Here is a 57,671-nt window from a genome sequence, read left to right on the forward strand (position 1 = left end):
GGCCGAGCGAGCGCGAGGCTCGGCCAAGCGAGCAAGCTCGCTCGGCTCTCGCCTCAATCAGTTGTGTTCGCGGCGTTGCGCTCAACAACTTCAATCGGCTCGGCCAAGCGAGCAAGCTCGCTCGGCTCTCGCCTCAATCAGTTGTTGGAGAGGTTGTTGCCGCACTCGTAGAAGGCGGTGGTGAGGTCATCGATGGCCGAGAGCGCGGCATCGTCGCTCCCGTAGTTCAACGCGTAGATGGCGAACGTGAGGCTCGTGCCATCCTTGGCGTGGATGACCCCTGCCAGCGTTCTCGACGTGTTGATCCACCCGGTCTTCGCGTTCACATGCCCGACGGCGTTCGACGAGAACGAGCCGTCGAACCTGCCATAGCCCGGACCAAGCGTGCCGGTCTTCCCCGCGACGGGCAGGCCGTCGTAGATCGAGCCGAGCGTACCCTGCCGATTCAGCACCTTGACCATGAACTGGGTCAGGTAAGACGCTGGCACCTTGTTGTCCGCACTCAGGCCAGAGCCGTCGGCGAAGTACAGCCCGTTCTCGGAGATGCCGTACGTCTGCAGCCCCTTGAGCACGCCGGCGTTGATCGCGGAGAAGCTGTTGCCCGCTCCGGTCTTGATGGCCACGAGCCGAGCGAGTTCCTCCATGATCGTGTTGTCCGAGTACGTCAGCGCCTCCTCCGCGAGTGCGGAGACCGGCTGCGACAACACCTGGCCCAGCTGCTTCGCGCCCGCAGGTGCCGTGCCGCCGGTGATCGCGACGCCGTTGCCGAGGTCGTCCGCGAGCACGCTGGCGGCCCGCCCAACGGGGTCCGTGCTGCGCGGCGACTCGACGGCCGTCGGGTCGTTGCGGTCCCCGTCCACCATGAACGAGGTCATGTAGGGCGTCGAGCCCTCCACCACTCGCTCCTCGTGCTCGTCCCAGCTGGGCAGCCAGACGGGTCCCGAATACAGCGAGGTGTCGACAACGAGTGAGGTGATCGGCTGGCCGGCGTTCGCCGGGTCGGATGCCCACGCCTGCTTCACCTGATTCGCCAGGTCGTCGATGTGCGGGGCATTCGTGTAGAACGACTGCTGCCCGCTGGGCAGGCGGCTGAGCGTGACATCCCCGCCGCCGATCACGACCACCTGTCCGGGCTGGGAGCCCTTCACTACAGTCGTCGGCACTCGGTAGTCCGGCCCGAGCACGCTGAACGCGGCCGCAGCCGTGAGCATCTTGAGCACGCTGGCCGTGGGGGCAGGGTTGGAACCGTTGCGGTCGAACAGCACCTCGCCGGTCGTGGCGTTCATCACCTGCGCTTCGAGCGTTCCGAACCCGCGTGCAGACGCATACGACGCCACTGAGCACGTTCGGATCTTGCTGGCCGCGGCAGCCGCACTCGGCGTCGGCCGCACGGTGGGCTTAGCGCTCGCGGTCGGTGTGGGGCTGGTCGCCAGCGGGACCGATGCGCCGGCCGCGCGTGCCGGGGCTGTTGCGGCCCCTACTCCGAACGAAAGCCCACCGAGCACGACGACCGCGGCCGCGATGCCCGCGATGAGTGACGTGCGCGGGTTGTTGCGGATCCACGTCAGGATGCCTGCCAGCGGTCCTCCCCCGGATCCCCCGCCCGCAGACCCTCCGCGTCCCGAGCCACCGCGTCCGGAACCGCCACGACCGGAACCACCACGGCCCGAGCCGCCACGACCCGAGCCGCCACGACCCCAACCCCCGCGCCCGGAACCGCCACGGCCGGCACCTTCACCGCCGCCGATGACGGCGGCGGCGACGGCTGCGTCGGTCGCAACAACGGCGGTCGGAAGATCGGCTGCAGGAGTGTCTGCCGTTGAGTCGGTCTGACCAGAGCCGAACATCTCTCCGACCGCCCAGGGGACGGCAACAGTTGGCGAGTCCGCGCCCGACGTCGGCGACACCGGGGCAGGCGCTTCGTGCTCCGCTTGCGCGTCGCTCGGTGCGGCGGTGGTCGGCAGAGGGGCTGTGAACTCTGTCCGTGCGGGCACAAAGAGCGGCGGAACATCCTCGAACGAAGATCGAAGGCTTGCCGCCGATGGCGTCGCCTGGCCGGATTCCTGTGCCGCTTGCTCCGCGGCCGCAAGGTCGCGAGCGCGAAGGGGCGGCCGTGCGGCCCGGGGCGTCGTGGGCTCGGCGTGCGCCCTGGCCGACTCGGTAGCCAGAGCATCAGTCGGTTCTTGCGCCGGGGCATCCGCGGGCGCCTGCTCCACAGCATGCATCGGTTCCGCTGCGGACGCATCCGTCAACTCGGGTGCACGAGCATCCGTTGGTTCTGGGTCGGCAGCATCCTGGTGTGCGGGAGCGGCAACCGTGTTCGGCGCGGCAGGATGCACCACCGGGTTCTCCTGCGTGGGGTCGCCGAGGAGATCGCTCAGGCCGAGCGCGTCGAAGGCCGATTCGTTGGGATCGTCCGACCGACGATCGCGGCGCGACTGGGGGGACTCGTCGTGCATTCGCCCGAGTGTACCGATGGCACCTGTGAGGGACCGAGACTCGTCCTCTCCTTCCGTGCGGCGGTCACGTCCGGGGATCAGCGTTCCTGCGGATACACCAGCCCGATGCGTTCCCGCACAGCGTCGAGTGTGCGCATGATCGACACGGATTCCGCGGGCGGCATCACGTCACTCGCAATGAGTCCCGCCTCGATGAGCCGCTCGGCCTCTCTCGCCTGAAACTGCTTGCCGCCGCCCGCGATGCGTGTCTTGTACTCTTCGACCACCTCGCCGTCCGGGGCGATCAGCCTGAAGTTCGCAGGCGCGTACCAGACGCTCCCGATCTCGATGCGTGCCTCCGTGCCGACGATCGTCGCGCGGTTCGCCCCGCGCACGTCCCTCGCGCAGTGCGTCACGGCGAGCGCCCTGTCGCCGTAGCCGAAGATGGCGTCCGTTGCGAGGTCCGCTCCCGTCTGCCCGAACCGCGCGGATGCCTGCACCGACTCCGGCTCGCCCAGCAGCATCGAGGCGAACGAGATGGGGTAGACGCCAAGGTCGAGCAGGGCGCCCCCACCGAGCTCCAGTTTGCTCAGGCGATGATTCGGATCGGTCGGCAGCAGCTGCATGTGGTCGGCGCTGAACTCCCGTATCGTCCCGAGCGAGCCTTCGCCGAGCAGTTGGCGAATGCGTTCGACGTGCGGCAGGAAACGGGTCCACATCGCTTCGAGAACGAGCAGCCCTCGGTCCGCGGCGAGGTCGACGACGCGCACCGCCTCTGCGGCGTTCAACGTGAAGGGCTTCTCGACGAGCACGTGTTTGCCCGCACGCAGCGCGAGTTCCGCCGCCGGCGCATGCTGGGGATGCGGCGTCGCGATGTACACGATGTCGACGTCGTCATCGGCGACCAGGTCCTCATAGGAACCGTGCGCCGTAGGGATGCCGAACTCGTCAGCGAAGGCATCCGCGCGCTCCAAGGTGCGCGAGCCGACAGCAGCGATCGTGTGCTCGTCGTCGAGCAGGTCCTTGGCGAAATTATGTGCGATTCCGCCCGTGCCGAGGATGCCCCACCGAACCTCGCTCATCGCTCCCCCTCGCCCTTCGAACGGCCGCAGCCGACGGATGCCGCCAGCGTAGCCGGGTGCGCGGCGGGGAAAACGAAAAGAGGGCCCCTTTCGGGACCCTCTTTCGTGTTCGGAGCCGCCTGTCGGAATCGAACCGACGACCTATTCATTACGAGTGAATCGCTCTGCCGACTGAGCTAAGGCGGCGTGACGCGGTCGCCCGCACACAGCAGACAAGCTTAGCGGATTCCCGGCAGGCATCCGACCAGAGCGCCTAGAAGTCGTCGCGCACGAGCTGGTGCAACTCCGCGAACGACTCCATGATGCGATCGGCCAATGCGCCGTGCCCGCCGGCTTCCGCCCAGCAGGCCCACGCGTGCCGCACGCCGGCGAACCCCACGAACGCCACGAGTCTGGCGCGGCTGTGCAGGCGCTCCGCGTCTTCGGTGAGGGTCGGGTCTTCTCTGGTGAGCCGGCGTTCCACCACGCTCACGATCTCGCGCTCGAGCTCTTTCATGCTCGCCAGGCGCAGCGTGACCAGGTAGGGCTCCTGCCGCATCAGTCGGCGGCGCATCGTCTCGATGTCGGCCGCCTCGGGATTGGGTGTTCCGTCGACGGTCGAGAGCAGCAGATCGCGGATGCCGTCCAGCAGCGGTCGCCCCGGTTCGTCGGCCACGAATCGCTCGATGGCCTCGCCCCGAGGCATCTCCGGCACGTCGCCGATGACGGCTGCTTCCTTCGTCGGGAAGTAGTTGAAGAAGGTGCGAGGCGACACGCCGGCCACGTGGCTGATCTCCTCGACTGTGACGCCGTCGAACCCGCGGTCCAGTGAGAGCGTCAGCACGGCGCGTTCGATCGCATTGCGCGTGGCGATCCGCTTGCGCTCCCGGACGCCGGTCGGTGCCGGCGATGTGGTGGCGATCACGCACCCATTATTGCAGTGAGTGCAAAGTCTGGTTGAGCGTGATCAGCACTCAGGGTCGGTCTTCGGCACTGTGCCGTCCACGAGGAATCCATCGACCGCATCGTTCACGCACGAGTTCGACTTGTTGTAGGCCGTGTGCCCGTGCCCGTGATACGTGACGAGATGACCGCTGTCCAGCTGTTTCGACAGATTGACCGCCCACTGGTATGGCGTTGCGGGATCGCCCGTCGTTCCCACGACGAGGATGGGCGCGGCGCCGGGCGCGTGGATCGGCGCCTCGGCTCGCGTTGGCTTGTACGGCCAGACGGCGCACCCGATGTCGCCGTAGGACATGTAGGGGCCGATCACGGGGGCCGCCTTGGTGAGCTCGGCGGCTTGTGTGCGCATGGTGGCGGGGTCGGCATTCGATGCGTAGTCGAGGCAGTTGACCGCGGTGAACGCCTCGGTCGAATTGTCGGAGTACGTGCCGTTCGAGTTCCTGTCGTAGTAGCCGTCGGCGAGGATGAACGCCACCTTCGCGCTGCCTGCCATGACGTCCTTGAACAGGTTGTCGAGGGCGCTCCAGGCGCTCGAGTCGTACAGCGGGTAGATGATCGCGGTCACCATGGTGTTCGCACCGAGTTCGCGGCCGTCCGAGTTGCGAATGGGGCTGGCATCGAGCGACGCGAGGAGGTTCGAGACCGTCGACAGCGCGTCGTTGAGCGAACCGGAGAACGGGCATCCGCTCCGTTGCAGGCAGTCAGTCAGATAGGCGCTGAGCTCCTGTTCGAAGCCCTTCGACTGCCCGAGGTTCACGTCGAAGCTGCTCGACGAAGGGTCGAGCGCGCCGTCGAGCACCATCCTCCCGACGTGTTTCGGGAACAGGCCGGCATAGGTGGATCCGAGAAGCGTGCCGTACGAATAGCCGAGGTAATTGAGTTTCGCGTCGCCGAGTACGGCGCGCAGCACGTCGAGGTCGCGCGCGGCACTCGTGGTTCCCACCTGCCCGAGCAGCGCGCCCGTGTTCTGCTTGCATGCCGCCGCGAAGTCGGATGCCTGCCGCGTCGATGCCTGGATCCACGAGTCCGACCCACGCGTGCCCGGCGTGATGCCGAAGATGTAGTCGTCCATCTTGGCTGCGTCGTAGCACTTCACTGCGGTGGACGAACCGACCCCGCGGGGGTCGAATCCCACGATGTCGTAGTGCTCTTGCAGATTCTTGTCCACGGCGTAGTCGAGACTGTCGCGCACGAAGCTCACACCGGACGCGCCTGGCCCGCCAGGATTGACGAGCAGTGACCCTAGGCGCTTTCCAGTCGCGTAATGCCTGATCAGGGCAAGCTTCACCGTTCCGACCGACGGCGCTGACCAGTCAAGGGGAACCTTGGCAGTGGCGCACTGGAACTTGCCGCACGACTGCCAGTCCAGGTGCTGTCCGTAGAACGGCGCCAGCGCGGACGAGACCTTCTCCGGCCGCGGCGTGGAGGTCGCAGGCGGCCGCGACACGGGGAAGCATCCGCTCAGCGCGAGCGAGAGCATGGCCGCGATCGCCGCGACTATCGTGACGCGCTGCCAGCGCTTGCCTCGGATCATCTAGGGTTCCTTCCGGCCTCTGAGGACCTGAGCCGTGCAGTCACGAGCATCGCTTCGAGTGCCAGCGTGGGCGCAACGTTGCCGTCGATACGTTCGCGGGCCGTCTGGATGGCGTCCATGGTCGCGAGCGTGCGCGACGGTGTGGATGCCTTCGCCGCGGCCATCAGTCGATCGCCCAGTTCCGCGTTCACCAGGTCAACTCCTGAATCGAGCTGCACCATGAGGATGTCGCGGTACAACGAGAGCAGATCGGTCAGGATGCGGTCGATCCCGTCGCGGAGGCTGCGCGTGGCCCTGCGCTTCTGGTCTTCTTCGAGCTGACGCAGTTGCGCGCGAAGGCTCGGCGGTATGGTGCCGCCCTCTTGGACGCCCAGCGATTGCAGCGTGTGCGCACGTTCCTCGGCATCGCGCTCCTCGGTGATCGCCTTGGCGTCTGCACCTGCAAGCTCGAGCAGCCGCGCGGCGCCTCCCACCACGTCGGCCACGGTGCGTATGCCCAGCGCGAGCTCGAGCGTCTCTTCACGTCGTGCGCGGGCATCCTCGTTGGTCGCCAGGCGGTGGGCCATGCCGATGTGGCTTTGCGCGTGGCGAGCAGCACGCTCAGCGATCTCGGCGGAGACGCCGTCACGACGCGCGATGAGACCGGCCACGTCGGCGACCGACGGCACCCGCAGTCGCACGGTGCGCACCCTCGAGCGAATGGTCGGCAGCAGATCGGCGTCGCTCGGCGCGCACAGGATCCAGACAGTGCGCTCGGGTGGCTCCTCGAGCGCTTTCAGCAGCACGTTGGAGGTGCGCTCGGACATGCGGTCGGCATCCTCGATCACCATGACGCGGTAGCGGCTGACGGATGGCGAGAACTGCGAGCTGGACACCAGCGAGCGCACCTCGTCGATCGAGATGATGACGCGTTCGGTGCTGAGCACGCTGAGATCGGGATGCGTTCGTGCCTGCACTTCGCGTGTGGTGACCGGGTCACCGTCCGGACCTTCCCGGCTCAGCAGGGCCGCAGCGAACGCGTAGGCGAGGTTGGAGCGGCCCGATCCGGGCGGTCCCGTGATGAGCCACGCGTGCGTCATGGCCGACGATGCCGTCGCGGCGGCCGCGGCGCGCAAGGTCTCGATCGCCTCGGGCTGGCCCGTGAGGTCGTCCCAGACCGACGTGGTGGCTAGAGGCATGCTCCGACGCTACCCGGTGCGTCCGTCAGCGACCGAGGTGGCCAGGCTCGGGCGCGTTGATGCCGCGCGCGGCAAGCAGCTCTTCTACCCTGCCTGCGATGCGAACGGCGAGCTCGTCGGCGGATGCCGCGCCGTCGACGACGAGGAACCGCTCCCGCTCGACCTCGGCCAGCGCGAGGAACGCGGTGCGCACTCGCGCGTGGAAGTCGGATGCCTCTGCTTCCAGGCGATCGAATCGCTTGTTCGCCGAATCCAGGCGTCTGCGGGCATCGGCCTCGTCGATGTCGAGCAGCACCGTCAGATCGGGCAGCAGATTCTCTGTGGCCCAGAGCGACAGCTCTCGGATCTCCGCGGCATCCAGCTCCCTGCCGACGCCCTGATAGGCGACGGACGAGTCGAGGTAGCGGTCCTGCACCACGATCGTGCCCGCCTCCAGCGCGGGCCGCACGACGGTCGCGATGTGGTGCGCGCGATCGGCCGCATACAGCAGCGCCTCGGCGCGCGGCACGATGTCGCCGTGGTGGTGGAGCACGAGTTCCCGGATCTCGAGCCCCACCTCGGTGCCGCCGGGTTCCCTGGTGCGCAGCACGGTGTACCCCGCCGCCGTGAGCTGCTCGACGAGCTTCGCCGCCTGCGTCGATTTGCCCGAGCCGTCTCCGCCTTCGAACGTGATGAAGACTCCCCGCGGCACTGCCCGGACGGCGTCTTCCGTCAGAACGGATTCCCCGGATGCACCGTGGCTCACGAGTCGGCGGCCTTCGCCGAGGGCCTCTTCGTGGCAGCTGGTGTGCCCGTCTTGGCAGCGGTCTTCTTCGCGGTGCTCGACTTGGCAGTCGCCGCCTTCGTCGAGGCCGTCTTCGCAGTCGCCGTCTTCGCAGTCGCCGCCTTCATAGCGGTGCCCTTGGCCGTGGTCGACTTGCCGGTACTCGTGGACTTCGACACGGTGGATCGGCTCGTCGTCGCCTTCGAGGTACGACGCGTAGCCGGCTTCTTCGCGGGGCCCTTGGCGCGCTTGTCGGCCAGGATCTGGATGGCGCGCTGGAAGTCGATGTCCTCCACCGACTCCCCCCGCGGAATCGTCGCGTTCGTCTCGCCGTCGGTGACGTACGGTCCGAATCGCCCGTCCTTCACACGCACGGGCTTGCCGCTGACGGGGTCGGCGTCGAACTCTTTGAGCGCACTGGATGCCCGCCTGGCACCGTATTTCGGCTGCGCGAACAGCTCGAGCGCGCCAGGCAGATCGATGTCGAAGATGGCGTCCTCGCTCGGCAGGGTGCGCGTGTCGGCCCCCTTCTTGAGGTAGGGGCCGTACCTACCGTTCTGCGCGAGGATCGGCTCGCCCGACTCCGGGTCCTCGCCGACCACACGTGGCAGGTCGAGGAGTTTGAGCGCGGTCGGCAGGTCGATGCTTGCAGGATCCATGGACTTGAAAAGGGATGCCGTACGCGGCTTTTCCACTTTCGCGGCCTTGGCGCTCTTGGTCGCCTTCTTTTTCGGCAACACCTCGCCGGTCTCGAGGTCGACTGCTTCGTTCGCGGCATCCGTAATGTCGGCGGAGTCAGGCGATGGGGTCTCCTGGGCATCCACCTCGGTGACGTACGGCCCGTATCGGCCGTCTTTGGCCACAACGAGCTTGCCGTTCTCGGGGTTCACGCCGAGCTCGCGGTCCGATTGAACGGGCGCCTCGATGAGCTCGCGCGCCCTGGCCGGGGTGAGTTCGTCGGGTGCGAGGTCCGGTGGAATGTTCACCCGGCGGGGCGGGGCATCCGGGCCGGCCGCTGGATCGATGACCTCGAGATACGGCCCGTAGCGCCCGATACGCAGCGTGATGTCGTCTGCGATGCGCACAGAGTTGATCTCGCGCGCGTCGATGTCGCCCAGGTTGTCGACCACCTGCCGCAGCCCTCGATGGTCCCCGCTGCCGAAGTAGAAGCCCTTCAGCCAGTCGGCCCGGGTCTCCTCACCGTCGGCGATGCGGTCGAGGTCGTTCTCGAGCTCGGCCGTGAAGTCGTACTCGACGAGGTCACCGAAGTGATCCTCGAGCAGCCGCACGACGGCGAATGCGATCCAGTTGGGAACCAGCGCCTGCCCCTGCATGGAAACGTATCCGCGGTCGACGATGGTGGAGATGATCGAGGCGTACGTGGAAGGGCGGCCGACACCCAGCTCCTCCATGCGCTTGACGAGGCTGGCCTCCGTGTAGCGCGGCGGCGGGGAGGTCTCGTGTCCCTTCGCCTCGACGTCGGCGACGACAAGGCTCTGCCCCTCCGTGAGCGGGGGCAGCTTCGCCTCCTCGGGCGCGGCATCCGTGTTCCGCTCCTCGTCGCGGCTCTCTTCGTACGCCTGCATGAAGCCACGGAACGTGATCACCGTTCCGCTGGCGGTCAGCTCGGCGATCGTTCCGTCGAGCGCGCCCTCGCTCACCTTCGCCTCGATGGTGACGGATGCGGTCTGCCCCTTGGCGTCAGCCATCTGCGATGCGACGGTGCGCTTCCAGATCAACTCGAAGAGGCGCAGATCGTTGCCGTGAAGCACCGATGACATCTGCGCCGGGGTGCGCCACGTGTCGCCTGCCGGCCGGATGGCTTCGTGCGCCTCTTGCGCGTTCTTGCTCCGATTGGCGTACGTACGCGGGGAATCGGGTATGGAATCGGCCCCGTACAGCGCCTTGGCCTGAGCGCGTGCGGCAGTGACGGCCTGCGCGGACAAAGCCGTCGAGTCGGTGCGCATATACGTGATGTGCCCGTTCTCGTAGAGCGACTGCGCGACGCTCATGGTCTGGCGCGCGGTGAACCGCAGCTTGCGGGCCGCCTCCTGCTGCAGCGTGGAGGTGGTGAACGGTGCGGCCGGCTTGCGTGTGAGGGGGCGTGTCTCCAGCTTCGCCACGGTGACCGTCGTCGAGGCCTGGCGGAGGGCATCCGCGAGCTCGTGCGCCGATTCCTCATCGAACACCCGCGCCCGGCTCTTGAGCTGGCCGCGGTCGTCGAAGTCGCGGCCCGTCGCCACCTTCTGCCCGTCGACCCGGTTGAGGCGGGCGGCGAACTGCTGCGCTGCTGCATCCGTGGCCAGTTGTGCCAACAGATCCCAATAGGATGCCGCCACGAACGCCATGCGCTCGCGCTCGCGATCCACGACGAGTCGCGTCGCGGGCGACTGCACCCGGCCTGCGGACAAGCCCTGTCGCACCTTGCGCCACAGGACGGGCGACACCTCGTAGCCGTAGAGCCGGTCGAGGATGCGGCGCGTCTCCTGCGCGTCGACGAGCGACATGTCGAGGTCGCGGGTGTTGTCTTTCGCCTTCTCGATGGCGTCTTTTGTGATCTCGTGGAAGACCATGCGCTTGACGGGCACCTTGGGCTTGAGTTCTTCGAGAAGGTGCCATGCGATGGCCTCGCCTTCGCGGTCCTCATCGGTGGCGAGCAGGAGTTCGTCCGCGTTCTTCAGCAGCTTCTTGAGCTTGGCGACGACGGTGCGGGCTCGGTCGGAGACGACGTAGTAAGGCTCGAAGTCGTGGTCGACGTCCACGCCGAACTGGCCGAAGGCCCCGCGCTTCTTCTCCGCGGGGATGTCCTTCGGCTCGATGAGGTCGCGAATGTGCCCGACGGACGCCTCGACCGTGTACCCGTCACCCAGGTACTTCTCGATCGACTTCACCTTGGTCGGTGACTCGACGATGACCAGCTTGTTCCCTGGCACCTGTCTCCTTTATCGGCTGCTGCTTATATAGACGACTTGCTTGTAACGGCCTGCTTGCTGAGGCGATTGCGCGGTCTTCGTCGACTGATCTTCATCTGCACGGTCGGTCGGTGTCGAGCGACGGTGTCGATCGGCGCTTCTTCCGCAGCCCCGACAGCCCATGAATGCTTCGCGGGTGCTGGTGCTCTGCGTGCGTTTGCTCGAAGTCTCTGTGTCGGATGTCCTGCGTTCGATGTTCCTGGCCGTACCGCTGCCGTTTGGCTGTGGATTGACCCTCGAGCCGTCCACGGTAGCGCGTCACGCCCTTTCGTCGAGTCATCCCGCCGAACCAGCCACTCGAGCCGGCTCGCGGGCTGAGCTGCGGGCCGACCTTGCGGAACGAGCCTTCGGAGCCGGGCCCGGAGGACGCGCTGCCAATCGGTACAACTGCTGCCGCAAGACCGGCCACCGCTTGCTCGCCTCGTTCCGGTCCGAGACTCGTTGCGACCCGAGAGCACGGTCGCCCGCTGTCGCTCCCGGCCACGCCTCGCCGTGAAGACGAGCCACGCCGCTCGTCAGGCACACCATACACACGTTCTCCGTTCGACTGCCCAATCTTCCGCGGCCGAGGGATTCCTCGCCCCGCCGCTTCGGATCCGGGTCAACACCCCCTACTAGAGCGCATCCCGCCACTTCTAGAGGAGGGTTGACCCCAGGGAGGGGCGGAGGACAATGGCGATATGGGTACTTCACTGAGCGGTGCCTACACCGCGAAACTGACCGACGGACCGCTTGAAGGCAAGACCATCACAACGGGCTTCCTCGAGTCCGGGGAGCCGCAGCCCCGCCTCGAGATCACCGCGGGAAACGGTGAGAAGCGCTACGTGTACACGCGCTCAGGAGGCGTGGAGTATGCCTCGGAATCCGGAGACTCGGAGCGCCCCACCGCCGTCGACTACCGCTACCTCGAAGCGGTCTTCGGCTAGCCGCTCGCCTGCCTCCGGCCTGCATGCAGAGTTGTGCCTGTCACCCGGCTGGCGCAGGCGGCGGTCCGGCCCTTGCCCACACTGCAATCGGGACTCCAGCCACCGAGTCCTCTGCGCTCACCAGAACCACCAGACCGTTCACCTGGCATGACCCCAACCGAGCGCCGTTGAGCCTGGCAGCCTGGGCTGCGCGCTCACAGGGAGCACCGGGTACCAGCCCGCTTGCCGCATCGGCAGCGGCGAGCGCCGCGGCGTCGGCCGCCGCCGACACCTGTTGCTTGCTCGCGAGCAACGCACACGCGCCCACTGCGGCAGCCCCGGCCATCAAGAGTGCGGCGAGGAGCCCCACGATGACCAAGCTCGCCGAACCGCGCTGGCCGAAGCACGGCCCACGTGAAGCGGGCGACACACCGGGCAGGATCGGCTGATCGAGTTCGCCCGGCTCCCCAGGCGCATAGATCCGCCATCCCGTGCGGATGCCCCATCCCCCACCTGCGTTCATCGCGCCTCCATCAGTCGCTGCTTCTGTGACAGGTCAGGACGTCGCATCCTGCTCGGCCGCTTGGTCGCCGAGCGCGCAACCTCGGCCTTGAACGGTCAAGCCCGTCACCGCTGCCGGTCCCGCAGCCCGCTGTTCCAAGGTGACGCAGACGAAGTCGTCGCTTCTGCCAACGGACACCGACGCCGATCCCACGGCAGTCGACATCCGGGAACGCGCCGGGCCGTCGCCATCGCCCCGAGCCAGGGAACGAGCACCGTCGGCCGCCGCATCCGTGAGCCTTGCCTGCTGCACGACCACCTCGATTGCACCCAGCCCGAAAGCGAGCACGAGCAGCACCGCGGGAACGACTGCGGCGAATTCCGCCGTGACGCTGCCGCGCTCCCGATCGCGTGCCTCCGCTACGGCTGGCCTTCGCATGTCAGTTGGCGACGGTCAGGGCACGACGTACGAGGTCGGTGAGGATGCCGCGCACCTCATCGCCACGCAGGATGAGCACGAGCAGCCCCGCGAACCCGACAGCCGCCATCGTCGCTACCGCATATTCGGCTGTCGCCGACCCGCTCTCGTCCGCCAGGGCTCGGGCTACGAGTCGAACCCGAGAACCGAGGAGTATTCGTCGTGGCTGCTGCAGTGAGGTTCGCGCCGGGCTGTGGTTAGTCGCGTCCTTCGACCCCGTGCCGCTCGGGCCCGCCTGGACGGGGCGTGCCTTGGGATTCACGAAGTGCTGCATCATGTGCTCCTTTTGCTCTTGGTGGGCCATCACTTCGAGCATCGTCGGCATCCGAGGACCACGTTTCCGAGAACGTCGATCGGTGTGCACTGTTCAGATTCCGTGGAGTGTGGACGACAGGATCGACATCACGAGCGGAGCGACCGAAAGCAGCATGAAGGCAGGAAGCACGCAGACCGCGAGAGGCGCCATGAGTCGCACGCCGAGCGCAGCGGATGCCGCCTGCGCCGAGCTGCGCGCGTCCCGGCGCGTCTGCTCGGCCTCGGCGCGCAGCAGCTCGACCGTACCGACACCGGCTCGTTGCGCGAGCGTGAGGACCGAGGCGACCGCCTCGGGGTCGGGTGGCGCGAGGTCGAAGCGCGCACAGGCATCCGTTACGCGTGTCAGGGCAGCGGAAGCAGCGCCACCACCGGACATCGCGACGGCGACGAGTTCGGTCGCGAGTCCGGGCATCCGGTCGCGCGGTGTGGCGCGTCGCAGCAGCGCGCGGTTCCAGGCGCGCGCAGCGAGGAGCAGAGCGCAGCCGGCGGCGAGGCATCCGATACCTGCCGGCGTCCCGAAGAGAACGTGCATGGTGTCGAACCCGAGGCCCGCCCCGAACAGGATGCCGACGACGGGCAGCGCGAGCACCGTGCGCGCCGTCGCCCGCGGGCCCGCGAGCGCGCTCTCCCGGTCGCGTTGCGTCTGGCCGAGATCGCGCAGCGCAGACGCCAGATCGCGCAGGGATTCCGCGAGCGGCGCCCCCGACTCCGTTGCGACCCGAAGCGCAACGGCGAGGCCTCGCCAGGCGTCGCGTACCTCTGATCTGCGGCCGCCGGAACTGCGCCGACGGAACCGCGCGGGCATGGATGCCGTGGCCACGGCGTCCGCAGCAGAGGCGATGGCTCGCGGCACGTCGCCTCCTCGACGGGCGGTCTGCGCGGCCGCAGCGATCACCGCTTCGGTCGGGCCGCGAGGTTCCGCCGTCCGCACGTCCACGTCGTCGGAGTCGTTGCGGTCGTCACCAGAGGGCCCGGCGAGGTAGTCCCACGCAGCACCAGGCGGTACGCCAGCGGTGAGGAGCACGGCCAGGCGCTGGGCAACGTCGGCCACGTCCTCAACCGGAGGACGACGCAATCGCCGGGCGGACGCGGAGGAACGAATGCCGGTGCTCATGGGCCTGCCTCACGCACGACAAGGCGACCTGCGGCATCCAGCACGAACCGACCGCAGTGCGCCACCCGCCGCAGGCCACCGACGCGCTCCAGGTGCACGACGAGGTCGAACGCGCTCACCGCTTGCCGTGCGACTGCCGAGGCATCCATTTCAGCGAGCGCGCCAAGAGCCTCGAGCCGAGCCGGTACGTCGTCGATGGAGTTGGCGTGCAGTGTGCCTGCCCCGCCGTCGTGTCCGGTGTTGAGCGCTGACATGAGATCGCGCACCTCAGCGCCCCGGCACTCACCGACGACCAAGCGGTCGGGGCGCATACGGAGGGCCTCGCGCACGAGGCGGTCCAACCCGATGGCTCCCGCGCCCTCCAGATTGGCCTGCCGCGCCTCGAGGGCGACGACATGAGGATGCTGCACCTGCAGCTCCGCCACGTCCTCGATGCACACGATGCGCTCGGAGTGCGGGGCCTGGGCCAAGAGCGCTGATAAGAGGGTTGTCTTGCCGCTTCCGGCCGCCCCCGTCACGAGGAGGTTCGCCCGATCACGTACCGCGCCTTCGAGCGTGTCGCCGTGCGTTCCGAGCATGCCGGCGGCCTGCAGGTCGGCAAGTGTGAACCGGTTCTGCCGAGGCACTCGAATCGAGACCAGGGTTCCGCCCGTCGAGACCGGCGGCAGAACGACGTGCACGCGGATCCCTGCGGCAAGCCGCACATCCACACAAGGGTTCGCCTCGTCGACGTGCCGGCCGCCGAGCGCGACGAGCCGCACGGCGAGAGCGCGCAGCGACCGCTCGTCACACCGCCACGTCGGATCGAGCACGGCGCCCCGACCGCTGTCCACCCAGAGTCCCCCGGCTCCGTTGACGAAGACGTCGGTGACACCGGCCGTCGCAACGAAGGGTGCGAGCGATCCGAATGCCGCCCAGTCCGGCTGTTCGAGGTCGCCGTTGTCTGTGTCGTAGTCGTGTACCGGGTCGGCCGCAGGAGGTCCGTCCCCTACCGTTGGCCGGTCCGCTGGCAGGCTGTGCGTCGGGATCGGCACCCACGCGCCGCCTGCTCCCTCCGTGGTCTCCCGAGACACCGCATCCGCAGACACAGCGTCGGCTGCTCCACGCCGTCGCCGACTCGGCTGCCCAAACCACGGCAGCGGATCCGCGGGAGGATCACCATCTGACGCCCTGCCCGCGGCTGAGGCGCCGTTGCTTTCAAGATCGGCCGAAGCCCTCGCATCGGCAACCGAACGCGGACCGCGAACGCGACCCACGGCATCCTCTGGCTGTTCGCGCGCTGCCGCCGGGCCGCGAACTCGCGGCGCAGGCGGGTGCGGAACGAACGGGACGGCTGACGATCGAGAGCCGGATGCGACGGGCATGTGGCGACGCTACGAGCGTGGCCCTACGGGGTGGGCATCCGGCGGGCTTTCAGTGCGGAACCCTGCCCGGCGAAGGCTGGGGACGACAAGACGGCGAGGCTCTTCTCGGACCAAACCGGCGTCGCGTGACACGTCTTGTTAAAGCAAGGGGCGGCACCTATTGGGGGGAACAGGTGCCGCCTCAGCGACGAGGGATTGGGGGGAATCGCACTCGCCGCACGCCAGAATTATCATTCGGCCGATCGATAGTGTACGCCATAGTTCTTGCCGCGCAAGGAGTACTTTTCACGCCTGAGCGGGGCAACCGGTATCGTCGTCTGCGTTGCGCCGGCCGCCCCTGACAGACCTCGCGAAGGAGCGAAAATCCCATGTCTTCAGACACGATCGACAACCTGCTGCACGAGTCGCGCCGTTTCACGCCCGACCCGGACTTCGCGGCGAACGCGATCGCGAAATCGGAGCTCTACGAGCAAGCAGCCGCTGATCGGCTGGGGTTCTGGGCGGACCAGTCGCGCGAACTGCTGCATTGGCACAAGCCGTTCACCCGAACGCTCGACTGGTCGAATCCGCCCTTCGCGAAGTGGTTCGACGACGGTGAGTTGAACGTCGCATACAACTGCCTCGACCGTCACGTTCTGGCGGGCAACGGCGACCGCGTCGCCTTCTACTGGGAGGGCGAGCCAGGCGACACTCGCACCGTCACGTACGCCGAGCTGACGGCCGACGTGAAGCGCGCGGCGAACCTGCTGACGACGCTTGGCGTTCGCGAGGGCGACCGCGTGGCGATCTACCTTCCGATGATCCCGGAGGCGATCGTGGCCATGCTGGCCGTCGCCCGGGTCGGCGCCGTGCACTCCGTGGTGTTCGGCGGGTTCAGCGCAGAGAGCCTGCGTCAGCGCATCGACGACGCCAACGCGAAGGTGGTCATCACGGCGGACGGCGGATACCGAAAGGGATCGGTCTTCCCGTTGAAGAACGCGGTGGATGCCGCGCTCGCCGACGGCGGAACGAACGTCGAGAAGGTGCTCGTGGTGCGCCGCGGCGGCAACGACGTCGACTGGGTAGAAGGACGCGACCTGTGGTGGCACGAGGAGATGCCGCATGTCGACGCCGACCACCAGGCCAAGTCGTTCACGGCGGAGCATCCGCTCTACATCCTCTACACGAGCGGCACGACCGGTAAGCCGAAGGGCATCGTCCACACGTCTGGTGGCTACCTGACGCAGGCTGCGTACACACACAAGAACGTGTTCGACCTGCACCCGGAGACCGACGTCTACTGGTGCACGGCCGACGTCGGCTGGGTCACCGGCCACACCTACGTCGTCTACGGGCCCATGGCCAACGGAGCCACCCAGGTGCTCTACGAGGGCACCCCGGAGTTTCCGAAACCCGGACGCTGGTGGCAGCTCATCGAGAAGTACAAGGTGAGCCTCTTCTACACGGCGCCGACGGCCATCCGTTCGTTCATGAAGCAGGGACGCCAGATCCCGCAGCAGTACGACCTGTCGTCACTGCGCGTGCTCGGATCGGTGGGCGAGCCGATCAACCCCGAGGCCTGGATCTGGTACCGCGAGGTCATCGGCGGCGACCGCACACCCGTGGTCGACACCTGGTGGCAGACCGAGACGGGAAGCATCATGATCTCCCCGCTCCCCGGCGTCACCGTCGCGAAGCCGGGCAGCGCGCAGGTGCCGCTTCCCGGCATTTCCGTTGACGTCGTCTCGGATGCCGGTGAGTCCGTCGGAGCGGATCAGGGCGGCCTGCTCGTGATCACCGAGCCCTGGCCGTCGATGCTCCGCGGCATCTGGGGCGACCCCGAGCGCTACAAGGAGACGTACTGGGCGAAGTTCGGCGACGTGTACTTCGCGGGTGACGGCGCCCGACGCGACAAGGACGGCGACATCTGGCTGATGGGCCGCGTGGACGACGTGATGAACGTCTCGGGTCACCGGTTGTCGACGGCTGAGATCGAGTCGGCGCTGGTGTCGCATCCCTTCGTCGCGGAGTCGGCTGTTGTCGGGGCATCCGACGAGACGACCGGACAGGCGGTGGTGGCGTTCGTCATCATCAAGGGCAACCAGCGCGAGGCTGCGGCCGACACGGATGTCAATGCCGAGTTGCGCTCGCACGTCGCCCAGCAGATCGGTGCGATCGCCCGTCCGCGAGACGTCTACATCGTCGAGGAACTTCCCAAGACCCGGAGCGGAAAGATCATGCGCCGCCTCTTGCGCGATGTGGCGGAGGGACGGCCCGTCGGGGACACCACCACCCTCGCCGACACGACGGTGATGTCCATCATCACCGACAAGCTCACAGGCGGAACCGCTCCCTCGGAGGACTGAGGGGCCCGGCCGCGCATCCCACACCGTGCCGATTGCGCCACTTTGCCGTTATTGCGCCACTCTTCCTGGCGCAATAACCACAGAGTGGCGCAATCAGCGCGGGACGGCTCCCCCGCGCTTACTCGAAGGCGACGACGAGTTCGATCTCGACGGGGGCATCCAGGGGCAGCACGGCGACGCCGACTGCCGAGCGCGCGTGCCTGCCGGCATCGCCGAACACCTCGCCCAAGAGCAGCGATGCACCATTGACGACAGCGGGCTGACCGGTGAACGAGGGATCGGATGCCACGAATCCCGTGACCTTGACTACGCGCGTCACGCGGTCCAGAGACCCGATCACAGACTTCACGGCAGCGAGCGCGTTGAGCGTCGCCGTTCGGGCGAGGTCCTGTGCGTCGTCCGCGGGCACGAGTCCGTGCCCGTCGCCCACCTTGCCGGTGAGGGGAAGCGCGCCGGAGACCATCGGCAGCTGTCCCGCCGTGTACACGAGCGAGCCGTTGACCAGCGCAGGCACGTACGCCGCGACCGGCGGCACCACATCGGGAAGCTCGATGCCGAGCTCGGTCAGCCTTGCCTCGTATTCGCCCATCAGTCGTCCTCGACCGGGCGCTTGAGGTAGGCGACCAGGCCGCCTTCCGGACCGGTGACGACCTGCACGAGTTCCCAGCCCTCCGATCCCCAGTTGTTCAGGATGGCTGCCGTGTTGTGCACGATCAGCGGCGTGGTGATGTACTCCCAGCGACGCATCTGTTCCTCTTTCTCTATGCCACCCGCGGCACGGCATCGCGGATTCGCGGCTGCACTTCTTCGGCTCGCTCTCATGGCGGCGCATCCCAGGCAACCCCATACGGATGCCCCGCGCAACTGCGCGTGCGAATGCCGGCCGCGACAGCGCCGCGCACCCGGCCCAGGCACGCCGACGGCACCTCCTGACGGGCGGTTTGCCAGGTTGTGCCGATAGCCTGTGCCTCATGTCTGCCCAAAAACCCACGGCTAGAGGTGCGCTCGGCGCCCTCGGCGCGTTCATTGGAATGAGCGTCGTCGCCGGCCTTCTTGTGACAGCAGCGGTGACCCCGGCGATCGCCGTCACGGGCGTGGCGGCCAGCGACGGCATCGGAGCCTTCGACGGCCTTCCCGAGTACCTCGAGATCGGCGCGCTCCCCCAGGTTTCCACCATCTACGCGAACCAGGGCGGACAGCCCGTGCCGATCGCGACCTTCTACCAGCAGAACCGTGTCGAGGTCGGCTGGGATGACATCGCCCAGGTGATGAAGGACGCCGCGGTCGCGACCGAAGACCCGCGCTTCTATCAGCACGGCGGGATCGACGTAGAGGGCACGGCGCGAGCGATGGTGCTCACCGGCCTGCTGCACAAGTCCACCTCGGGTGGCTCGTCGATCACTCAGCAGTACGTGAAGAACGTCAAGGTTCAGAAGTGCGAGGCGTACAACAAGATCGTTACGGGCGCGACGCCCGAGGAGACGAAGAAGCGCCAGGCCGCGCAGGACAAGAAATACCGTGACTGCTACAACCAGGCCACCGAGACCACCATCTCCCGGAAGATCGAGGAGATGAAGCAGGCGATCGGTCTGGAGAAGAAGTACTCCAAGAACGACATCCTCAAGGGCTACCTGAACATCGCCGGATTCGGCGGTTCGGTCTACGGCGTGGAGTCGGCAGCGCGGTACTACTTCGGCGCGACGGCCAAGACGCTCACCCTGCCGCAGGCCGCGACGCTCGTGGCCATCGTGAACAACCCGGCCAACCTCCGCATCGATCAGGACAAGGCGACGAACCCGGCCAACAACGCCGACAACGGCTTCCAGCGCACGCTGGATCGCCGGAACTATGTGCTGCGCAGCATGCTGAAGGCTCACAAGATCACGCAGCAGCAGTACGACGACGCGGTCAAGACCAAGATCGAGCCCAAGATAACCCCGCAGCCCAACGGATGCGAGACTGCCGCGCAGTACAACGCGGCGTACTACTGCGACTGGGTGCAACACCTGATCACAGAAGACACGGGTCTTGCCAAAACGGCTGACGAGCGCGACGCACTGCTGCGCGCAGGCGGGCTGAAGATCTACACGCCGCTGAACCTGGACATCCAGGGCGTTGCCCAGCAGTCCCTGAGTTCGATCGTGCCTTCGTCGAAGCCGGGCGTGACGCTGGGTGGAACGAACCTCTCGGTCGAGGTCGGCACGGGCCGGGTGATCTCGATGGTGCAGAACACCAACTACACGGCGACGGATTCCACGGACCCGAACTTCTCGGGCATCAACTACAACACCGACTTCGACCAGGGTGGCTCGGGTGGCTTCCAGACCGGCTCGACCTACAAGCTGTTCACCCTTCTGGAGTGGCTGAAAGAAGGCCACTCCATCAACGACTACGTGACGGCTCCCAACGGGCCGGTTGCGATTCCGGCCAACCGCTGGCACTCCAGCTGTGACGCCGCGCCTGTGGCCACCTGGCCCAGCGTTGGCAACGACAGCGCCGGCGAAGGCGGCACGATGAGTGTCGCCAGCGCCACCGCGGCGTCGGTCAACACGGCCTTCGCCGTGATGGGCACGAAGCTCGACCTGTGCGGCATCCGTCAGACCGCTGTCGACCTGGGTATCCACACGGCGAGCCCCACCGTGTGGGACGCCGGCCAGAACAAGGAAGTGCCGAACCCGCTTCAGGGCAGCCCTGCGACCATCCTCGGCACGAACGAGCTCTCCCCGCTCACGCTGGTGACCGCGTACGCGGGCGTCGCCAACGGCGGCAAGTGGTGCACTCCGGTTGGGATCGACAAGATCCTCGGCCCGGACGGCAAGCCTCTGCCGGTGACCCCGACCACGTGCACCCAGGGCGTCGACCCGAACATCGCGGCCGGAGCCATCAAGGCACTGCAAGGCGTGATCAGTGGAGGCACCGGAACGATCGCCAACCCGCACGACGGCGTTCCCATCTTCGGTAAGACGGGAACCACCGACCACGCGGCGCAGAACTGGTTCGTCTCCTCGACCACGAAGGTCGCCACCGTTTCCTGGGTCGGCCAGACCGTGGGCAACACGGTCAACTTCGGAAACCTTTCTCTCGGCGGCCATGGCGGTCGAGACGCGAAGCTCTACGTGGCCAAGCCCGTGATCGCTGCGCTGAACAAGATCTACGGCGGCGACGCGTTCCCTCAGCCCAAGGGTGGGGTGCTGCAGGCCAAGCAGGTGACGGTGCCCGACCTGACCGGCAAGTCACCGACGGATGCCCAGTCCACGCTGGAGAACCTCGGCTTCACCTACCAGGACGGCGGCCAGCAGGACTCGGCACAGCCGGCCGGCACGGTGTCGAGCACGAACCCGCCGGCAGGGTCCGCTGCGGGGATCGGCGCAGTGGTGACCGTGTACACCTCGAAGGGCAACCTCGCGGCGGTACCGGACGTCAGCGGCAAATCGGTCAATGACGCAAAAAAGGCGCTCGGTGATGCGGGATTCAATGTAGATGCAGGCCAGTCGGATCAGACTGCCACGGTCGCCTCGACTAACCCGCCCGCTGGCACACAAGCCCCGATTGGCACGGTCGTGAAGCTGAACGTGCAGGGCAACAAGGGCGGCGGGTGAGCCGGGTGACTCGCCACCGCGGTGGGAGCACCGTCGGAACGCTCGGGCTCGCGCTGGGCGTGGCATCCGTCGGCGCTCTGTTGTGGGGCACTCTCGTCGAGCGGCGCTGGTATGCGCTGCGGCAGGTGAGCGCGCCCGTGCTCCCTCCGGGGTCGAAGCCGATTCGCGTGCTGCACCTGAGTGATCTGCACATGGCACCCTGGCAGCGTGACAAGCAGGAGTGGATCCGATCACTCGCTGCGTTCGCGCCCGACCTCATCGTCGACACGGGCGACAATCTGGGTCACGAGCGCGGCTTCGAGGGCGTGGAGTACGCGCTCGAGCCGTTCCGAGGCATCCCCGGGGTCTTCGTGAACGGGTCGAACGACTACTACGGCCCCATTCCGAAGAACCCCATGCGGTACTTCAGCGGTCCGTCGACGCTGCACGTCAAACCGTCCAATCTCGACACGGACGAGCTCACGGGCTTCTTCACGCGTGAGCTCGGCTGGCTCGACCTCAACAACCACGCTGGCGCCTTGACGCTGAACGGCACGAGGCTCGAACTCTTCGGCGTGGACGACCCGCACCGCAACTTCGACCGTCTCGACCGGGTGACGGGCGAGCTCGACGAGCTGAGGGCATCCGAGGTGACGGATGCCACGTGGCCGAAAGACGCGGAAGCGCGCGGTGCAAGCGCGCCAACGGTCCCGATCGGAGTCGCGCACGCGCCGTACAGGCGCATCCTGGATTCGTTCGTCACGAACGGTGCGAGCATGATCTTCGCCGGGCACACGCACGGCGGCCAGGTGTGCGTTCCGGGCGTTGGAGCGTTGGTCACCAACTGCGACCTCCCTCGCCGCCAGGCGAAGGGGCTCAGCACCTGGACGCACGCCCTGCGCGTCGCGTACCTCAACGTGTCAGCGGGCCTCGGTACGTCCATCTATTCACCCGTCCGATTCGCCTGCCGTCCAGAGGCGACGCTGCTCACGCTCGTGCCGCGCGACGCGCAGTTCGACGGGACGAACATCCGCTGACGTCGGACCCTCCCTGGCCGTCTTCCAGCGGTCGACCGCACGTGGCTCTCGGCAGTTCTTGCGCCTTCTCTGAGAGGCGACATAGGCGGCGCTGACCGAGAGGTCAGAGTGCCCGCATACGGTTCTCGGGTGAAGACGACTGGCACATTCTGGAAAGCGGTGGCCGCCTTCGTGGGGATGAGCGCGGTGGCGGGTGTGCTCGTCGCTGCAGCCATGGCGCCGGCGGCGACGGTGACCTCGCTTGCGGTCAGCGACGCGGCAGGCACGTTCGACGGACTGCCCGACTACCTCTCTCTGCAGCCGCTGGACCAGACGACCACGTTCTACGCCACCAAGGGTGGCCAGCAGGTGCCCATCGCGACGTTCTACGCGCAGAACCGCCAGGACGTCTCGTGGAGCCAGATCTCGCAGACGGTCAAGGACGCCGCGGTCGACACCGAAGACCCCCGCTTCTACACCGAGGGCGGCATCGACGTGCTCGGCACCGTCCGCGGAGCCCTCGCGACCACGACCGGCGGCGACGTGCAGGGCGGATCGTCGATCACGCAGCAGTACGTGAAGAACATCCTGGTGCAGCGCTGCGACCAGAACGACCAGGTCGACCCCACCGCGTCCGCCGCCGTTCAGAAGAAGCAGCAGACGAAGTTCGAGCAGTGCTACCAGGATGCCGCCGGCGTCTCCGTGGCGCGCAAACTGCAGGAGATCCGCTACGCGATCGGGCTCGACAAGCGGTACAGCAAGAAGGAGATCCTGCAGTCCTACCTCAACATCGTCGGGTTCGGTGGGCAGGTCTACGGCGTGCAGGCGGCCGCCAAGTACTACTTCGGCGTGGATGCGAAAGACCTCACGCTCCCCCAGTCCGCGACCCTGGTCGCCATGCTGAACAACCCCGCGAACCTGCGGATCGATCAGGACGCGTCCGCAAACCCGTCGAATAACGCGACGAACAAGTTCAAGCTGACGCTAGCGCGGCGCAATTACGTGCTGCAACGGATGCTCGTGCACAAGTCGATCACGCAGGCTCAGTACAAGCAGGCGGTCGCCAGCCCGATCACGCCGAAGATCACCCCTGTGTCTTCGGGATGCCAGTCGGCAGTCGCGTACGACGCCGGCTTCTTCTGCAGCTACGTCGAGCACGTCATGCTGCAGGATCCCGCGTTCGGCAAGACAGCGGATGCCCGCGAGCTCAAGTTGCAGCGCGGCGGCATGAATGTGTACACGACGTTGAACCTCGACCTCCAGGCAACAGCGCAGAAGGCGCTCAGCACCTATGTGCCCGCAACCGATCCTCAGGTGGACATCGGCGGTGCCAACGACTCGGTCGAAGTCGGCACCGGGCGAATCGTGACCATGGTGCAGAACAAGACCTACGACGACACCGGCAGCGGCGCAGCCGGCAGCACCGCGATCAACTACAACACCGACTACGCATACGGCGGATCGAACGGCTTCCAGACCGGTTCCTCGTTCAAGGCATTCGACCTCGCGGCGTGGTTCGAGGCGGGGCACACCGCATACGAGACGGTCAATGCGCACTACTCCGGGTATCCGTTCCCGTTCAGCTCCTTCAACGCATCCTGCGAGGGCGGGCAGCTGAGCGGAGGCTCGTACCCGGTGAGCAACGACACGTCGTCCGAGGGCGGCAGCATGAGCGTGCTGTCGGCGACCGAATCTTCGGTGAACACGGCCTTCATGCAGATGGCCACCCAGCTCGACCTCTGCAACATCGCCAATGTTGCAAAGGCGCTCGGCGTGCATTCGGCCAACCCGGCGCCGGTGAGCGAGGGCGGCAACCCGTTCCAGATTGTGCCCTCGATGGTGATCGGAACCAACTACATCGCGCCGTTGACCATGGCGACGGCATACGCCGCGATCGCCAACAACGGCATCTACTGCAGCAACGTCGCCATCGACAAGATCGTGACGAACAGCGGCGCGAACGTGGCAGTGCCGAAGTCCACCTGTAAGCAGGCCATTCCATCGACCGTGGCCGCCGCGCTCGCCTGGACCCTCGAACACGTCATCACGGCTGGAACCGCGACTTCGGCCAACCCACACGATGGAACCCCGATCCTGGCGAAGACCGGCACGACCGACAGCTATCAGCAGAACTGGCTCGTGACGTCGAGTTCGAAGGTGGCCAACGCCACCTGGGTCGGTCAGATCTCCGGCACCCACGACCTGCGCGACTACGACTACAACGGCACAGAACTCGCGTACGCGAAGTTCTACGCCGACCGCACGATTCTCGCGGCATTGGATGCTTCCTACGGCGGATCCGAGTTCACCACGCCACCCAGCTCGCTGCTGTACGGCACTTCCAAGAGCACGACCCAGAACGGTGGGTCAGCTGGCAACGGCAGCTCGTCGGGCGGCTCGCAGAGCCCAGGCACGGGTACTACGGGCGGCACCGGAAACGGCACGGGATCCGGGAACGGAACGGGATCCGGGAACGGCACCGGCTCGGGGAACGGCAGTGGTTCGGGGAACGGCACCGGCTCGGGAACCGGATCCGGCACGGGCGGCGGGACCAGCGGGGGCGGCAGTACCGGCGGCGGCAGCGGTGGAGGGGCGACCAACCCACCCTCCACCGGCGGCTAGCGCCAAGTTTGGGCACGACATCCCGGATGTCAACCCTGACGAAGCGGCCTTGCCGCGCGTAGCCTCGAAAGGGTGACATCTTCGCGTCTTCAGGCCCTTGGGGCTCTCGTCGGATTCGTCGCGATGAGCGCCGTCGCCGGTGTCCTCGTGGTGAGCGCGGTCACGCCTGCCGTGGCCGTGACATCCCTGGCGGTCAGCGACGGCACGAGCATGTTCGACGGCCTGCCCGACTATCTCGCGCCGCAACCGCTGGATCAGACCACCACGTTCTACGCGACCAAGGGCGGGCAGCCGGTGCCCATCGCCACCTTCTACGCCCAGAACCGTGAAGATGTGCCGTGGGAGGGCATCTCCCAGTCGATCAAGGATGCCGCGGTCGCGACGGAGGACCCCCGCTTCTACAGCGAGGGCGGCATTGACGTGTTCGGTACCGTGCGCGGGGCGCTGTCGACCGCGACCGGAAAGGATGTGCAGGGCGGCTCGTCGATCACGCAGCAGTACGTGAAGAACATCCTGGTGCAGCGCTGCGAGCAGCAAGACGCGGTCGACCCTGATGCCGACCCGGCAGTGCAGAAGAAGCAGCAGGCGAAGTTCGAGTCCTGCTACATCGATGCGACCGGTGTCACGGTGCAGCGCAAGATCCAGGAGATCCGTTACGCCATCGGCATCGACAAGAGGTACAGCAAAGACCAGATCCTGCTCAGCTACCTCAACATCGTCGGTTTCGGCGGCCGGGTCTACGGCGTACAGGCCGCGGCCCAGTACTACTTCGGCACCGACGCGAAGAGCCTCACCCTCCCCCAAGCCGCGACGTTGATCGCGATTCTGAACAACCCGAACTATCTGCGCATCGACGACCAGTCCTCATCGTCCGACAACGTGGCGGCCAAGGGTTTCCCCGCTACGAAGGAGCGGCGCGACTACGTGCTGCAGCGGATGCTCGTCAACCACAAGATCACGAAGGATGAATACACGCAGGCGGTCGCCACCAAGATCGAGGCGCACATCACGCCCAAGGACTCCGGATGCTCCAGCGCGGTTCAATTCGACGCCGGCTTCTTCTGCGACTACGTGCGGCGCATCATGCTGACGGATCCGACGTTCGGCAAGACCGCCGAGCAACGCCAGGCGCAGTTCCAGCAGGGCGGACTCAAGGTGTACACGACCCTGAACCTGGACCTCCAGAACACCGCCCAGGCCGCGCTGAGCAACTACATCCCGCCGACCTACGGCAACCTCGACCTCGGTGGAGCGAACGTCTCGATGGAAGTCGGGACCGGTCATGTCGTGACGATGGTGGAGAACAAGCAGTTCGACGACAGCAGCAACGCACCGCCTGGCACAACGTCGGTCAACTACACGACCGACTTCGACTACGGCGGCTCGAGCGGGTTCCAGACCGGCTCGTCGTTCAAGGCCTTCGACCTGGTCGCGTGGCTCGAGGCTGGACACTCCCTGTACGAGTCGGTGAACGCAAACGTGCACTCGTTCCCCGAGTCGCAGTTCGCGACCTGCGGTGATGGGTTCGGCAACGTGATCTGGAATGTCGCGAACGACGAGTCGTCGGAAGGCGGCACCATGTCGGTGTTGCAGGCGACGGAGGCGTCGGTGAACACGGCATTCGCGATGATGGCAACAAAGCTCAACCTCTGCGATATCTCGAACGCTGCCCAGGCTCTCGGCGTGCACTCCGCCAACCCCGCGCCGCCTACCCAAGGCGGCAACCCCTGGGTCGTCAACCCGCCCATGGTGATCGGCACGAACTACATTTCGCCGATGACGATGGCGCAGGCATACGCGGGCATCGCCAACGGAGGACGCATGTGCACGCCCGTGGCGATCGAGAAGGCGCTGGATGCCAACGGCAAAGACATCGCCGTGCCCAAGACGACCTGCACGCAGGCAATCCCCCAGAACATCGCTGCAACCGCCACGTGGGCGCTCCAGCACGTGCTCACGGCGGGGACCGCGACGGGCGCCAACCCGAATGACGGGGTGCCCATCATGGGCAAGACGGGAACAACCGACTATGCCCACGAGAACTGGCTGGTGACATCCACTCCGAAGGTCGCCCAGGCGACGTGGATCGGCCTCATCTCTGGCGCGACCGACATGCACTACGTGTACTTCAAGGGCGTCCAGGGCAACAACGTGAAATTCTCCGTGGTCAAGCAGATCCAGACCGCGCTCGACAGCGTCTACGGCGGCGGTGCTTTCCCGGCCCCCGACAACAAGCTGATCTACGGCAGCACCCCGACGAAGCCGAAGACCACCCCGTCGCCGGGCACCGGCGGTAACACCGGTGGTAACGGTGGCAACCCCGGGAACGGTCCCAACCCGCCTAGCCCAGGCAAGGGCCCCGGGAACGGCAACGGCTAGTGCGTCCGAGGTTCTTCTTCCGGCGCAGGAACGAGCGATCGACTGGCCGGATGCGTCGCCAGCACCGGCTGCTCTCGGTAAGTCGGCGCCTCACCAGCGTGTATTCTTATTGAGGCCTTCCGAGGCCATCGGGGTGTGGCGCAGCTTGGTAGCGCGCTTCGTTCGGGACGAAGAGGCCGCAGGTTCAAATCCTGTCACCCCGACGTTGTATGTGAAGGGGGCCCAGCCGAAAGGCTGGGCCCCCTTTGCATGCAACTCGCACGTGTCGGGCGGGGTCCACGTGCCGAGGGGCCCCGGACGCGGCCCGCCGCGTTCGGGGGAGGCATGGGGCGCACCCCGACGCAATATGTGAAGAGGGCCCAGCCGAAAGGCTGGGCCCTCTTCACATATTGCGTGCTGCGCCGGCCGACCGTACTCCGTTAGCGAGCTACGTCCACGAGCTCCCTGTCAACTAAGGTGCGGGGTCAATCTGCGAAGAGTTCCGCGACGATCTCGAGGGAGCGCACGCGGGCATCCAGCTCGGCTGCGCCCGACGCGACCATCAGCTCGTCTGCGCCGGTCGACGCGAGCAGTGAGGCGAGCCGGTCGCGCACGACATCCGGTGTGCCGTGGGCCTGGCGAGCGTTGCGCTGAGCGATGAAGTCGAGCTCGAGTTGGCTGAACTGGTATGCAGACGCCTCCTCGACCGACACCGGCTCGGGCTTCTGCCCACGACGCATCTGCAGGAACGAGAGAGCTCCGGGGAGCGATTGCCTGCGCACCTCTTCCGGGTCGTCGTTGGCGAGCACTGTCACTGCGATCATGGCGTGCGGCTTTTGCAGGGTCTCGCTGGGCTGGAACTTCTCGCGATATAGGCTCAGCGCCTCTTCGGTGTGTTCTCCCGCGAAGTGATGCGCAAACGCGAACGGCAGGCCGAGCGCGGCCGCCACCTGCGCGCTGTATCCGCTCGAGCCGAGCAGCCAGATCTCGGGCTGGTCACCGAGGCCGGGAACCGCGTGGATGCCCGCAAGAGGGTCGTTCGGCCCGAACCCTCCGGTGAAGAAGCCGATCAGGTCGATGAGTTGCTGCGGGAAGTCTTCGGCACCCAAGGCATCCGGGCTCCGTCGCAGAGCGGCCGCCGTGACCTGGTCGGTACCGGGTGCGCGACCGATGCCGAGGTCGATGCGGTCGCCGTACAGGGCGCGAAGCGTGCCGAACTGCTCCGCCACGACGAGCGGCGCGTGATTGGGCAGCATAACTCCCCCGCTCCCCACGCGAATGCGCTCGGTGCGAGCGGCGACACCGGCGATCAACACGGCGGGTGCGCTGGAGGCGACCGCGGGCATCCCGTGATGTTCAGCGACCCAGAATCGCTCATAGCCGAGCGACTCTGCGGCCTGCGCGAGGCGGATGCTCCCCGCCACGGCATCCGCATTGCTCGCGCCGGCCTCTCGGCTGGCCAGATCGAGCACGTTGAGGGGTACCTTGCGCAATTCAGTCACCCTCAGTTCAACCGTCGGGGCGCGCGAGGATTCCCGCGGGCGCCCCGCGCCTCGCAAATCTGGGCTCCGTTACTCGGCGCTGATGGCGGCCACCGCGGTGATCTCGATGAGGGCGCCGGGCACGCCGAGGCCCGCGACGCGGGCGGCGGTGACCAGAGGCGGGGCACCGTCGCGCGAGAGTTTCGCGGCGATCGCTCCGTACGCCGCGTTCAGATCAGCTCCCTGGTCGAAGAGGATGGTCCACTGAATCACGTCGCTCAGCGTGGCGCCGGCAGCATTCAAAGCGATGACCGCGTTGTCCAGTGCGCGCACGGACTGCGCGGCGACGTCGACCGATACCACCCTTCCCGTCTCGTCGACGCCGTTCTGGCCCCCGACGTAGACCGTCGTCGCGTGTGGCGGCACCACCGCAACGTGGCTGAAGGCGGGCGATTTCACGAGGCCGTCTGGTTGAAGCAATGTGATCGACATGCCGCAATCATGGCGTCGGCCACCGACAGTGGACGGCATCGGTCAGCGAGCGGCGAGCAGGGTCCGTGCAAGCCTGCCGACCGCCGCCGCGATCCGACCGCCGGCATGGTGGTAGGCGGCGGGCCCGAGCCCGTAAGGATCGAGAATGTCCTCCGACCCGTTCGATCGCGCGCCGGCCGACTGGGTGAAGCCCACAAGAGTGAAGATGCGATGCGAGCGGGCACGCTCCATTTCAGCGACGTCACGGCGGACGTCCTCGGTCATCGTCAGCACGAGGTCCGCACGGTCCAGCAGCGGCGGCGCCAACCGTCGGGCACGATGCTGTCTCGCGCAGCCGGTTGATCGAAGCACGTACTGCCTCGCGAGCGCTGTCATCGGGTCGCCCGCGATGGCATCCGTTCCCGCGCTACCGATGGCGAAGTCGTCGACGCCTCTGAGCCGATGCTGAAGCAGTTGCGCCGCCATCGGCGAACGACACGTGTTGCCCCGGCAGACGAAGAGGATGCGCACCGGATGGCGTCAGGTGAAGTCGGGGTCGGGTTCGCTCGCGTAAGCGACGGCCGAGCCGGTCAAGGGCCAGCGACGACGGCCGTTGTTGAGCACTCCGCCGCTCTCCTGCAGATAGCACGCGCCGCATAGCGATTGGTAGACGACGTCATCGCCGTCTTCGATCGCCACCTGGTCCCCGTCGAAGACGAAGACGCCGTTGATGGTGCGCGCGTTGAAGATGGCCTTGCGCCCACATCGGCAGATCGTCTTGAGTTCCTCGAGGCTGTGCGCCACTTCGAGCAGCCGACGACTGCCAGGGAACGCGACGGTCTGGAAGTCGGTGCGGATGCCATATGCCAGCACCGGAATATCCTCCAGAATCGCGATCCGCAGCAGGTCGTCCACCTGCGTCTCCGTCAGGAACTGGGCTTCGTCGACGAGCAGACAGCTCACATCGCGTCCGTAGCGCGAGACCGTGCGCTCGCGCAGCATCTGGAACCGGTGGTAGAGATCCGCCTCCGCGTCGATCGTGAAGTCGGCGTCACGCGCGACACCCAGCCGGGAGACGATGCTCGCGTCGCCCTTCGTGTCGATCGCGGGCTTCGCGAGCAGCACGCGGTGCCCGCGCTCCTCGTAGTTGTATGCAGCCTGCAGAAGCGCGGTGCTCTTGCCGCTGTTCATCGCCCCGAACCGGAAGTACAGTTTCGCCACCCCGTTATCGTAGAGTGCTCCCGCCCCGCCGGGGCCGCTCGGAAGACCCATTCCGTCAGGTCAGGTGGCCGTCCTCCGCGGCACGGAGGATGAGGTCGGCTCTGGTGCTCGTGGGGCGTCCCACCCGCGTGTACTTCTCCCGCACGCGTCGCAGGTAGGTCTTCGCCGTCTCGAACTGCACGTTCATCTGCCGTGCCACCTCCGACGTCGAGTTCCCCTCCACGTACAGCTGCAGGGCCAGCCGTTCGCCATCGCTGAGCTTCGGCTTCACCAGTGGCAGGGCGCTTTCCGTGACGCGCGTGCTCTCGGTGGGGTCGGGATCCGCTAGCCCCATGACCGCCTTCGCGGTCGCCATCACCTCTCGCACCGGTTGCGCCTTCGACAAGAATGCAAGAGCCCCGGCGGCGAGGCAGCGTTCGCGGTCGTCCGGCGTATCGAGGGCTGTGAGCACGATCACGGATGCCCCGGCCGCTCGGCAGGTGCGCACGCGCGCCTCGATCGACACCTTCTCACTCAGGTTGAGGTCCATCAGCACGAGGTCGGTCGGAAAGGCCGGCGAATGCACGAGCTCCACCCACGTCGGTGCAGCCACTACGAGGTCGAACAGCGGTTCGTGCTCGCGGATCCAATTCGAAAGACTGTCGAGCAGCAATTCGTGGTCGTCGAGGATGCCCACCCGCACGGGCGTACGGACCTCACGCTGCGACAAAGCCGAACCTCATGATCATGCTCGAACCGTTCCTGGTGATCGCGGCGTCGCCGCTGAGCGAGCGCAGCACGCTGACGAACGGGCGAGCCGCACGTCGTGCAAACCGCCAGTCTGCAGCAAGACCGGCCGACAGCTGGAATTCGGCGCGTTCCGCGACCGCCGCAGTGGGAGCACGTCGCACGCCGATCGCAACCGTTGACGCGTCCAATGCGCCGAGCCGAAGCAACTCGAGCAGGCACGCGCTGAACGTCGCACGCTCCCCTGCCGGCATGCGTGCCAGCAAGCCGTCCTCGTCATCCACGGCGCTCGTCGCGATGCCCGCATCCTCGCGCAGGCGATCGACCCACGTGATGCGTAGCTGCTGCAATGCGTGCTCGCGGAGCTGAGCTGACACGTCGGTCGCTGCAACGATGTCGTCGGGTGTGATCTCGCCGCGCTCGGCTACGGATGCCAGCAGCGGGAACGTGGCCCGCCGCAGCTCCTCGAGCTGCTCACGACGCAGGGCCTCCTGCTCCAGATTTCGGAACTCCGGTTCGAGGGCCCGCATACCCCGCTCGGAGGCGGCGATCCACTCCGTGCTGTACCGGGCAAGGACCGCCCCACTGGTCGCCGCCGCTGCCGCGAGGACGAGCACGGGAGTCGCCGCAACGACGGCGTAGACGTACGGCGTGTTCGCGATCTGCAACGACGCGTGCTGCTCCGCAGCCAGCACGCCCACCACGAGTGCCCCGAGCAGGCCGAAGACGATGATCTCCCACGGCGGGCGCATCCAGAGCAGACCCAAGATGATGAGGCCAACGCCGATCTGGCCCCAGTCGTCTTGCACTAGTCGGTTGTGCCCCCAGGTGGCGAATGCAGAACACGCTGCCGCAGAGAGCGTGACGCACACGGCCAGCGCGGCACCTCCCTTGCCAAGGCGCGCGATGCTCGGATGCGCGGCGATCGACAGAATCACGCCCGCACCGATCAGCAGGATCACCGCGACGACGGCGAACGCGGGATGCACGATCTCGCTTCGGTTGATGATGCTCTCCAGCACGGCGTAGCCGACGGCAAGAGCCGACACCAGAGGCGCGAGGCCCCACGCCGCGGCGGCCCCGATCGGGTCGAGGCGGGCGGGAGCCCGATCGAGCATGACGTGCGTCATCAGGCCGACCCACCGACCGGTTCCGCGGGCACCACCATCAGAACGGATGTCCCCGCTCCCGGCTTCGAGAACACGGAGACCGAACCGCCCACGCGCTCGACCCTGTCGATCACGGAGTGAAGCAGCCCCAACCGGTCGTTCCCTTGGCCGGCGAGTGTGCCGACGTCGAACCCTCGACCGCCGTCCACGACGACGAGTGAGACCGAGCCACCGGAGGCCGACAGCATCACCTCCGCGGACGACTGCCCTGAGTGCTTCAGTACGTTGACCAGGCACTGCCGCGCCGCAAGACCCAGCGCCCGGCGGGCATCCGACTCCAGCGACGCGTACGGCGAGAGATCGCCCGTCACTTCGACGACCAGCCCAGCATCTCTGGCCTGGGCGATAGCGTGAGCCAATTCGCTGGCACGCCACCCCCCATCGTCGGCCGACCCGCGCGGATCCGCGCGCTGCGCCTCCTCCGTCCAATGACGGATGTCTGCCTGCAGCCGCGACCGAAGCCGATCGGAGACGGGACCGGGCGGGATGCTTGCTATCGCGGCCAGTTCGCTCAGGGTCGTGTCGTGCAGTTCGGCACGCAGCTCCGCTGTCACGGCGCTGCGCAGGTCGTCCGCGTGCTGTTGGCGGAGCATCCTGAGGATCAGCGTGTGCGTGCCGCGATATGCGCTGCGGGTGACGCCGTGGAAGAGCAGCAGCGCCATGAACAGCACATACGTCGCCAGCGAGATGGAGTCGAAGCGGAAGTCGCGCCCCGCCACGACGGCCGCCGCGAATACGGCCACGTCACCCGCGGCGTACGCGAGAGTCGCCCAGAGCACGCCGACCCTGGCATCCGAGCCGGATCCCCCGATCAGCATGAGCGCGACAAGCGGCAAGGCGACCACGAACAGGTTCGTGTCGGTGTACGTGACCGTCTGCTCGAGCAACGCGACCGTGTAGGCGAACGTGGATGCCACCCCGACCGCGATGTAGGCGACCAACGCAGGCAGACTGGGCCTCGTCATCACGAGGATCATGACGGCCACCATCGGGAGCAGGCATCCGGCTGCCCACCAGCGCACGTCACCGGACAGGAACACTCCTGGCGCGAGAACGGATGCCAGCGCTGCCGATAAGCAGATCAGCGCGGCTATCTGAGTGGACCGAGCGATCGCGTGGTTGCCGGCCTCGCGCGCCACCTGGGCCGGAACCCCGAGAGACATCGTGAGGATTATGGCATGCGAACATCCTTTCCTGTACCCCTGCGTTGTACCCCGATCGGGCCAGAGCCGGCTGTGGGCGGCGCCGCATCGTCAGAACAGCGTCACTCGTTCCTCGGCCGAAACCGGCGGTGGTGCTCCTGATGGACCCGTTGCGGCCGCGTTATCGCCTGTAGCCGGATCGAAAAACACCCGGTCGCCGTTCTCGTTCCGCAACGAGTTCAGCGCCTCCGAGCGCACCCCGCCGGTCACCGGGTCTTCTTCGCCTCTGAGCAACCCGTGCGCCGCGATCAGCGGCTTCATCCTGGCGGCCAGCCACTTGCGGTATTCCACCGGCGCATACGTCTTCGAGCCGTACATCGCCCGATACTTCGGCACGAGCTCAGGATGCTCGCGCTCGAGCCACATCATGTACCACTCCTTCACCCCCGGCTTCAGATGCAGAGCCGTGTACAGCACGGAGCTCGCGCCGGCATCCTTGGCCGCGGCCAGCGCCGCATCTAGTTGGGCCCTGGAGTCGGTGAGGTAGGGCAGGATCGGCATCATGAACACGGAGCATTGGAGCCCGTGCTCGCGCACGGCCCGCACCGTCTCGAGCCTCGCCTTCGTGCTCGGCGTTCCGGGCTCCACCGATTTCTGCAGCTCGTCGTCGTAGACCGCGATCGACATCGCGAGGTCGACGGGGACGCGCGTGGCGGCATCCGCCAAGAGATCGAGGTCGCGGCGCAGCAGGGTTCCCTTGGTGAGGATGCTCAACGGGGTGCCCGAGTCCGCCAACGCCTGGATGATGCCCGGCATCAGCCGGTAGCGGCCTTCCGCCCTCTGGTACGGGTCGGTGTTGGTGCCCAGAGCGACCGGATGCCTGCCCCAGCTCGGCTTCGCGAGCTCCTTCCGCAGCACCTCGGCCACGTTCACCTTGACGATGATCTCGCGGTCGAAGTCGGTTCCCATGTTGAGGTCGAGGTAACGATGAGTGGGACGAGCGAAGCAGTACAGGCATGCATGCTGGCAGCCACGGTACGGGTTGATGGTCCAGCCGAACGGCATGCTCCCTCCGCCGCCGGGAACCTTGTTGAGCGCCGACTTCGCGAGCACCTCATGGAAGGTCACGCCAGCGAACTCGGGAGTGCGCACCGACCGCACGAGGTTGTTGATTTTTGCCAGGCCCGGCAAGGCATCCGGCTGCTCCACCGTGACTTCTTGACCGCTCCACCGCACCGCTCTATTCGAACATTTCTTCGAGCAAAAGGCAAGCCGCACGGGTCGAGTACCGTTTGCTTCTGCGAGTCTCGGCGAACCGCGGTGAAGGTCTTTCCGGACAGACGCAACCCTTATTCAGGACATCGGGCGCCGCGCCCACACTATGTCGACGCCGGCCCTGCAATCCTGAAATGAGGTTGGCCCGGGACCGGGCCCTGGCCTCACCGCATGGGCGCCAGTCCCAGCTCGGCGCCCGTCCAGCGCCGCCGCAGCCAGCGGTCGTGGCTCGCCACGACAACCGCTCCCGGGTAGCCGCCGAGGGCATCCTCGAGTTCACCCGCGAGCGCGAGCGAGAGGTGGTTCGTCGGCTCGTCGAGGAGGAACACGTGCGGCGGACGCGCGATAATCAGCGCCAGCGCGAACCGGCGCTGCTGCCCTACCGACAGCGCCCCGACCGGACGGTCGAGGTCGCGCGGCGCCATCAGGCCGAGCGACGTGAGCGGCAGTTGTTCCGCGCGCCGTTCGCCCAGCGCCTTCTCGTACACCGCGCGGGGCGTGGCCGACGGATCCGCGAAGCGCACGTCCTGCTCGAGAAGCCCGACCCGCAGTCCCCTGCGCCGTGTCACGGAGCCGGAGTCCGGCTGGATCGTGCCGGCGAGCAGCCCGAGCAGCGTCGACTTGCCCGCTCCGTTCGGGCCGGTGATGAGCATCCGAGCGTCGGGCTCGACGCGCATCCGGTCCACTGCAGGCGGTGGTCGACGCTGGCATCCGTGACCTGGATCAACGTGCCCGCGGACTCGTCCAGCCCGTGGGCACCGCTCGGGATGCCCGAGAACGTCAGCAGTGCCGGCGGCTTTCGCACCTGGTTGCGCTCGAGTTCGTCCACTCGGCCCTGAGCGTTCCGCACCCGCCTGGCGATCTGGGCGTCGACCCGCTGGCCCTTGAACACGCCGATGAACTTGTCGTTGTCTCTCGGCGCGCGTGCGGCATGCGTGGATCGTGCGGTCACTGCTGCGGAGTGCTTGAGCCTGTTCAGTTCGTCCTGCTCGTCGCGGTACTGACGCTCCCAACGCTCGCGTTCGGCCGCCTTGTGCGCGAGGTAGGCCGTGAACACGCCCTCGCCGCTCGATGGTCGTCCGAACACCGTGGCTCCGTTCCCGGATGCCTGCACCGCCGCGCGTCCGGACCCTGCGGCCGCGCCACCCTGTCCGTCGGCAACGCGCGCCGCGAGGCTCGTTCGCGAAGGGTCGAGGTCGACGAGCGCTGTTGCGACCGTGTCGAGGAACACCCGGTCATGGCTCGCGAAGAGCACGGGACCGTTCCACTCGACCAACTGCCGTTGCAGAAACTCGACCGCGTCGTCGTCCAGGTGGTTGGTCGGCTCGTCGAGCAGCAGCGCGTCTGGCCGGCTCAGCAGCAGTGCGGCCATGGCGAACCTGCTGCGCTGTCCGCCGGAGACCTCGCCGAGTGTGCGGGCCAGCGGTATGCCCTGCACACCCAAGCCGGCGAGAACGCGATCACGACGGGAGTCGACGCTCCAGACATCCGCTCGCTCGGCGCCCGCGAGCGCCGCCTCGTACACGGCGGATGCCCGCGCGAGTTCGTCGTCATCGGATGCCTCCCCCAGCGCGATCCCGGCAGCATCGAGTTGCCGCTCCACGGCTCGCACGTCGGCGAGGGCATCCTCGATGAGCGACTCGAGGGAATCGTCTGGCGAGAAGCGCACCTCCTGCCAGAGGAATCCGGTGCGGGACGGACGCGCGACGGAGCCGCGATCGGGTGCTTCGACGCCGGCGAGCACGCGAAGAAGCGTGGACTTTCCGACGCCGTTCTCGCCGATCAGCCCAACGCGCGCGCCGGGTGGAACCGTGAGCGAGACATCCGTGAGCACGACACGCGGGCCGTAGCTGAGCGAGACGCCGTCCGCGCGCACGTGATCGGCACGGCTGTATTCCGCGCCGATCGCAGGAGTCGCGATGTCGACATCCGCAAACGACCGCTGAACGACCGGGCTGTGGATGGATGGAGTAGATGGGGATGAGGAACGCACTGGCATGGAACCGCCTTTGGGCGGCCGAGGACTCGATGAGCCGCGTCGGCCTGGATTCGGTTCGCCCGGCATCCGTCGACGACGTCAGGTGCCGCGACAGCGAGTCGCTGCCGACGGATGCCGAGCGCGAGGATCCCGCCGGGCGTTGGCCCCCGAGGTCAGAAGCAGCCGATCGTTCCATGAAGTGCGCGCAAGGCGGCCGTCACGGGGACGGTGACCGTTCTTCGTCGGGTGCGCTGCGGTGCGACATCGATGTGTCGCGCATCCGCAGGGGTCGAGCCTCATGCGCGGGACGAAGGATGGTCAGTTCTTCATAGCGTGCGAGACGTTACCAGACTTGCGAGTCACTGTCCACGTCGTCCACGGCGCGACTGCGCCAGCTCGTGGCGATTGCGCCACAAAGCCTGGCGCAACAACGCACACCTGGCGCAACGGTCGCGCTAGAAGCGGCGGGTCAGGCCTCGAGGCCCAGCACCTTCGACGTCTCGGCCATCACCTCGGCGGCCTTCTCCGGTCGGTCGTTGAGGGTGGTGCCCATGGTCGGGATAAGTTCCCGAAGCTTGGGCTCCCACGCATCCCACTCCCCGGGGAAGCACTGCTTGAGCAGGTCGAGCATGATCGGCACCGCTGTCGAGGCGCCCGGCGAGGCGCCGAGCAGGCCCGCGATGGAGCCATCGGATGCCGCGACCACCTCGGTGCCGAACTGCAGCACTCCGCCGCGCTTGGCATCCTTCTTCATCACCTGCACCCGCTGGCCTGCAGTGATGAGTTCCCAGTCCTCGCCATTGGCGGTCGGCATGAACTCCTGCAGGGCCTGCACCTTCTTGGCGCGGGATGCGAGCAGTTCTCCGATCAGGTATTTCATGAGATCGAGGTTGTCGCGGGCGACGGCGAGCATCGGCCCGAGGTTGTCGGGCCGCACTGAGCCGGGCAGATCCCACCACGAGCCCTTCTTCAGGAACTTCGGGCTGAACCCGGCGTATGGACCGAACAGCAACGACGTCTCGCCGTTCACCACACGGGTGTCGAGGTGCGGCACCGACATGGGCGGCGCGCCCACCGCCGCCTTGCCGTACACCTTGGCCTTGTGCTGCGCGACGAGCTTGGGGTTTGTGGTACGGAGGAACTGTCCGCTGATCGGGAACCCGCCGAATCCCTTGATCTCCTCGATGCCCGAGGACTGCAGCAGGTGCAGTGCACCGCCGCCTGCGCCGACGAAGACGAACCGGGCATCCACGGTGTGCGGCGTGTTGCCCACGAGGTGTTTGACCTTGAGCCGCCAGTTGCCGTCTTTGGTGCGGCGGATGCTCTTGACCTTGCTGTTCAGCCACAGCTCGGCTCCGCGCTCGGCCATTCCGTCGAACAGCGCCCTGCTGAGCGCGCCGAAATCGACATCCGTTCCACTCTCGATACGAGTGGCCGCGATGGGCTCGCGTTTGCGTCCCTTGATGAGCAGGGGCGCCCACTCCCGGATGACGCGGTGGTCTTCGGAGTACTCCATGCCCGCGAACAGCGGCTGATCCTTCAGCGCGGCGTAACGCTTGCGCAGGTACTTCACGTTCTCTCCGCCACGCACGAACGTCATGTGCGGGGTCGAGTTGATGAAGCTAGTGGGAAGTTCACCCTTGCTGGCCAGCGACGCCCAGAACTGGCGGCTCAACTGGAACTGCTCGTTGATGCTGATCGCCTTGGCGGGGTCGACGGAGCCGTCCTTCGCCTCTGGCATGTAATTGAGCTCGCAGAGCGCGGCGTGGCCTGTGCCGGCGTTGTTCCAGGGGTTCGAGCTCTCCTGCGCCACCTCGCCGCGTGTCTCGTAGACCCGGATGCGCCACTGGGGCTGCAGACGCTGGATCATGGTGCCGAGCGTGGCGCTCATGATGCCCCCACCGATCAAGACGACGTCCAACGGGCCTCGGGAATCACTCACTCGCACAATTCTATGGTCGTGTCGACGCCGTCGCTGCCGGGCAGCATTTCGGAGCCCGCCAAACCACGAGGTCCACGGCCTTGCGCGGACCGTGACCGACCATCACGCGTGCGCTACGCCGACCGCGATGAGCAGGATGCCTCCGCACAGCATCGCGAGCGTGAGCACCGTGAATCCAACCCAGATGAGCGCCTTCCAGGCGTTCGGTTTCTGCGGATCCCTCCCGATCACCGATAAGAAGAACCCGCCGGGGATGAGCAGTGCGCAGCAGAGCACGGCGATGCCGACCACCTCTCCCCACACACCCACCCCGGCGGCCGCCATGAGGAGCAGAACGACCAGGCCGAGGATGACCAGCACTCCCGCGTGCGCGTGCCCTGCGCGGAAGAAGGACTTCTGCAGGGCGTTCGCACCCTGCTTTCCCGTGACTACCCGCAGCATGAATGTGCCGCCGTAGGCGATGCCGATCACGGTGAGGAGCACGACACCTGCGGTGATCGTGGTGGACGGGCTGAGCAGCGTCTGGATGCTCGTGGTCATGGTCGCCTCTTCCCGGACTGGATAGTTACGCTATCCATATTGGATAGTCGTACTATCGATGTCAAGAGCCAAAGCCGGCCGGAGTGACGCGAGGGGTTGCATGCGCATCTCGGAGTTGAGTCGGAGCAGCGGGGTGCCCGTCGCGACCATCAAGTACTACCTGCGGGAGGGCATCCTGCCCGCGGGTGAATCCCGCGGCGCGACCCAGGCCGAGTACGGTGACGACCACCTTCGGCGGCTGCGGCTCATCCGGTCGCTTGCCGAGCTCGCGGGCCTCCCCATCGCGCAGATCAAGGTGGTGCTCGATGTGATCGAGCATCCGCGCGACGACCTGTTCACCACGCTGGGCAGAGCGATCGAGGCGCTACCGCCGTACCTGCCGCGATCAGCCGGCCGGGAGCATCCGCTGGCCGAGGCGGCAATCGAGCGACTCGGCTGGACGTACGACCGAGACTTCGCGGCCACGGCGCAGCTGGAATCCGCACTTCAGGCGGTGGCGGATGCCGGCATACCCATCACGGTGGAGCGGCTCGAGGTGTACGGGCAAGCGCTGCACAGCATGGCCGAGCTCGACATCGCCATGATGCCGGCGCCTGGCGCCGGAACGGATGCCCCGCACGAGCCTCGCGGCGGGCCTTCCCCCGCGAACGGGAGCGCGACGGCTGCTGCCTTCTCCCCCTCGGAAGCATCGGCAGCGATCGAATACGCCGTGCTCGGGACCGCGCTCTACGAGCCCGTCGTGGTCGCGCTCAGGCGACTCGCGCATCAAGACGTGGCGGCACGGATGCTCGCTACCGGCGGTTGAGCGCTTCGCGCGCCGCTGAGTGGCGCACCTTCGACTCGTGCCGTCGCCGGGTGTTCAGCCGTTGTACCTCTCCCCTACGGGGATCTCGATGGTCACGGTGTTGCCAGGCGGGGAGAGCGGGCACGCCCATGCGGGGTCGTATGCGCAGCTCGGGTTGTAGGCGAAGTTGAAGTCGAGCACGAGGGTGCCCGCCCGACGCCCTGGTCCGAGGTCGGCGCCCTTGATCGTGTCGAGCAGGTAGCGGCCACCGCCGTAGGTTCCTCCTGGGCGGCCCGCCGAAGCATCCTTCACGGGCACGAAGAGCCCACCGCCATAGGTGCGCAACCGCCAGACGTCGAGCGACCCCACATCGGGAATGCGCACAGCGCCGATCCGCTCGAACGGCACGACGCCGTCCGTCCCGGTCTCGACGTCGAGCTGTGCGGGCTCGGCAGCCTCGATCGGCAGCTCGAAGCGCCACGCCGGGTCGTAACGGGGCACCGGCAACCCTGAGAACCCTTGGCGGTCCTCGGGCAGGAGCGGCGTCGACGGATGCGTCGCGAACAGAGCATCGCGCTCGACCACCCAGGCAGCATGGGCTGCCGCAGGGTCTTCCTCGCCGAGGTCACGCACGAGCTCGTACAGCGCGAACACGCGGCGGCGCCAGTCGACGACGTCGACGGCCGTCTGGATGCCGGTCATCGCTCTAGGGTGCCCCATCGGCCGCACCTCTGCCGCGCAGGTGCGGCGGCGACGCGGTCGGGGCGACATCCATCGCGCCCGCTCGCTTCGGCACGAGCAAGGAACCAACACTGCGGGGTAATGATCCGGACAGGTCCCGCCAACATCCGGTCACCGGCGGAAAACCGGGCATTCCCCGTCGGTGGTTCCGCACAGAATGTCGGGGTGACGATCGAGCAGCATCGCGGTATCGGACTCGCCCAAGGCACCGCGCTGTACGTGGCGGCGGTGCTGGGCACGGGCATCCTGCTGCTTCCCGCGCTCGCCGCTCGGGCGGCGGGTCCTGGTGCGATCCTCGCCGTCGCCGCGCTCGCAGCGATCTCGGTTCCGCTGGCATCCACGTTCGCTGCCCTGTCGACCAGGCATCCCGACGCCGGCGGGGTTGCCACGTTCGCACGCCGCGCGTTCGGGCCGGGAGCCGCTCGTGTGGTCGGCTACTGGTTCTACTTCGGAACCCCCATCGGTGCGCCGGTGGCCGCCATCATGACCGCGCAGTACGTGGTGGCCATCATCGGCGGAGACCGCGGAACGGTGATCGCGGTGGCCGCGGCCCTCATCGCCGTGCCGACGGCCGTGACCGTCTTCGGGGTGCGGTTCGCCGGGTGGGTGCAGCTGCTGCTCAGCGCAGCCCTCATGGCCATCCTCGTGCTCGCCCTCGCGGCCGCCGCGCCCGACGTGCGGCCATCGAACTTCACACCGTTCCTCCCCCACGGCGTTGGCGGCATCGGGGTCGCCATGAGCCTCTACATCTGGGCCTTCGCAGGCTGGGAGGCCGTCGCCGGGATCGCGGGAGAATTCGCGCGGCCAAGGCGCGACATCCCGCGCGCGACCGCGCTGGCGCTCGCCATCGTCTCGGTCTCGTACATCGCGATTCAGACGGTCGTGGTCGGGGTGCTCGGACCGAAGGTCGGGGCTTCGCATGCCCCACTGCTCGACCTGGTGACGGTCGGACTCGGTCGCGGCTGGGGCGTGGTGGTCGCTTGCGTGGCGGTGATCGTGGTCGTCGGTGTCTTCAACGCGTATTTCGCGGCGTTCAGCAAGCTGGGAGCTGCCATGGGTCGCGACGGCGACCTGCCCGCCTGGTTCGGGCACGGAGCCGAACGCGGTGGAATCGCCCGACGCGGCCTCCTGCTGAGCGCTGTGCTCATGGCGGCGTACTTCGCCGTCGTCGCCTGGCTGCCCGACCTGCAGCCGGTCATCCTGGTGCACACGAGCCTGGGCGCCGCCATCTACGCGATGGGCGTTGCGAGCGCCATCGTGCTGCTGCCGCGCCGCACCTTCGGCTGGTGGATGTCGCTGCTCTCGTGCCTGCTCGTTCTCGGCCTGCTTGCGCTCGAGGGCGCCAACCTCGTCTACCCGCTCGTGATCGCGGTCGCCGCGATTGTCGTCGGCGCCATCACCCGCTCGCGGCGAGCGCGAGCCGTGCGAGGCTCGGGAGCGATGGATGCCGATGCGACGCACGCCGCGGATGGCGCCGCTCCGGCGGCCACGGGTGCTACGACTCCGCAGTCCGACCGGTGACGGAGCCGCCCGAATCCGCCTGTCGCACTCCGCGCCGCACTGACGTCAGGCGGCCACGCCTACACGTTTCAGACGGTCGCGACGTTTCAGACGGTCGCGGCCGTGCGCAGGTTCGCTGCGATGAGTTCCGCGATCTGCACGGCGTTGAGAGCTGCGCCCTTGCGCAGATTGTCGTTGGAGATGAACAGCGCTAGTCCCCGACCCTCGGGAGCACCCTCGTCCTGCCGGATGCGACCGACGTAGCTGGGGTCGTTGCCCGCCGCCTGAAGCGGGGTCGGGACATCCGCGAGCTCGACGCCGGGGGCATCCGTCAGCAGTTCAGTCGCGCGCTCTGGCGTGATCGGCCGCGCGAACTCGGCGTTGATCGACAGCGAGTGACCCGTGAAGACGGGCACGCGAACGCACGTGCCGCTCACCAGCAGGCCGGGCAGGCCGAGGATCTTGCGGCTCTCGTTTCGCAGCTTCTTCTCTTCGTCGGTCTCGTTCAGTCCGTCGTCGACGATCGATCCGGCAAGCGGCACGACGTCGAACGCGATAGGTCGCACGTACTTCACCGGCTCGGGCAGGTCGACGGCTGAGCCGTCGTGCACGAGGTCGAGCAGGTGGCCGGATGCCACTGCCGCTTCCGCCTGCTCGGCCAGTTCCTGCGCTCCGGCCAGCCCGGACCCGCTGACGGCCTGGTAGGTGCTGACGATGAGCCGCTCGAGGCCGGCCTCGGCGTCGAGCACCTTGAGCACGGGCATCGCGGCCATGGTCGTGCAGTTCGGGTTGGCGATGATTCCCTTGCGAGCCTCCGCGATGGCCTCCGGGTTCACCTCGCTCACGACGAGCGGAACTTCGGGGTCCATGCGCCACGCACTGGAGTTGTCGATGACGACGGCACCGGCTGCTGCGAACTTGGGCGCGTACGCACGGCTGCCGGTCGCACCGGCCGAGAACAGCGCGATGTCGATGCCGGACAGGTCGGCGGTCTCGACGTCTTCGACGACGATCTGCTCGCCCTTGAACTCGAGGGTGCGACCGGCCGAACGGCTCGTCGCGAACAGCCGCAGGGCATCCACCGGAAAGTCGCGTTCGGCGAGGATGCCACGCATGACCGTGCCGACCTGACCGGTCGCGCCGACGATGCCTACCGTGAATCCGTGTGCCATGGGAGTTCCTTGCGTCCGTGCGGCTGGCGCACCCGACGCCGGCCGTCGTCATTGATGCGGTTCCGCATTCCATTGTGACAGGACGGGCGAGCTGGCACGTCACGCAGACATCCGATCTTTGGCACGTGAGACTGTAGGATCGCGCGTATGGCCGTCACGGACGAGGCGATCCTCAAGATCAAGGAGATGATCACCAGCGGGCGGCTCGCCCCAGGCGGCCGCCTTCCCCCGGAGAAGGAGCTCAGCGAGAGTCTCGGTCTCTCGCGCTCCTCGCTGCGCGAAGCTGTGAAAGCGCTCGAGGTCATCCGCGTACTGGATGTGCGCCGTGGCGACGGCACATACGTCACGAGTCTTGAGCCGCGGCTGCTTCTGGAGGCGCTGTCGTTCGTGGTCGATCTTCACGACGACCGGTCGGTGCTTGAGATCTTCGGGGTGCGCCGCATCCTCGAACCCGCCGCTGCCTCTCTCGCCGCGCCCCGCATCACCGACGAGCAGCTGGGCGCACTGGACGACCTGCTCGAACGCGCCGCCGTCGGCGGCGACGTGGAGATGCTCGTTCAGCACGACCTGGAGTTCCACCGCGCCATCAGTGCGGCCTGCGGAAACGACTACCTGGCGCAACTGATCGAGTCGATCTCGAGCGACACGGTTCGTGCTCGAATCTGGCGGGGGCTCACCCAGGAGGGCGCCACTGAGCGCACCATCGCGGAACATCGAGCCATCCTGGGCGCTCTGCGACAACGAGACGCCGAGCTGGCGGCCGCGCACTCCCTCACGCACATCGCCGGAATCGAGGAGTGGCTGCGGGCGGCGCTGGGCGCGACCGCCTGAGGAGGTCGAAAGCCATGAGGATCGCGCTGCACTCCACCCTTCGCCCAGGAGCGGCCGACGACTACCTGCGCGAACACGGGAGCGTGCCAGACGACCTGGTGGCACTCTTCGAGCGGGCCGGAATCCGGGACTGGACCATCTGGCGCTCTGGCGATCACCTGTTCCACCTCGTCGAGTGCGACGACTTCGAGGCGGCCATGCGGGTCATCCGGTCCGATGAGGCGGACAGCAGGTGGCAGGCGCACGTCGGAGAGTTCGTCGAGGGATTTCTGGGTCCGGACGGTCGTCCCGGGTACGTGCCGCTCCATCCGGTGTGGGAGCTCGAGGAGCAGCGAGGGCGGAAGGTCGGAACGACCGACAGCCGTCCGGTGGACGAAGGCACGCGGCGTGTCGTGATCGACGACATGGGCATCGACTGACGTGGGCGACCCGGAAGCTCCTCCACGATCGCCGCTCGTCGATGCGCACGTTCACGTGTGGAACCCGGCCCGTCTGAGCTACCCATGGCTCCGGGGCTTCGAACGACTCGACCGACCCTTCTTACCGAACGACATCGACCGGGCGGGCGGCGCCACCACGCGCCACGTCTTCGTTCAGGCCGGCTGCCGCGTGGAGCAGGCGAGCGAGGAGGTGCGGTGGGTCACCGGCATGACGGATGCCTGGCCGGAACTCGCAGCGATCGTCGCCGATGCAGACCTGCGCTCCGGCTCGGGCCTCGAGAGTCACCTGGACGCGCTGGTCGCGCTCGGGGAGCGGGATGCCCGCCTGCGCAGGGTGCGCGTCGCAGGCATCCGTCACCTCTTGCAGGACGAGCCGGACGAGTTGCTCAACGATTCCGGCAGCACCTCTGCTCTTCTGGACGGCCTGCGCGTGCTCGCCGAGCGCGCCATGACCTTCGACGTCTGCGTGCGGCACCGTCAGCTCGACACCGTCATCGATGTTCTCGAGCGAGTTCCCGAGCTGAACGTCGTCCTCGATCATCTGGGCAAACCGCCGGTCGACGACGGCATACACAGCACGGCGGGCCACGCGTGGGCGCGCGCGATCGATCGCCTCGCCCTGCTGCCTCGCGCACACGTGAAGCTGAGCGGCCTGGCGGCCGAGGCATCCAGCTCGCAGGCCCTCGACGATCACGCGCACGAGTTCTTGGCCCACGCGCTTCGTGCCTTCGCTCCGCAACGATCGATGATCGGCAGCGACTGGCCGGTCAGCGCGCTGACGGGTGCCGGCGGCACGTTCGCCGGGTGGCGCGAACGGGTGATGCGCGCAACGCTCGACGCGGGCTTCGAGGATGCCGACCTCGCGGCGATCGAGCACGTGACGGCCGAGCGCTTCTACAGCCTGAGCTGAGTGCCAAACACCGCAAAAATCGGAGAACCGACACGGCGCCCGGCATGTCGCACCGGAAGGCAGCGTGTCTCCTCGGATCTCCGATTTTTCGCAGTGCGACGCTGGGGCAGTGAGCGACCGGATCCCGCCGGCACGGGCGGTCAGGCCGGGATGAGGCCGTCCGCGGCGAACGCCTGCCACAGCTCATCCGGAATGGGTGCGTCGACCCTCGCGAGGTTCTGCCGCACGGCCTCCGGGTTGGCTGTTCCGACGACCACGGAGGCGATGACCGGGTCGCGCAGCGGATACTGCAGCGCCGCTGCGGGCAGTTCCACTCCGAACCTGCCGCAGATGCCGGCGATCTTCCTGGCTCGTTCGAGCAGATCCGGCGCCGCGACCGCGTAGTCGTATTTCGCGTCAGAGGGTGGTTCGGCGTGCGCGAGCAGTCCGGAGTTGTAGACCGCTGCGGCAACGACCCGCACGCCGCGCTCCCGGCACACCGGCAACAGCTCATCGAACGCCGACTGCTCGAGCAGCGTGTAACGGCCGGCGATCATGACGAGGTCGAGGTCGCCTTCCCGCACGGCGCGGGCGGCGACAGCTGCATCGTTCACTCCGATGCCGATCTGGCTCACCAGGCCCTCGTCTCGAAGCTTCGCCAGCGCGGGAAGGCCCTCGCGCAGCCCGCGGTCGAGATCGTAGGCATCCGGATCGTGCAGGTAGAGGATGTCGACGCGGTCCAGCCCCAGTCGCTCGAGGGAATCCTCGAGGCTGCGTCGGATGCCCGATTCGCTCGGATCGAATCGCCGAACGAGATCGTCGGGCACGTCGAACTGGTGCGCCAGGTCACGACCGCCGGCGAATGCGGGGTTCGGCTCGAGCAGGCGTCCGACCTTCGTGGAGAGCACGTACTCCTCACGCGGCTTCTGCCTCAGGAACCGGCCGAGCCTGCGCTCGCTCAGACCCAGCCCGTAGTGGGGTGCGGTGTCGAAGTAGCGGATGCCGCCGTTCCACGCCGCCTGCAACGCCTCGTCCGCCTGCTCATCGGAGACGGCGCGGTAGAGGTTGCCGATGGATGCTCCGCCCAAGCCGAGCGCGCATCCCGGGGTGAGACGCGTCGCCGATGATCCCTGACGCTGCGGCTCAGCCAACGACGCGGGCCGCTGCTTGCGCCTTCTCCGCGGCCTCGGCCCGCGCGGCGATCCATTCGAACTCGTCGAGCGAAGCGGGCAGCATCTCGGTGCCCGCTCCCGGCGCCGCCGGCGGCACGTAGCGTCCGTTGTCGATGACGACGGGTGTGGCGAAGTGTTCGTGCAGGTGGTCGACGTACTCGATCATCCTGTGCTCCATCGTGCCCGTCACAGCGACGAAGTCGAACATCGAGAGGTGCTGCACGGCTTCGCACAGACCCACGCCGCCGGCGTGCGGGCACACCGGCACCCCGAATTTGGCCGCGAGAAGCAGGTTCGCGATGTTCTCATTCACTCCGCCGACGCGCGTGGCATCGATCTGCATCACCTGCATTCCGCCCGCCTGCAGCAGCTGCTTGAACACGACACGGTTCTGCACATGCTCACCGGTGGCCACCTGGATGGGCGCCACGCCCCGAGCGATCGCCGCGTGCCCGAGGATGTCGTCGGGGCTCGTCGGCTCCTCGATCCAGATCGGATCGAACTCCGCGAGCGCCTTCACCCAGTCGATCGCCTCTCGAACACCCCAGCGCTGGTTCGCGTCCATAGCGATGCGATAGCCGGGCCCGAGCACCTGCCTGGCGATGCGGAACCGGCGGATGTCGTCGGCCAGGTCGGCGCCGACCTTCAGCTTGACCTGCCCGAATCCGGCTTCGACCGCTTCACGGCACAGCCTCGCGAGCTTGTCGTCGGAGTAGCCGAGCCATCCGGGCGTCGTCGTGTAGGCCGGATACCCGTCGGCCGTCAGCTGCCGGATGCGCTCCTCGCGCCCCGGCTCTGCCGCCTTCAAGATGCTCAACGCCTCATCGGGGGTGATGGCGTCGGTGAGGTAGCGGAAGTCGACGAGGGAGACGAGCTCCTCCGGGCTCAGCCTCGACAGGTGCAGCCACAGGGGCTCGCCCGCTCGCTTCGCCCGCAGGTCCCACAGGGCGTTGACGATCGCGCCGATCGCCATGTGCATCACGCCCTTCTCGGGCCCGAGCCACCGCAGTTGAGAGTCGTGCACGAGCAGGCGGGATGCCGCGCCCATGTCGGCGAGGAGCTCCTCGGTGTCGCGCCCCAGCAGATGGTCGCTGAGCGCGTCGAGCGCCGCCACCTGCACGTCGTTTCCTCGGCCGATCGTGAACACGAACGCGTGTCCTTCGAGCCCGTCCTCGGCATCTGTGCGGATCGTGACGTAGGCGGCCGAGTAGTCGGGATCGGGATTCATGGCGTCCGATCCGTCGAGTGAGAGAGAGGTGGGGAACCGTACGTCCCTGGTGTCTACGCCGACGATCGTGCTCATGATGCCTCAGACTAAACATCCGATGTTTCGTATGTCAATTCAGTCGACCTGTGAAAGAATCGCCGAAGCGGACGCCTGGCGCTCGCGACACCTCGGATGTTCACGTCTCATGTTCACCTCTCGGGCGATGCGGCCCGAGCAGACCGAAAGGAAGCGGATGGCCAGCGACTTCACCGGCCTCGTCGCCATCGTGACGGGAGGAGCATCCGGCATCGGCGCCGCGATCGCGCGGCGGCTGAGAGCGGATGGCGCGCGCGTCGCGGTCTTCGACCTCGCGTCGCACGCTCCAGCCGCCGATCTCGCCGTACAGGTGGATGTGAGCGATGACGAGTCCGTTGTCGCCGGGGTTCGACGTGTCGTGGAAGAGTTCGGCCGCCTCGACATCGTCATCAACAACGCCGGCATCGGAGCCCAAGGCGATGTGGCGGCCAACTCCGATGAGGAGTGGCACCGCGTGCTGGATGTGAACGTCGTCGGCATGGTGCGGGTTTCGCGCGCCGCGCTCCCCCATCTGCGCACGTCACCGGCCGCAGCGATCGTCAACACGGCATCCATCGCCGCGACCGCGGGCCTGCCTCAACGCGCCCTGTACTCCGCATCGAAGGGCGCGGTGCTGGCGCTGACGCGCGCCATGGCCGCAGACCACCTGGGCGAAGGCATCCGTGTGAACGCCGTCAGCCCTGGCACTGCCGACACTCCGTGGGTGGCACGTCTGCTGGATGCCGCGCCCGATCCCGCCGCCGAACGTGCGGCACTGGAGGCCCGCCAGCCGCACGGACGCCTCGTGTCGGCCGACGAGATCGCCGACGCCGTCGCCTATCTGGCGAGCCCCGCAGCGGGCTCCACGACAGGCACGGCCATCGAGGTCGACGGCGGCATGTCCGGGCTGCGCCTGCGCCCTCGCGGCTGAGCGGGCGCCACGTCGCTAGGGTGTTCAACAGCCGGAGATCGACCGCGAACATCAGCGCTGAGGAACACGAGTGGGACAGCCCGATACGCCCCGCGACACTGCGGACGGAGCGATGGGTGGAACAGCGGCCAACGTCGAAGCCGTAGCGCGCCTCTTCCCTCACGTCGTCACCGAGGAGATCGACGAGACCGGGCAGCCACGGCGGGCGGTCGACTTCGACCTGCTGCGTCAGGAGCTGGCCGGCCGGCTCGTCGAAGGCCCGCGTGAGCGCTATCGACTCGATTGGCCGGGCAAACGGGCGGCTGCCCTCGCCGCAGGCACTCCGGCCGCCACTCGACTGCGGGAGGATGCCTCGGCATCCGTCCACGCGGCATCCACCGGCAACCTGTTCATCGCCGGGGACAACCTCGAGGCACTCAAGCTGCTGCGCGAGACGCACGGCCGAGCGGTGAAGCTGATCTACATCGATCCGCCCTACAACACGCGCAACGACTTCGTGTACAACGACGACTTCGCAGTGAGTGTGCGCGCCTTCCGCCGTGGGGCACTGCTCGAGGACGACGTCGAGGACAGCCTCGACGAGGACTCCGGAGACGACGGAGCCGACGGTCGGTTCCACTCGGCGTGGCTCAGCATGATGTATCCGCGGCTGCTGCTCGCGAGAGACCTGCTCGCGGACGACGGTGTCGGCTTCGTCAGCATCGACTCCAATGAGGTGGCGCAGCTGAAGCTGCTGCTGTCTGAGGTGTTCGGCGCCCGCAACGTGATCGCGACCATCGTGTGGGTGAGCAATCTGAAGGGCAGGCAGATCTCGGGGGGCGGCCCGGCCGGCACGCACGAGTACATCATCTGCTTCGCAAGGAATGCGGATGCCGTCGCACGATTCCGCGGCTCGGCTGCCGATCTGCACGCCCTCATGCCTGCCGTGTACCGGCGCGCCGACTATGCGCTGAAGTACGACGCGAAGGGTCCGTACGTCACCAAGAACGAGCTCTACAACACCAATTCGCGGTTCAACGAGCGAACGGCCCCGACCATGGTGTTCCGCATCCACTATCACCCGGGCACGGGTGAGGTGCTCGTTACCGACATCGACGACGACACCGAGTTCGCCGGCTTCGTGACGGCGATGCCGCATCCGAACCACCGGCCCGGCCTGCGCTGGCACGCCTGGAGATGGAGCAGAGCGCGCGTGCTGGAGCACAGCGACGATCTCGAGTTCGATGTGACCGGCGGCACCTTGCGCATCCGCACGAAGGTTCGAGACGTCGACGGCATGACCTTGAAAGACGTGATCATCGGGCCAAGCACCATGACGGGCCAGCGCGACCTGGACGACCTCGGGATGCGCCGGCTCTTCGACGCCCCCAAGCCCGTCGCGTTGCTGCGCACATTGATCGCCGTCACCACGTCGGACAACGACATCGTGCTCGACTTCTTCGCCGGCTCTGGCACGACCGGCCAGGCGGTGATGGAACAGAACGCCGACGATGGCGGCCGGCGCAGGTTCGTGCTCGTGCAGCTCGACGATCCCGTTCCGCCGCGGTCAGAGGCGGCTGCCGCCGGGTTCGGGACGATCGCCGACGTGACGATCGAGCGGATGCGACGTGCTGGCGAGCGGCTTCGGGCGCGGAGCGAGGAGGCGACGGCATCCGTCGATACGGGGTTCCGCGTCTGCCGGCTCGAGCAGGCGCCGTAGCGTCGCACCGCATCCGCTGTTCCGCGGCGAGTGCTCAGCAGCCGTCCACCGCTCTCCAGGATGCCTGCACTACCCTCACAGGATGCGCACACGATCCCATGCGGCCCGGGTGCGCGCCGCCGCTGCCGCGCTGCTGATGTCCGCTCTATTGCTGGCCGTCTCCGGATGCTCGCAGTCCCGCTCCACGCACGACGATGGCCCCGGATCCCCCGACGTTCCGGCTACCGCCACCCCTGCGCCCACCCCGACGCCGACCTCGACGTTCCGGGCGGGAACGCCGTCCGACCCGCTGCGGTACGCGGCGCTCGGCGACTCATACTCCTCCGGGCTCGGTGGTGGAGAAGCGAGCGGCAGCTGCATGCGCAGCCCTAAAGCGTTTCCGCATCAGCTGGCGAAGTCGAAGACTGTCGTGCTCTCGCGCTTCGTGGCGTGCTCGGGCGCGACGACCACCGACGTGCTCGAGCGGCAGATCGACGCGCTCGACCCACAGATCGACCTGGTCACGATCACGATCGGCGGCAACGACCTGGGCGTGAGCGCCCTGCCGCCCGCGTGCGAGCTCGGCGAGACGACCGCGTGCAAGGCGGCAGTGGCGACGTCCGTCGCCTTGCTCCACCAGCTGCCCGCCAAGCTCGCGAAGACCTACAAGGCCATCGCCAAGGCCGCACCGCACGCGCGGATACTCGTCGCTGATTATCCGCTGTTCTACGACCTGCCGGTGATCAACGAGGACACCCTTGGTTCGGCCGAGGTGTCGTCCGCGATCGCGGTCGACACTGCGGTCGCCTCGCTCGACGCGACCATCGCGAAGGCGGTGGCGAATCAGCGGCAGGCGGGCACCGACATCCATTTCGTCGACGTCTCGTTCAGCGGCCATGGGCTCACGGCGAAGAAGCCGTGGTTCGTGCTGAAGGGGTTCGACGCCTACCATCCGACGGCGGATGGCTACACCGAGTACGCGAAGACCTTGAGCGCCCTGGCGCGCTGAGGGCAAGCAGCGCCCCCTCAGTCGACCCGCAATCCAAGTTCTTCCGCAAGCGCGGGAGCCAAGGTGATGAGCTGCTCGAATGAGACCGTCGCACCATTTAACGAGGAGATGCCCCGCACGACCTCGAGGTCCGCACCGCGGAGGTCCACGTCGGCCAAGCGCGCGTGGGATGCCTCGAGCACGCCGATGCGGCACCCGCTGAACGCAACGCGGGTCGCGCTCGCACCGCCCAGATCGAGTTCGTCGATGGTGCAGTCCTCGAACGACACGTCGATCAACTCGGATGCCCGCAGGTTCACGAACCCGAGCTTGCACCCGCTGAGGCGCACGGAGTTCCAGGTGCTCTCGTACAGCTCGACGGCGCCGAGGCGGGAGCTGCGCACCTCGACGTCACGCCAGTCGCCGCCCTGAGCCGCCAGCACGGATGCAGTCACTCGGTCGAGCCGCGCTTCGCGCAGCCTCGAGTCGATGAGACGAGCCTCGGAAAGCTCCAGTCCGACGAGTTCGCATTCGGATAGCCCGACGCTCGGCAGATCGGCACCCGCGAGTATCTGCGAGTCCTCTGCCGTCGGGGCGAAGCGGAGCGCCTCGTGGACGCGACGCGGGCGCAGCGCGGAGGGGTCGGCATCCGTGAGTTCCGCAAGCACGAGCGGATCGATGCGCGGCGGTTGCAGGGGTTTGGGGCGCGGCATGGCGTGACGCTAGCACGGTCCCGCGACGGAAGGTTCCGGCAGGCAGCGCATGCGGCGGCGGGCTAGAGCGGCCACAGTGCCCGACGGGCCGGGCTCTAGCGGCCGGTGCCCGCGTAGACGACTGCCTCGCTGTCCCCGTCGAGGCCGAACGCCTTGTGCACGACGCGTGCCGCCTCGGCGACCGTGTCGGCGCGCGTGACGACGGAGATGCGGATCTCGCTGGTCGAGATCATCTCGATGTTGATGCCCGCGACGTATAGCGCGTCGAACAGTGCGGCCGAGACACCGGCGTTCGAGCGCATGCCTGCGCCGACCAGGGCGAGCTTGCCGATCTGGTCGTCGTACTGCAGCGACTTGAATCCGACCTCGTCCTGCTCCGATCGCAGGGCCTGCAGCACGCGTTGCCCGTCGCCCTTCGGCAGAGTGAAGGAGATGTCGGTGAGACTCGTGGCTGCCGCCGACACGTTCTGCACGATCATGTCGATGTTCGCATTGGTCTTGGCCACGATCTTGAAGATCAGGGCGGCTTTGCCTGGAACGTCCGGCACGCCCACGACCGTGATCTTCGCCTCGCTGAGGTCGGTGGCCACTCCGGCGATGATCGGCTCTTCCACTGTCTTGCCCTTCTCCTGGAGCTTTTCACGCAGTGCGGCGAGCCGCGCGGCGTAGTCATCGGATGCCTCGTTGAGCACGTACGTGCCCTCCGCATTGCTGAACGAGGACCGTACATGCAGCGTCACCCCGTGCCTACGCGCATATTCCACCGCGCGTATATGCAGAACTTTGGCGCCCGCTGCTGCCAGCTCGAGCATCTCTTCGCTCGTGATGTAGTCGATCTTGCGTGCCATGGGCACGACGCGGGGGTCTGAGGTGAAGACGCCGTCGACATCCGTGTAGATCTCGCAGACGGATGCCTCGAGCGCCGCCGCCAGCGCAACCGCTGTGGTGTCGGATCCACCGCGGCCCAACGTTGTGATGTCGCGCGACTCGCGGCTAAAGCCCTGAAAGCCCGCCACGATCACGACCGCGCCCTCGTCGAGCGCCTCGCGGATGCGCCCGGGCGTGACGTCGACGATCCTCGCCGCGCCGTGCCTGGCATCCGTGATCATGCCCGCCTGGCTGCCGGTAAACGAGCGTGCCTCGTAGCCCATGGACGTGATGGCCATGGCGAGGAGCGCCATCGAGATGCGCTCCCCCGCGGTCAGCAGCATGTCGAGTTCGCGCGGATCGGGAATGGGCGTCACCTCGTGCGCGAGATCGATCAGCTCGTCGGTCGTGTCGCCCATGGCGCTCACGGCGACGACCACGTCGTTGCCCGCCCTGCGCGTCTCCACGATGCGCTTGGCGACGCGCTTGATGCTCTCGGGGTCGGCAACCGACGAACCGCCGTACTTCTGCACGATCAAAGCCACGTGGACTCCTGGGGGTGGGATGCGACACGGCGGGCGGATGCCGGCGACTCGCGTCTGGTATCCCAATTCTACGGGCGCGCGGTAGGCCGAAATGACGGCAGGTCCCCAGCGGCTGTGCGCGCAACATCCAGGCCGCTCGTCGAAAATCGGAGATTCGCGCCGACGCGCCGCAATGTCGGCGGCAACGCCGGCGTGTCGCGACGAATCTCCGATTTTCGGATGCTCGCGCCCGGCGGGAGCGAACAGAGGACCCCCCTCACACGGCAGACTCGCCCGGTTCGCCCGGTGCTCAGGGTGCGCCCGGTGCGCTGGGCACGCCCGACGCGCTGGGCACGCCCGACGCGCTGGCCGCATCGAACTTCCCGGCATCCGCTCGCCACCCGCGCAGGCTCGGGATCGCCAACGCGATCACCCCAGCGCCGATGACGCACGCCACACCACCCGAAGCGGCACTGATCGCACCAGACGTAGCGGATGCCACGAGGCCCGCCCGCAGATCCCCCAGGCCGGGCCCGCCCGCGCCGACGAGGAAGTCGAGCGAGTTCATGCGGCCGCGCAGGGCATCCGGCGTGCTGCGCTGCAGGATGGTGCCGCGACTGACCACGGTGCCGGTGTCGGCGGCTCCGGCGACGAACAGACCGAGCAACGCGAGAGGCAGCCATCCGGCGAGCCCGAACAACGCCATTCCCGCGCCCCACACTGCGCAGCACGCGACCATCACGACGCCCTGCCGGGGCTGACGCGTGATGCGACCGGAGAAGATGCCCGCAAGGATGCCGCCCAGCCCGATCGCGGGAAGCATGAGCCCAAGCGTCACGGGCGACCCTCCGAAGCGCTCGGCGTTGATCACAGGGAACAGAGCAGCGGGCATGGCGAGCACCGTCGCGTTGAGGTCGACGACGAACGCACCGATCAGCACAGGAGTACGAGCGAGATAGCGCACAGCCGCGAACATGCCGCGGCCCGATCGGCCGACGGTCGAGTCGCGCTGCGGCTGGCCCACTTCGGTCGGAAGGTTGAGGATGCCCCACAGAGCGGCGAGGAATGTCACGGCATCCACGACAAGACACAGCCCCACGCCGACCAAGTCCACCAGGAGTCCAGCCACGAACGGTCCGACCAGCATGCCGACCTGCGATGACAGCCTCATGAGGGCGAGCCCGGCGCCCAGGCGCTCCCCGTCGAGCAGGCGCGGTGCGAAGGTCTGAGCGACCGGCGCCCCGACGGATCCGAGCGCAGCGCCGACGGCCATGAACGCGTAGACGATCGGGACGTCCGCAACGCCCAGAAGCACGACCGCTGCGAGTGAGGCCGCGGATGCCAGCTGCGCGAGCCTCACGATCAGCAGCAGGGTGCGGCGGTTCATCCGATCCGCGAGGGTACCGCCGACGAGACCGAAGACCGCAAGCGGCACGGCCCGAACCAGGCCGGTCAGCCCCACCAGAGCCGCAGAGTGCGAGAGCTCCCACACGTAGTACAGCAGCGCGAAGCCGCTGAGTTGGCTGCCGAAGCCAGATACCGTCGTTCCGATCCAGAACGCACGGAAGGCAGGGATGTCGCGCAGCGGCCGAACATCCACCAGGTGGTCCCGGAGGCGCTGACCTGAGCTCGTCGGAGGACGCCGTCCTGAGCTCGTCGAAGGGCTCACCCCTCGGCCCGCATATGGCTAAGCACTCGCTCCGCGAAGGGCTGCCGGTCGAGCGCCGCCCCCATCGCAACGGCGATCGCCTCCAGGTCGAAGCCTGCCTCGTGTGCCACGTCTCGCACGGCAGCCTCGGTCGCATACCACTCGCGCCAGAAGATCGAGGCCACCTCCCTGCCTCGCTCGGTGAGCGACACGACGCGGCTGCGGGCATCCATTCCGGCCTGCGACTCGACCAGCCCCGCCTTGCGCATCGCTGCGACGGACTGGCTCATCGCCGAGTGCGTCACGCCGCAGCGCTCCGCCAGTTCACGGATGCTCATGCCGCCGTCGGCGAGGAACATGAGCGCCATGCTGAACCGCGGCCGTACACCCTCGATGCCAAGCCGCTCGTACGCGCAAGCGATTCCCGCCTCCATGCGCTGCTGCACCGCCTTGATCGGACGCCACGTGCTCGGCAGTTCCTCCACGCGACGAGGACGGGAGCGCGTCTGATCGTCCGCCGGACCGGCGTGCGCTGGATCGGGATCAGGGTTCACCGGAGACGTCACAGCGCTAATATAACAGTGCTGTCAGTTCTACTACAACGCACCCCCCACCGACCGTCAGGCCAGTCCCCCACACCCTCCCGTTCGCGTCCGTCGTTCACATTCGCCCGGTTCTCCGTGATCATCGGCATCGGCCGCCGACAGACTCCCGGCATGGACTCTTCTATCGACGACGAGGCGGAGGAACTGCTGCGCACTGCCGCCCACTCATTGACCGATCCCGTTCCAGGCGAATGCCTTCCCTGTTACCTCGACCGCATGCTGCACGGGGCTTCCTGTGACGGCTCACTTCGGTTTGCGCAGAATTACCGGGATGCCACTGCTCCCCGTGCGACGGCACTGGAACGGCGACTGCATACGAGCGGAGCATGCTGCGATTGCGAGGTTCTGATGAACGTGTACTCGCCGCTGAGCACCTACGTGGAGCCGTGCGATCACGTGAGGCGGGGATCGACGCAGCCGTGCCGGCTGTGGACACGGCACTGGAGGGGTATGCGGTGGTGATCGCGACGGGCGCGCTTCACCCGGGCAACTGAATCTGTGCCAACCGATCGCCCGCGTACGCATCGATGCCGGTCACTCGCTCGCCATCCGAGTGGAGGGCCATCAGCGAGGACGGACGACCGTCCACGAGCACGAGCACACCCGACTCCCCATCAACGAGCACCGGCCGCAGCTCGGCAACTGGGTTCGCGAACATGAGGGCACGTGAAGCGACCTCGACGGCGCCCCGCACGATGACCGACGCCGAAGCGCCCCCGTCGACTCGCAGCATCACATCGGGAGCGAGCACCGAAACGAGTTGATCGAAGTCGCCGCGACGAGCAGCGGCGAAGAACGCATCCACAAGGCGGCGCGTGCTCGGCCCGCCCGATGCATCCGTTCCCCGGGAGTTCGCCCGCACGCGTCGCCGCGCACGACTCGCCAGCTGCCGTGCGGCTTGGGGAGCGCGGTCGAGTAGCTCGCCGATCTGCTCGAACGGTACGTCGAACGTGTCGTGCAACACGAAGGCCACGCGTTCTGCGGGTGACAGCCGGTCGAGCACGAGCACAAGAGCGGTTTCGACCGCGTCCGACAGCTGGGCGGATGCCTCTGGATCGCCGAGCGGGCTCAGCGCCTCGACCACGGGGTCCGGGAGCGCCTCGTCATAGTCCGTCTCGGCGCGCATCGATCGTGAGCGCAGCATGTTCAGGCACACGCGCGAGGCGGCCGTGGTCAGCCATCCACCGAGGTTCTCGATGTCGTCATCGCCGGTTCGCGACAGCCGCAACCAGGTTTCCTGCACCGCGTCATCTGCTTCGGCGTCTGATCCGAGCATGCGGAAGGCGAGGTGGTGCAGTCGCGTTCGATGCACCTCGAATCGCTCGGCGAGATCTTCTTGACGAGGCATGTCACGTTTCCTTCCGGTGGCGGGTCATCCGTGTGCCGCCGTTATGACCGTCAGCAACCCGACGATGTGACATTCGAGTCCATGTCCGAGGCGGCATCGCCAGATGCG

At 67.4% G+C, this 57,671-nt stretch carries 49 protein-coding genes, 2 tRNA genes and 1 pseudogene; 16 read left to right on the forward strand and 36 right to left on the reverse strand.

The features are described from left to right. Nucleotides 1–137 precede the first annotated feature (137 nt). The 8 genes from ACO2Q7_RS16765 to topA form a co-directional block, all read right to left on the reverse strand. Nucleotides 138–2,459 carry a D-alanyl-D-alanine carboxypeptidase gene (locus tag ACO2Q7_RS16765; RefSeq protein ID WP_423356852.1) on the reverse strand — a complete coding sequence of 774 codons (2,322 nt, stop codon included), beginning with the start codon at nt 2,457–2,459 and terminating at the stop codon, nt 138–140. Between the two features lie 77 nt (nt 2,460–2,536). After that, nucleotides 2,537–3,520, reverse strand: coding sequence for a Gfo/Idh/MocA family protein (locus tag ACO2Q7_RS16770; RefSeq protein WP_423356853.1), 984 nt, complete (start codon nt 3,518–3,520; stop codon nt 2,537–2,539). Nucleotides 3,521–3,633: 113 nt separating this feature from the next. Beyond that, a tRNA-Thr gene (locus ACO2Q7_RS16775) sits at nt 3,634–3,706 on the reverse strand. Between the two features lie 67 nt (nt 3,707–3,773). Beyond that, nucleotides 3,774–4,424 (reverse strand): TetR family transcriptional regulator, encoded by a 651-nt coding sequence (locus ACO2Q7_RS16780; protein ID WP_423356854.1) that lies wholly within the window; start codon nt 4,422–4,424, stop codon nt 3,774–3,776. A gap of 42 nt (nt 4,425–4,466) precedes the next feature. Beyond that, entirely contained in the window at nt 4,467–5,996 is a 1,530-nt protein-coding gene (locus tag ACO2Q7_RS16785; protein WP_423356855.1) for an alpha/beta hydrolase, read from the reverse strand. Next, the gene (locus ACO2Q7_RS16790) at nt 5,993–7,174 is read right to left on the reverse strand and encodes a DNA polymerase III subunit delta' (RefSeq protein ID WP_423356856.1); all 1,182 of its coding nucleotides are present in this window, start codon (nt 7,172–7,174) and stop codon (nt 5,993–5,995) included. The genes ACO2Q7_RS16785 and ACO2Q7_RS16790 overlap by 4 nt, the downstream gene beginning before the upstream one ends. Nucleotides 7,175–7,199: 25 nt before the next feature. Beyond that, nucleotides 7,200–7,865 carry a dTMP kinase gene (tmk, locus tag ACO2Q7_RS16795; protein WP_423356927.1) on the reverse strand — a complete coding sequence of 222 codons (666 nt, stop codon included), beginning with the start codon at nt 7,863–7,865 and terminating at the stop codon, nt 7,200–7,202. 50 nt (nt 7,866–7,915) lie between these two features. Further along, nucleotides 7,916–10,870 (reverse strand): type I DNA topoisomerase, encoded by a 2,955-nt coding sequence (gene topA / locus ACO2Q7_RS16800; protein ID WP_423356857.1) that lies wholly within the window; start codon nt 10,868–10,870, stop codon nt 7,916–7,918. Between the two features lie 719 nt (nt 10,871–11,589). On the opposite strand from topA, the gene ACO2Q7_RS16805 reads away from it, so the two are divergent. Continuing rightward, nucleotides 11,590–11,835 carry a hypothetical protein gene (locus ACO2Q7_RS16805; RefSeq protein ID WP_423356858.1) on the forward strand — a complete coding sequence of 82 codons (246 nt, stop codon included), beginning with the start codon at nt 11,590–11,592 and terminating at the stop codon, nt 11,833–11,835. A 40-nt stretch (nt 11,836–11,875) separates the two neighbouring features. Here the strand turns inward: ACO2Q7_RS16805 and ACO2Q7_RS16810 are convergent, their stop codons facing one another. The 5 genes from ACO2Q7_RS16810 to ACO2Q7_RS16830 form a co-directional block, all read right to left on the reverse strand. Then, complete coding sequence (locus ACO2Q7_RS16810) at nt 11,876–12,337, reverse strand: Rv3654c family TadE-like protein (RefSeq protein ID WP_423356859.1); 462 nt, start codon at nt 12,335–12,337, stop codon at nt 11,876–11,878. A 33-nt stretch (nt 12,338–12,370) separates the two neighbouring features. Beyond that, nucleotides 12,371–12,754, reverse strand: coding sequence for a TadE family type IV pilus minor pilin (locus tag ACO2Q7_RS16815; RefSeq protein ID WP_423356860.1), 384 nt, complete (start codon nt 12,752–12,754; stop codon nt 12,371–12,373). Between the two features lies 1 nt (nt 12,755). Next, on the reverse strand, nt 12,756–12,950 hold the full coding sequence (locus ACO2Q7_RS16820) for a DUF4244 domain-containing protein (protein ID WP_423356928.1): 195 nt from the start codon (nt 12,948–12,950) through the stop codon (nt 12,756–12,758). A gap of 210 nt (nt 12,951–13,160) precedes the next feature. Continuing rightward, nucleotides 13,161–14,159, reverse strand: coding sequence for a type II secretion system F family protein (locus ACO2Q7_RS16825; protein WP_423356861.1), 999 nt, complete (start codon nt 14,157–14,159; stop codon nt 13,161–13,163). Between the two features lie 59 nt (nt 14,160–14,218). After that, nucleotides 14,219–15,295: a TadA family conjugal transfer-associated ATPase gene (locus ACO2Q7_RS16830; protein ID WP_423356862.1), complete on the reverse strand. Its 1,077-nt coding sequence runs from the start codon at nt 15,293–15,295 to the stop codon at nt 14,219–14,221. 659 nt (nt 15,296–15,954) lie between these two features. On the opposite strand from ACO2Q7_RS16830, the gene acs reads away from it, so the two are divergent. After that, nucleotides 15,955–17,931 carry an acetate--CoA ligase gene (gene acs, locus ACO2Q7_RS16835; protein WP_423356863.1) on the forward strand — a complete coding sequence of 659 codons (1,977 nt, stop codon included), beginning with the start codon at nt 15,955–15,957 and terminating at the stop codon, nt 17,929–17,931. A 118-nt stretch (nt 17,932–18,049) separates the two neighbouring features. Here the strand turns inward: acs and ACO2Q7_RS16840 are convergent, their stop codons facing one another. Together ACO2Q7_RS16840 and ACO2Q7_RS16845 are read right to left on the reverse strand one after the other, a co-directional pair. Next, on the reverse strand, nt 18,050–18,520 hold the full coding sequence (locus ACO2Q7_RS16840) for a RidA family protein (protein WP_423356864.1): 471 nt from the start codon (nt 18,518–18,520) through the stop codon (nt 18,050–18,052). Further along, nucleotides 18,520–18,678 carry a hypothetical protein gene (locus ACO2Q7_RS16845; RefSeq protein ID WP_423356865.1) on the reverse strand — a complete coding sequence of 53 codons (159 nt, stop codon included), beginning with the start codon at nt 18,676–18,678 and terminating at the stop codon, nt 18,520–18,522. The genes ACO2Q7_RS16840 and ACO2Q7_RS16845 overlap by 1 nt, the downstream gene beginning before the upstream one ends. Nucleotides 18,679–18,902: 224 nt before the next feature. Between ACO2Q7_RS16845 and ACO2Q7_RS16850 the strand changes: the two genes are divergently transcribed. From ACO2Q7_RS16850 to ACO2Q7_RS16870, 5 genes are all read left to right on the forward strand, one after another. Continuing rightward, entirely contained in the window at nt 18,903–21,530 is a 2,628-nt protein-coding gene (locus ACO2Q7_RS16850; protein ID WP_423356866.1) for a transglycosylase domain-containing protein, read from the forward strand. Nucleotides 21,531–21,535: 5 nt separating this feature from the next. Beyond that, a complete protein-coding gene (locus ACO2Q7_RS16855) occupies nt 21,536–22,546 on the forward strand; it encodes a metallophosphoesterase (protein ID WP_423356929.1) in 1,011 nt (336 codons plus the stop codon). Nucleotides 22,547–22,675: 129 nt separating this feature from the next. Further along, on the forward strand, nt 22,676–25,147 hold the full coding sequence (locus ACO2Q7_RS16860) for a transglycosylase domain-containing protein (protein ID WP_423356867.1): 2,472 nt from the start codon (nt 22,676–22,678) through the stop codon (nt 25,145–25,147). A gap of 72 nt (nt 25,148–25,219) precedes the next feature. Further along, nucleotides 25,220–27,526, forward strand: a complete 2,307-nt coding sequence (locus ACO2Q7_RS16865; protein WP_423356868.1) for a transglycosylase domain-containing protein — start codon at nt 25,220–25,222, stop codon at nt 27,524–27,526. Nucleotides 27,527–27,655: 129 nt separating this feature from the next. Continuing rightward, nucleotides 27,656–27,729 (forward strand) — tRNA-Pro (locus ACO2Q7_RS16870). A 261-nt stretch (nt 27,730–27,990) separates the two neighbouring features. On the opposite strand, the gene ACO2Q7_RS16875 is transcribed toward ACO2Q7_RS16870, so the two are convergent. The 12 genes from ACO2Q7_RS16875 to ACO2Q7_RS16930 form a co-directional block, all read right to left on the reverse strand. Then, nucleotides 27,991–29,007 carry an LLM class flavin-dependent oxidoreductase gene (locus ACO2Q7_RS16875; protein ID WP_423356869.1) on the reverse strand — a complete coding sequence of 339 codons (1,017 nt, stop codon included), beginning with the start codon at nt 29,005–29,007 and terminating at the stop codon, nt 27,991–27,993. A gap of 69 nt (nt 29,008–29,076) precedes the next feature. Then, nucleotides 29,077–29,478 carry a RidA family protein gene (locus tag ACO2Q7_RS16880; protein WP_423356870.1) on the reverse strand — a complete coding sequence of 134 codons (402 nt, stop codon included), beginning with the start codon at nt 29,476–29,478 and terminating at the stop codon, nt 29,077–29,079. Nucleotides 29,479–29,520: 42 nt separating this feature from the next. Further along, a complete protein-coding gene (locus ACO2Q7_RS16885) occupies nt 29,521–29,988 on the reverse strand; it encodes a hypothetical protein (RefSeq protein WP_423356871.1) in 468 nt (155 codons plus the stop codon). 9 nt (nt 29,989–29,997) lie between these two features. Beyond that, entirely contained in the window at nt 29,998–30,678 is a 681-nt protein-coding gene (locus tag ACO2Q7_RS16890; RefSeq protein ID WP_423356872.1) for a thymidine kinase, read from the reverse strand. 55 nt (nt 30,679–30,733) lie between these two features. Beyond that, on the reverse strand, nt 30,734–31,387 hold the full coding sequence (locus ACO2Q7_RS16895) for a response regulator (protein ID WP_423356873.1): 654 nt from the start codon (nt 31,385–31,387) through the stop codon (nt 30,734–30,736). Beyond that, nucleotides 31,374–32,534 carry a hypothetical protein gene (locus tag ACO2Q7_RS16900; protein WP_423356874.1) on the reverse strand — a complete coding sequence of 387 codons (1,161 nt, stop codon included), beginning with the start codon at nt 32,532–32,534 and terminating at the stop codon, nt 31,374–31,376. Before ACO2Q7_RS16900 ends, ACO2Q7_RS16895 begins: the two co-directional genes overlap by 14 nt. Further along, nucleotides 32,534–33,736, reverse strand: coding sequence for a sensor histidine kinase (locus ACO2Q7_RS16905; RefSeq protein ID WP_423356875.1), 1,203 nt, complete (start codon nt 33,734–33,736; stop codon nt 32,534–32,536). Before ACO2Q7_RS16905 ends, ACO2Q7_RS16900 begins: the two co-directional genes overlap by 1 nt. Nucleotides 33,737–33,826: 90 nt before the next feature. Beyond that, nucleotides 33,827–34,951 carry an Rv2578c family radical SAM protein gene (locus tag ACO2Q7_RS16910; RefSeq protein ID WP_423356876.1) on the reverse strand — a complete coding sequence of 375 codons (1,125 nt, stop codon included), beginning with the start codon at nt 34,949–34,951 and terminating at the stop codon, nt 33,827–33,829. 203 nt (nt 34,952–35,154) lie between these two features. Continuing rightward, nucleotides 35,155–35,667, reverse strand: coding sequence for an ATP-binding cassette domain-containing protein (locus tag ACO2Q7_RS16915; RefSeq protein ID WP_423356877.1), 513 nt, complete (start codon nt 35,665–35,667; stop codon nt 35,155–35,157). Further along, nucleotides 35,556–36,989, reverse strand: coding sequence for an ATP-binding cassette domain-containing protein (locus ACO2Q7_RS16920; RefSeq protein ID WP_423356878.1), 1,434 nt, complete (start codon nt 36,987–36,989; stop codon nt 35,556–35,558). The genes ACO2Q7_RS16915 and ACO2Q7_RS16920 overlap by 112 nt, the downstream gene beginning before the upstream one ends. 448 nt (nt 36,990–37,437) lie before the next feature. Continuing rightward, the gene (locus ACO2Q7_RS16925) at nt 37,438–38,910 is read right to left on the reverse strand and encodes a malate:quinone oxidoreductase (RefSeq protein ID WP_423356879.1); all 1,473 of its coding nucleotides are present in this window, start codon (nt 38,908–38,910) and stop codon (nt 37,438–37,440) included. 102 nt (nt 38,911–39,012) lie between these two features. After that, nucleotides 39,013–39,450 carry a hypothetical protein gene (locus ACO2Q7_RS16930; protein WP_423356880.1) on the reverse strand — a complete coding sequence of 146 codons (438 nt, stop codon included), beginning with the start codon at nt 39,448–39,450 and terminating at the stop codon, nt 39,013–39,015. Between the two features lie 100 nt (nt 39,451–39,550). Between ACO2Q7_RS16930 and ACO2Q7_RS16935 the strand changes: the two genes are divergently transcribed. Then, complete coding sequence (locus ACO2Q7_RS16935) at nt 39,551–40,255, forward strand: MerR family transcriptional regulator (RefSeq protein WP_423356881.1); 705 nt, start codon at nt 39,551–39,553, stop codon at nt 40,253–40,255. Between the two features lie 54 nt (nt 40,256–40,309). Here the strand turns inward: ACO2Q7_RS16935 and ACO2Q7_RS16940 are convergent, their stop codons facing one another. Further along, the gene (locus ACO2Q7_RS16940; protein WP_423356882.1) at nt 40,310–40,936 is read right to left on the reverse strand and encodes a DUF1684 domain-containing protein; all 627 of its coding nucleotides are present in this window, start codon (nt 40,934–40,936) and stop codon (nt 40,310–40,312) included. Between the two features lie 204 nt (nt 40,937–41,140). Here ACO2Q7_RS16940 and ACO2Q7_RS16945 point away from each other — a divergent pair, with 204 nt between their 5' ends. Continuing rightward, the gene (locus tag ACO2Q7_RS16945; RefSeq protein ID WP_423356883.1) at nt 41,141–42,496 is read left to right on the forward strand and encodes an APC family permease; all 1,356 of its coding nucleotides are present in this window, start codon (nt 41,141–41,143) and stop codon (nt 42,494–42,496) included. Nucleotides 42,497–42,582: 86 nt separating this feature from the next. Here ACO2Q7_RS16945 and ACO2Q7_RS16950 read toward each other — a convergent pair whose 3' ends face one another. Then, nucleotides 42,583–43,647, reverse strand: coding sequence for an aspartate-semialdehyde dehydrogenase (locus ACO2Q7_RS16950; protein ID WP_423356884.1), 1,065 nt, complete (start codon nt 43,645–43,647; stop codon nt 42,583–42,585). 147 nt (nt 43,648–43,794) lie between these two features. On the opposite strand from ACO2Q7_RS16950, the gene ACO2Q7_RS16955 reads away from it, so the two are divergent. From ACO2Q7_RS16955 to ACO2Q7_RS16965, 3 genes are read left to right on the forward strand one after another with little or no spacing between them, the layout of a single operon-like run. Next, nucleotides 43,795–44,478: a FadR/GntR family transcriptional regulator gene (locus ACO2Q7_RS16955; RefSeq protein ID WP_423356885.1), complete on the forward strand. Its 684-nt coding sequence runs from the start codon at nt 43,795–43,797 to the stop codon at nt 44,476–44,478. A gap of 14 nt (nt 44,479–44,492) precedes the next feature. After that, nucleotides 44,493–44,897, forward strand: coding sequence for an L-rhamnose mutarotase (locus ACO2Q7_RS16960; RefSeq protein ID WP_423356886.1), 405 nt, complete (start codon nt 44,493–44,495; stop codon nt 44,895–44,897). Nucleotide 44,898: 1 nt separating this feature from the next. Beyond that, nucleotides 44,899–45,828: an amidohydrolase family protein gene (locus tag ACO2Q7_RS16965; protein WP_423356887.1), complete on the forward strand. Its 930-nt coding sequence runs from the start codon at nt 44,899–44,901 to the stop codon at nt 45,826–45,828. Nucleotides 45,829–45,968: 140 nt separating this feature from the next. Here ACO2Q7_RS16965 and ACO2Q7_RS16970 read toward each other — a convergent pair whose 3' ends face one another. Both ACO2Q7_RS16970 and ACO2Q7_RS16975 read right to left on the reverse strand, forming a co-directional pair. Further along, the gene (locus tag ACO2Q7_RS16970; protein ID WP_423356888.1) at nt 45,969–46,958 is read right to left on the reverse strand and encodes an aldo/keto reductase; all 990 of its coding nucleotides are present in this window, start codon (nt 46,956–46,958) and stop codon (nt 45,969–45,971) included. Beyond that, the gene (locus tag ACO2Q7_RS16975; RefSeq protein WP_423356889.1) at nt 46,951–48,282 is read right to left on the reverse strand and encodes an L-fuconate dehydratase; all 1,332 of its coding nucleotides are present in this window, start codon (nt 48,280–48,282) and stop codon (nt 46,951–46,953) included. Before ACO2Q7_RS16975 ends, ACO2Q7_RS16970 begins: the two co-directional genes overlap by 8 nt. A 157-nt stretch (nt 48,283–48,439) precedes the next feature. Here ACO2Q7_RS16975 and ACO2Q7_RS16980 point away from each other — a divergent pair, with 157 nt between their 5' ends. From ACO2Q7_RS16980 to ACO2Q7_RS16990, 3 genes are all read left to right on the forward strand, one after another. Continuing rightward, nucleotides 48,440–49,192 carry an SDR family NAD(P)-dependent oxidoreductase gene (locus ACO2Q7_RS16980; RefSeq protein WP_423356890.1) on the forward strand — a complete coding sequence of 251 codons (753 nt, stop codon included), beginning with the start codon at nt 48,440–48,442 and terminating at the stop codon, nt 49,190–49,192. A 70-nt stretch (nt 49,193–49,262) separates the two neighbouring features. Further along, entirely contained in the window at nt 49,263–50,891 is a 1,629-nt protein-coding gene (locus ACO2Q7_RS16985; RefSeq protein WP_423356891.1) for a site-specific DNA-methyltransferase, read from the forward strand. A gap of 82 nt (nt 50,892–50,973) precedes the next feature. Then, a complete protein-coding gene (locus ACO2Q7_RS16990) occupies nt 50,974–51,879 on the forward strand; it encodes an SGNH/GDSL hydrolase family protein (protein WP_423356892.1) in 906 nt (301 codons plus the stop codon). 17 nt (nt 51,880–51,896) lie between these two features. Here the strand turns inward: ACO2Q7_RS16990 and ACO2Q7_RS16995 are convergent, their stop codons facing one another. The 4 genes from ACO2Q7_RS16995 to ACO2Q7_RS17010 all read right to left on the reverse strand — a co-directional run bounded on the left by ACO2Q7_RS16995 (nt 51,897) and on the right by ACO2Q7_RS17010 (nt 56,176). After that, nucleotides 51,897–52,571, reverse strand: coding sequence for a pentapeptide repeat-containing protein (locus ACO2Q7_RS16995; RefSeq protein ID WP_423356893.1), 675 nt, complete (start codon nt 52,569–52,571; stop codon nt 51,897–51,899). A gap of 95 nt (nt 52,572–52,666) precedes the next feature. Next, nucleotides 52,667–53,983 carry an aspartate kinase gene (locus ACO2Q7_RS17000; RefSeq protein WP_423356894.1) on the reverse strand — a complete coding sequence of 439 codons (1,317 nt, stop codon included), beginning with the start codon at nt 53,981–53,983 and terminating at the stop codon, nt 52,667–52,669. Between the two features lie 289 nt (nt 53,984–54,272). Further along, on the reverse strand, nt 54,273–55,562 hold the full coding sequence (locus tag ACO2Q7_RS17005; RefSeq protein WP_423356895.1) for an MFS transporter: 1,290 nt from the start codon (nt 55,560–55,562) through the stop codon (nt 54,273–54,275). A 65-nt stretch (nt 55,563–55,627) separates the two neighbouring features. Continuing rightward, nucleotides 55,628–56,176: a MarR family winged helix-turn-helix transcriptional regulator gene (locus ACO2Q7_RS17010; RefSeq protein WP_423356896.1), complete on the reverse strand. Its 549-nt coding sequence runs from the start codon at nt 56,174–56,176 to the stop codon at nt 55,628–55,630. A gap of 150 nt (nt 56,177–56,326) precedes the next feature. Here ACO2Q7_RS17010 and ACO2Q7_RS17015 point away from each other — a divergent pair. Next, nucleotides 56,327–56,557 (forward strand): annotated as a pseudogene (locus ACO2Q7_RS17015) (DUF2695 domain-containing protein); the annotation flags it as partial. Nucleotides 56,558–56,693: 136 nt separating this feature from the next. Here ACO2Q7_RS17015 and ACO2Q7_RS17020 read toward each other — a convergent pair. Next, entirely contained in the window at nt 56,694–57,563 is an 870-nt protein-coding gene (locus tag ACO2Q7_RS17020) for a sigma-70 family RNA polymerase sigma factor (protein ID WP_423356897.1), read from the reverse strand. Between the last annotated feature and the right edge of the window lie 108 nt (nt 57,564–57,671).

It is taken from the genome of Rathayibacter sp. KR2-224, assembly GCF_049446075.1.
Lineage (GTDB): Bacteria > Actinomycetota > Actinomycetes > Actinomycetales > Microbacteriaceae > Humibacter.

Bases quoted from the DNA above. Each gene is read 5' to 3' on its own strand.
- ACO2Q7_RS16765 (WP_423356852.1), bottom strand. From the start codon at position 2,459: ATGCACGACGAGTCCCCCCAGTCGCGCCGCGATCGTCGGTCGGACGAT.
- ACO2Q7_RS16770 (WP_423356853.1), bottom strand. From the start codon at position 3,520: ATGAGCGAGGTTCGGTGGGGCATCCTCGGCACGGGCGGAATCGCACAT.
- ACO2Q7_RS16785 (WP_423356855.1), bottom strand. From the start codon at position 5,996: ATGATCCGAGGCAAGCGCTGGCAGCGCGTCACGATAGTCGCGGCGATC.
- ACO2Q7_RS16790 (WP_423356856.1), bottom strand. From the start codon at position 7,174: ATGCCTCTAGCCACCACGTCGGTCTGGGACGACCTCACGGGCCAGCCC.
- ACO2Q7_RS16805 (WP_423356858.1), top strand. From the start codon at position 11,590: ATGGGTACTTCACTGAGCGGTGCCTACACCGCGAAACTGACCGACGGA.
- ACO2Q7_RS16810 (WP_423356859.1), bottom strand. From the start codon at position 12,337: ATGAACGCAGGTGGGGGATGGGGCATCCGCACGGGATGGCGGATCTAT.
- ACO2Q7_RS16815 (WP_423356860.1), bottom strand. From the start codon at position 12,754: ATGCGAAGGCCAGCCGTAGCGGAGGCACGCGATCGGGAGCGCGGCAGC.
- acs (WP_423356863.1), top strand. From the start codon at position 15,955: ATGTCTTCAGACACGATCGACAACCTGCTGCACGAGTCGCGCCGTTTC.
- ACO2Q7_RS16840 (WP_423356864.1), bottom strand. From the start codon at position 18,520: ATGGGCGAATACGAGGCAAGGCTGACCGAGCTCGGCATCGAGCTTCCC.
- ACO2Q7_RS16845 (WP_423356865.1), bottom strand. From the start codon at position 18,678: ATGCGTCGCTGGGAGTACATCACCACGCCGCTGATCGTGCACAACACG.
- ACO2Q7_RS16850 (WP_423356866.1), top strand. From the start codon at position 18,903: ATGTCTGCCCAAAAACCCACGGCTAGAGGTGCGCTCGGCGCCCTCGGC.
- ACO2Q7_RS16880 (WP_423356870.1), bottom strand. From the start codon at position 29,478: ATGTCGATCACATTGCTTCAACCAGACGGCCTCGTGAAATCGCCCGCC.
- ACO2Q7_RS16900 (WP_423356874.1), bottom strand. From the start codon at position 32,534: ATGACGCACGTCATGCTCGATCGGGCTCCCGCCCGCCTCGACCCGATC.
- ACO2Q7_RS16905 (WP_423356875.1), bottom strand. From the start codon at position 33,736: ATGTCTCTCGGGGTTCCGGCCCAGGTGGCGCGCGAGGCCGGCAACCAC.
- ACO2Q7_RS16915 (WP_423356877.1), bottom strand. From the start codon at position 35,667: ATGCGCGTCGAGCCCGACGCTCGGATGCTCATCACCGGCCCGAACGGA.
- ACO2Q7_RS16920 (WP_423356878.1), bottom strand. From the start codon at position 36,989: ATGCCAGTGCGTTCCTCATCCCCATCTACTCCATCCATCCACAGCCCG.
- ACO2Q7_RS16930 (WP_423356880.1), bottom strand. From the start codon at position 39,450: ATGACCACGAGCATCCAGACGCTGCTCAGCCCGTCCACCACGATCACC.
- ACO2Q7_RS16935 (WP_423356881.1), top strand. From the start codon at position 39,551: ATGCGCATCTCGGAGTTGAGTCGGAGCAGCGGGGTGCCCGTCGCGACC.
- ACO2Q7_RS16940 (WP_423356882.1), bottom strand. From the start codon at position 40,936: ATGACCGGCATCCAGACGGCCGTCGACGTCGTCGACTGGCGCCGCCGC.
- ACO2Q7_RS16950 (WP_423356884.1), bottom strand. From the start codon at position 43,647: ATGGCACACGGATTCACGGTAGGCATCGTCGGCGCGACCGGTCAGGTC.
- ACO2Q7_RS16955 (WP_423356885.1), top strand. From the start codon at position 43,795: ATGGCCGTCACGGACGAGGCGATCCTCAAGATCAAGGAGATGATCACC.
- ACO2Q7_RS16960 (WP_423356886.1), top strand. From the start codon at position 44,493: ATGAGGATCGCGCTGCACTCCACCCTTCGCCCAGGAGCGGCCGACGAC.
- ACO2Q7_RS16975 (WP_423356889.1), bottom strand. From the start codon at position 48,282: ATGAGCACGATCGTCGGCGTAGACACCAGGGACGTACGGTTCCCCACC.
- ACO2Q7_RS16980 (WP_423356890.1), top strand. From the start codon at position 48,440: ATGGCCAGCGACTTCACCGGCCTCGTCGCCATCGTGACGGGAGGAGCA.
- ACO2Q7_RS16990 (WP_423356892.1), top strand. From the start codon at position 50,974: ATGCGCACACGATCCCATGCGGCCCGGGTGCGCGCCGCCGCTGCCGCG.
- ACO2Q7_RS16995 (WP_423356893.1), bottom strand. From the start codon at position 52,571: ATGCCGCGCCCCAAACCCCTGCAACCGCCGCGCATCGATCCGCTCGTG.
- ACO2Q7_RS17020 (WP_423356897.1), bottom strand. From the start codon at position 57,563: ATGCCTCGTCAAGAAGATCTCGCCGAGCGATTCGAGGTGCATCGAACG.